Origin of the sequence: Mycobacterium asiaticum (genome assembly GCF_001673635.1) — a bacterium.
In the GTDB taxonomy this organism is placed as follows: Bacteria; Actinomycetota; Actinomycetes; order Mycobacteriales; family Mycobacteriaceae; genus Mycobacterium; species Mycobacterium asiaticum_C.
This window is the reverse complement of record NZ_LZMH01000057.1, coordinates 1-57671: the sequence shown is the minus strand read 5'-3', so window position 1 is coordinate 57671 and position 57671 is coordinate 1. Positions and strand designations below refer to the sequence as shown.

Sequence of the window (57671 nt, the reverse complement as noted above, 5' to 3'; positions counted from 1 at the left end):
GTCGCCGCCGAACTCGAACGGCGTCACTACGACGGCTGTTGGACCGGTGAGATCAACCACGACCCCTTTCTGCCCATGCTGCTGGCGGCCGAGCACACGTCCAGGATCGAACTGGGCACCAGCATCGCGGTGGCTTTCGCCCGCAACCCGATGACCGTCGCGCATACTGCTTGGGACCTGCAGTCCTACTCGGGTGGTCGATTCATCCTGGGCCTGGGCACCCAGATCCGGACCCATATCGAAAAGCGATTCAGTATGCCGTGGAGCCGTCCGGTGCCGCGGATGCGCGAGTTCATCTGCGCGCTGCGAACCATCTGGGACAGTTGGCAGCAGGGCACCCGGCTCAGCTTCCAGGGCGACTTCTATACCCACACGCTGATGACGCCGATGTTCACGCCCGAGCCGCTGAACTGCACGCCGCCAAGGGTTTTCGTCGCCGCCGTGGGCGAGGCGATGACCGAGCTGTGCGGCGAGGTCGCCGACGGCGTGATCGCACACGCGTTCACCACCGCACGGTACCTGGACGAGGTGACCCTGCCCGCGCTGCAACGCGGGCTGCGGCGGTCTCACCGCGCGCGCGGTGAGGTCGCGGTGTCCTGCCCCGTGTTCGTGGTGACGGGCCGCACCGAAGGCGAAATGTTCGATGCCGCCGTCGCGGTGCGGAAGCAGATCGCGTTCTACGGGTCGACGCCTGCTTACCTCCGGGTGCTTGACCTGCACGGCTGGGCGGACCTGCACACCGAGTTGCACCGGTTGTCGCGTCGGGGCGACTGGGACGCCATGGGTGCGTTGATCGACGACGAGGTGCTCAGCGCCTTCGCCGTCGTAGCGCCGGTCGACCGGGTCGCGGCCGCGCTGCGGGAACGGTGTGACGGCGCGGTGGACCGGGTGTTGCCCGGTTTTCCGGCCGGCCTGCCCGAAGAAGTGATCGCGACGATCCTCGAGGAACTGCGGTAGGGAGGTTCGGGATGGACAGAGTCCGCGGCCGAACGGTCGTCGTCACCGGCGGCGCCCGGGGCATTGGTTTCGCGACGGCCAAGGCATTGCTGGTGCGGGGTGCGCTGGTGGTGATCGGTGACCGCGACGCGGCCGCGCTCGGCGACGCCGTCGCCGAATTAAGTGGTGCCGGTGCGGTTTTGGGCTACCCGTTGGATGTCGCGGACCGGGATTCGTTCGCTCAGTTTCTCGGACTGACTCGATCCGGCAGTGGTGGGGGCATCGATGTGCTGATCAACAATGCCGGAGTGATGCCCGTGGGTTGGTTCACCGATCAACCGGCGCAAGCCATTCGGTCCGCCCTCGAGGTGAATCTCTATGGCGTACTCAACGGTTGCCAGCTGGTACTGCCCGAAATGGTGGCTCGGCGTCGCGGCCACATCGTCAACATCGCATCGATGGCCGGCGTGATGGCCATTCCGGGGCAGGTGGTCTATGCCGCCACCAAATACGGCGTCGTCGGACTCAGCGTGGCGCTGGCCGACGAAATCGCCTCGCACGGCGTGCAAGTCAGCGTCGTGTTGCCACCCTTCACCCAGACCGATCTCATCGCCGGGACCAAGGCGTCCGGCGTCGGCCGACCGGTTGAGGCCGACGTGGTGGCCGCCGCCATCGTCGGGGCGCTGGACAAACCGCGCACGCAGGTATCGGTACCCCGGCCGGCCCGGTTCGTCGGTCCGGTGGTGTCCATGCTTGGCGCGCGCGGCCGACGGTGGTTCAACCGCAGGATCGGCGCGGACACGCTGTTTCTCGACGACATCGACCATGCGGCACGGGCTTTCTACGAGCGGCGTGCGCAATCCGCGCTGGGGGTCGTGGAGCGCTAGGGGTTGAGCGCCTGCTCTCGCGCCCATCGGTAGTCGGCCTTGCCCGAGGGGCTGCGCTGCAGGGCGGGGCGGAACACGATGGCTTTGGGAAGTTTGTAGCGCGCCAATGACTTTCCGGCGTGCGCGACCAATTCGTCGGCTTCGGCGCAGGCACCGTCGGCGAGCGCGACGATCGCGACGACTTCCTGGCCCCACCGTTCGCTCGGGCGTCCGGACACCACCACGTCGGCCACCGCCGGATGTGAGGCGATTGCGGTCTCGACCTCCTCGGCAAAGATCTTTTCGCCTCCGGAGTTGATGGTGACCGAGTCCCGGCCCAGTAACTCGATGTGGCCGGCCTCGTGGTGACGGGCCCGGTCGCCGGGCACCGCATACCGCACGCCGTCGATCACCGGGAAGGTCGCCGCCGTCTTCGCGGCGTCGCCCTTGTAGCCCAGCGGAACATAGCCGCGTTGCGCCAACCAACCGATGCCGTCGTGACCCGGTGCCAGGATCGACGAAAGATCCTCGGCCGCAACGAATGTATCCGGACCAGCGGTAAAGTTGCCGGTCGACACCGAGCCGGACGTCGACAGGTGGCTCATCTGGGCACCCGTCTCCGACGACCCGACTCCGTCGATCACCATCGCGTTGGGCAGCACGTCGATGAGGCGTTGCTTGACATACGGCGTCAGCAGCGCACCGCCGTTGGCGATGACGAACAGCGACGAGACGTCGGCGACCCCCTTCTCGATCGCGGCGACCAGCGGCCGCGCAATCGCGTCACCCACCACCGTCACCACCGCCACGCCTTCGCGCTCGATGGTGCGCACCACGTCCTCGGCGTCCAGATGGTCGATGACCGAGGGAAACACGATGGTCTGCCCGGTGGTCAGCGCGGTCATCACACTCCATTGGGCGGCACCGTGAATCAGGGGCGGCAACACCATCAGTTTGGTGCCCGGGCCCGCGGTCACCCGGGCCACGATCTCGTCGATGGAAGTGACGAACTGCCCGCCCACCAGATCGCGGCCGCCGAAGGACGTCATGAAGATGTCGGCTTGGCGCCACAACACGCCCTTGGGCATGCCGGTGGTGCCGCCGGTGTAGAGGACATACAAGTCGTCGGGGGAGTGCTGCACCGGCGGCGTCTCGTAGGCACCGGCCATGATGCTCTCGTAATCGACTGCACTATCCAGTAATTCGTTACCTGAGTCATCCGCGATCTGGATCAGCACGCGCAGCTTCGGCAGCTGGGGAAGCACTTCGGCCACCTGCGGCGCGAACACCGCGTGGTACAGCAGCGCGGTCGCCCCCGAGTCCGCCAGCAGGTACTGCAGCTCGTTCTTGACGTAGCGGTAGTTGACATTGAACGGTGCGACGCGAGCGGCGAAACTGCCGAGCAATGCCTCGACGAACTCGTTGCCGTTGTAGGCGTACAGGCCCAGCAGGTCTTGGCCGACTTCGTGGCCCGGCAGCTCGGAGCGCTCGGTGTGACAGCCCAGCCCTTGGGCGTGCAGGAAGCCGGCTAGTCGGTTGGACCGTTCGATGATCTGGGCGTAGGTGTAGCGCCGGTCGCCCTGGACGACGAGTTCGCGGTCAGGTATCGCGGCGGCGACGGCAGCCGCGACCGCGGGAACGGTGAATTCGGGCACAGCACTCCTTCCGCCGAGCAGACGCAAAAGCGCCCTTTTGCGCCGCGCGCCGGGTGCTTTTGCGTCTGCTCGCGAGACTACGGTTGGTGGGGTAGCAGGCGAACCATCAGCCCGGAGGCTTCGGTGAGGGTCGCACCGTGAGAGCTTTTCATAGACGCCGCGATGAAAACCTTCCGGCCCTCGATTCGCTCGATCCGGCCACTGGCCGTCAGCGGCTCGTCGATCGGGGTGATGGACCGGTAATCGACATGCAGATAGCCCGTCCGGGTGGGGTGAATCTCGGCGGTGGAAACCACCATGCCGAACAGCCAGTCGTAGAACAACGGGATCATCCCGCCATGCACGGCGTTGTTCCCTCCCACGTGCGCCCTGGTGAAGAGTCCCTCCATTGTCACACCGTCGGTCCCGGCCTCCATGACGGTCCACGGCGGCAGCAGCGGATGACCCAGCCCGGGCAGGTCCAACACTCGGCCACCGGGCGCCTCGGTCTCTGGCACCTGGTGGCATTCGAGGAGCGCACAGGCGTCCTTTACAAATCGGGACGCGCTGACCCACAGCGCCGGATCGGGGTTGGTCGAAACGGTGAGATCATGTAACCGGCGCAGCGCCGCCACGAACTCCCCCAATTCGGGGTGTGGTGCGTCGGCGGGTTTGATGTCGGGAAATCCGCCGTGCATCCCGGAAGCGGTGTCGGTCATGCCGACGCGCTCGCGGAGTCGCGTGGCGCTACGTCATAGAATTGTGTGGCCCACTTACGCAGCGCCATATAACCTTTCGCGTCGACCTTGGACAGCGCCGGGTGTTCGACGTACTTCTGGTAGCGCCAGATCTCCAGGTCGTCGAAGACGGTGGACAGGAACTGCCGTTCGATGAGGTCGCGCAGTTTGCCCCCGGGCACCGCGCCGGTGTCGCCGGGGACCCGCGGCCACCAGATCGAATAGAACAGGTCCGAACATTCGTCGTCGACCGGTGTGCAGGTGAAGATCAGCCGATGGTTCTGGGCGCCCTCGAAGACGCTGATCGCCCCGCCGAGGCCGAACAAGTGGCTGTGGAACCGCAGCGCCAGATCCTCCGGATTGTCGGTGCGCGCGTCCGGCCAGCCGGCGACGAACCGCCACTCGTGGTCTTCGATCTTCCACTCCAACACCCGCGGAGTCACCGTCGCATGGTGCACATACTCGAAATGCGCGCTGTCGGGGGCGTTCTCCGCCACGATCTGCGGATGCACGGGTTCGCGCTCGGCCCGCCGCGAGAATTCCGGATAAGCGCGGTAATAGGCCCGCGGATCGGTCTCGAACTGCGGAAACTTGTGAAAGATGTCCGGCATCTCCCACCGGGGCGGCTCGCCGTGCGGGTGATGCCAGGCGAACACGCAGTCGTATTGTTCGGTCACCGGGTACACCCGTAGCCTCAGCCCCCGATTGGGCCGGTCCGGCTGGTAGGGGATGTAGCGGTTGGTGCCGTCGGGTCCCCAGCGCCAGCCGTGGAACGGGCATTGCACGCAGTCGCCGACCACCTTTCCGCCGTGGCCCAGATGCGCGCCGAGGTGTTTGCAGTGAGCTTCCAGCACGTGCAGCTCGCCGGACTCGTCGCGATAGGCGACCAGGTCCTCGCCGAAGTACCGCAGTGGCCGCACCTCACCGACCGGGAATTCGGGTGACCACCCGATCATGAACCACCCGGTGACCTTCCAGGTGAACGGGACTTTCACTTGCCGATGCCTCCGTCCGGCTGATACTAAATCCATTACAGTATAGATTTCAGCAGTTCGGCCCACCGCACGGCAAGGAGCTTCATGGCATCAGGGCTCGTCCTGAAGGTGACCAGCGATGGAACCTGACTTCGACGTCGTCGTGATCGGCGCCGGATTCTCCGGCCTGTACATGCTGCATCGGTTGCGTCAGCTCGGCCTGCGGACCCGGGTGCTCGAGAAGGCCGAGAACGTGGGCGGCACCTGGCTGTACAACCGCTATCCGGGCGCGCGATGCGATATCGAGAGCATCGAATATTCCTACAGCTTCTCCGAAGAGATTCAGCAGGAATGGGTTTGGACCGAGTCCATGCCCGCCCAACCCGAGATCGAGGCCTACCTGAACTTCGTCGCCGACCGCCTCGACCTGCGTCGCGACATCGCCTTCGACACCAAAGTGGTCGCCATGGCGTTCGACGAAGACCGCGGAACCTGGACGGTGCGCACCGAGACGGACCAGACGCTGAGCGCCGCGTTCGTCGTCGCCGCTTCGGGGATCCTGTCGGTACCGCTGGAACCCGAGATTCCCGGCATGGGCTCCTTCGCCGGCACGTCGCTGTACACCAGTCGCTGGCCTCGGGCCGGCTTCGACCTGACCGGGCTGCGGGTTGGCGTCATCGGGACGGGATCGACCGGAGTTCAACTGATTCCGATCGTGGCGCGGGAAGCCAAGCAGCTGTTCGTGTTTCAGCGATCCGCACCCTACACGCTGCCATGGCGGGTGCACCGGTTCGCGCCCGGCGAGCTGGCGGAGATGAAGGCCCGCTACGGCGAGATCCGCGCTGCGCAGCGTGAGCATCCGATCGGGGCGGCCCGGCTGAGTGCCTTTTCGGTGCTGTTGGAGATGCTGGCCAGCCCGCCGCTGAAGTCGGCAACCCGCGAGGAGCAATTGCGCGCCATCGAGGAGAACGGCGTGCTGGGCGCGCTGAACTGGAGCGATGTCTTCTTCGACATCGAGGCCAACCGGATGGCCGCCCAGTTGTACGGCGAGGCGGTGGCCCGGATTGTCAAGGACCCGCAGACGGCGGCGGCGCTGGTGCCGCAGCACCCGTTCGCCTGCAAGCGGCCCATCATCGACCAAGGGTTCTACGAGACGTTCAATCGCGACAACGTCACCCTCGTCGATCTCCGCCGGGACCCGATCGACGCCGTGACGCCCGGCGGTATCCGCACCGCTGCCAACGAGTACGACCTCGACGTGATCATCTACGCCACCGGGTTCGACGCGATGACCGGCGCGCTGAGCCGCATCGACGTTCGCGGCCGGGACGGGTTGAGCCTGGCGGGTTTCTGGGCCACCGAGGGTCCACTGTCGCTGCTGGGCCTGGCGGTGGCCGGGTTCCCGAACCTGTTCACGGTGCAGGGGCCGGGCAGCCCGAGCGCGGCGACGAATTTCGTGGCGGCACTTGAACAACATGTTGAGTGGATCGGCGATTGCATCGCCTATCTGCGCGTTAACGGGATTCGCACCATCGAGGCGCTGGACAGCGCGCAGCGGGAATGGATCGAGCACGCGACGGCCCTGGTGGCGCCAACTGTGCTCGTTCATCCGAGCTGCAACTCCTGGTACAACGGTGGCAATGTGCCCGGCAAGAAGCGGATGTACATGGGCTATACCGGCGGAATCCCCGAATACCGGCGCCGCTGCGATGAGATCGCGGCCACCGGGTACACCGGGTTCAAGCTGAGGTAGGTGATTGTTATGTCGTGGGCCATGCGGGGGTTGGGCATCACTCGGGAGTTGGGCATGGTGTTGCCGCGCACCATCTCCGGGCTTCGGACCGATGTCACCGGATCGACCGGGCTGGTTCCGGCGGCTCCGCGCACTGCGCGGCAGTTCGGTGAGGTCTTTCTGGACGAGCTTGTGCTGACCGGGTTCTCGGTGCTGGGCGGTGGAGCGCCGAAGACGGTGCGCTCGCTCAGTGGATGCCTGCCGGCGGCCGAGGAACTGTCGGAACTCGGCATCGACGGCGCACACGCCGAGCCGGCACCGCTGCGGGTACACGCCATCAAACGCCGACGCATCGCCGGGCTGCCGTACGAACGGATGACGTTCGAACACGATCCCGGCTGGCCGAAAACGTTGGTCGACGAAGGCTTTGGCGGTCCGGCCCGGGCGGCGGTCCACCTGTGCCGGCATCGCGACGGCCCGCGTCCGTGGCTGGTGTGGATTCACGGCGCCGGTCAAGGTGGCGCCGAAGACATGCTCATGTCGCGGATCGACCGGATCCACCGGGTGCTGGGCTTCAATGTCGCGATGCCGATTCAGCCGGGTCACGGCAGCCGGCGCGGTCACTGGCCCAGTTATCCGGACATGGATCCGCTGGGCAACGTCGCCGGCATGATGCGGTCGGTTTCGGAGATCCGCGCCGTCGTGCGCTGGGTGCGACGGCAAGCGACTGCCGTTGTGGTCGCAGGGGTTTCGATGGGCAGCCCGGTCGCGGCGCTGGTATCGCATTTCGAGCGCGACGTGGACGCCGTTGCGCTGTACACGCCCATTCTGGGACTCAACGGGATGATCGCCCGGCACCTGGGCCGGTCGGGCTCGTCGCACAGCGACTACCGCAAGCTGCTGCAGTCCGACGTGGTGGCTCGGCTCACGACGGTGATCGACCCGCTGCAGGCGGACCCGGCGCCACCACCGGATCGCCGGCTCATCGTCGCTGCGCGGCATGACCGGATGGCCATGCTGGAGCCGGCATTGGTGTTGCAGGAGAAGTGGGGTGGTCGGCTGTACTGGTATGCCGGTGGGCATGTCAGTCACGTGCTGTCCGGCCGGGTGCGCCGGGTTTCCGAGCGGTTCCTGCAAGAAGCCGTGTCCCAGTAATGACTGCGGTCCGCACCGCGCGCGAGGTGGTCGAACTCTACAACCTGGTGGCCTGGAACGAGCGCAACCTCGATCTGGCCGAGGAGTTGCTGGGCGACAACGTCATTCGGCACGAGCCGGGCGGGGCACACACGCTGACCCACGCCGAGGCGGTGCAGCGGGTCGCCGACATGTGGCAGGTGTGTGACTCGCTGCGCTTCGCGCTGAACATCGTCGTCGCCGACGACGAGCACGTCGCGATCGTCTACGACTCGGCCATCACGTCCAACGGCGCAGAGACCAACGTGGCGAGCATCGAGGTGTTCCGCGTCGTGGACGGCAGGATAACCGAGGTCTGGAACTGTGGCTACAAGCAAGGAGTGTGGGTTTGAGCGTTCTCGACGAATTGGGCTATTACCTGCTCGCCGGCGCGGGTGGCGAGGGCCCGGCCACGCTGATGGACGAGGCGCGCCGCGGGGAGGAACTCGGTTTCGGCACCGCGTTCATCTCCGAGCGCTGGAACATCAAGGAAGCGTCGTCTCTCGTCGGCGCGGCGTGCGCGGTGACCAACCGCATGCAGATCGCCACTGCCGCAACGAATCACAACACCCGGCATCCGTTGATCACCGGGTCGTGGGCCACCACGATGCACCGACTCTCGGGTGGGCGCTTCACCCTGGGCATCGGGCGTGGCATCGCGGCGATCTATGGGGCGTTTGGCATTCCGGCGGTGACCACGGCCCAGATGGAGGACTGGGCCCAGGTCATGCGCCGGTTGTGGCATGGGGAGGTGATCTTCAACCACGACGGCCCCATGGGTAAGTATCCGATCCTGTTTCTCGACCGGGACTTCGACGAGGACATCCGGCTGGCACTGGTGGCATTCGGTCCCAACACGCTGGCGCTGGGCGGCCGGGCCTTCGACGACGTCATCCTGCACACCTACTTCACCCCGGAGACGCTGCAGCGGGCCGTCACTACGGTGAAGTCCGCCGCGGAACAGGCCGGCCGCGATCCCGCCAGCGTCCGGGTGTGGTCATGCTTCGCCACGGTGGGCGACCACTTGCCCGAGCAATTGCGGCTGAAGAAGACCGTCGCCCGGTTGGCCACCTACCTGCAGGGCTACGGCGATCTGCTGGTGCAGACCAACAACTGGGATCCCGCTGTGCTGCAACGGTTCCGCGAGGATTCGGTGGTCACCTCGATCGCCGGCGGCATTGACCACAAGGCCACGCCCGAACAGATCGAGCACATCGCCACGCTGATCCCCGACGAATGGTTAGAGCCCTCGGCCACCGGGTCGCCGCAACAGTGCGCGCAGCGAATCCGCCGCGAATTCGACTATGGCGCCGACGCGGTGATCCTGCACGGTGCCACGCCCGACGAGCTGGAACCGGTGGTGCGCGCCTACCGCGCGTAGCGGAGTGGTGGCGAGCAGACGCATACGCCCCCGCACGCCCGGCGTGTCGGGGGCTTATGCGTCTGCTCGCGCAAGCTAACTACGGCAGGATGACCGTGCGGGTCACCGGCTCGGCGATCGCCTGCCTGGCCGACAGCGCCCGTTGCAGGGCGGCCAGCAGCGCGTCCCGGGTTTCACCCGGATCGATCAGCTCGTCGAACCCCATGTGTTCGGCCGACCGGTAAGACGCCTGCAATTCGGCGTCGCGCAGCTTCGCCGACAGGTCCTCACCCGCGTTGGATGCGCGACTGAGCGCCGCGGCACTCATGGCGCCCATCGTGGCGCCCGGGTAGGCGAATGTGGCCGATTGATGGTCGAATCCGAGCAGCGACATCACCATCGAGCCGAACCCGTAGGCCTTGCGCAGGGTGACGTGCAACTTGATCGTCGTCGCGGCTGTCTGCGCGGCGAACATCCGCCCCCCGCTGCGCAGCACACCCTGGCGTTCGGAGCGGCTACCGGGCAGCATGCCGGGGTTGTCGGCCAGGAACACAATCGGCAGATGGAAGGAATCGGCGACCAGGATAAAGTGCGCCGCCTTGTCCGCGGCTTCGGAGTCGATGGACCCGGCCAGTACCCGCGGCTGGTTGGCGACGACGGCCACCGGATGTCCGCCGAGATGGGCCAGTGCGCAGATGATCGCCCGGCCGAAGGCGGGCTGCACTTCGAACCAGTCCGGCCGGTCGAACACGACATCGAGCACCGCGCGCATGTCGTAGACGCGGCGATTGTCGCGCGAGACGATGTTCAGCAGCTCGGGGGTCGGCCGGGGCTGCGTGGTCTCGTCCGCCGTCAGCGACGGCGGATAGGACCACGCGCTCGGCGGGAAGTACGACAGGTAGCGGCGGATGTCGTCGAGCGCGGATTCATCGTCCTCGGCGACGTTGTGGATCACCCCGCTGGGCAGCGCGACGTCCGGGCCGCCCAGGTCTTCCTTCGAAATCTCTTCGCCGGTGGACTCTTTCACCACGGGTGGTCCGGCGGTGAAGATGGTGCCCTGCCGGCTCATGATCCGGAAGTCACACACCGGGGCAACCAGAGCACCGTGGCCGGCCGACGGTCCGAGCACGGCGGCGACGGTCGGGACCCGGCCGGAGCACTGCGTCTGGGCCAGCAGGTCGGTGGGGCTGCGCCCGTAATGCCCACCGGTCGGGCGGAAGCCGGCGCCGTCGAGCAGCATGACGAGCGGAATGCGATCGCGCACAGCCAGTTCGGCGATCCGGTAGCGCTTCGAATTCCCGCCGGGCCCGATGCTTCCGGCCAGCGTGGTGAAATCCTCGGCACCGACCATCACCGGCACACCGTTGATCAGGCCCGAGCCCGTGACGATCGCGTCCGCGGCAACCTCGCCGCCGACCAGCGTGCCGATCTCACGGAACGTGCCCGGGTCCAGCAGCCGCTCGATGCGGGCACGCGCGTCCAACTTGCCTTTGCCGCGGTGCTTGTCCAGGCGCTCCGGCCCCCCCATCCCCAGCGAGTGCCGGCGACGCCGGTCGAGGTCCTCGAGCGTCGCGGCCCAATCGGCGGGCTTCTTGGGGGCCTCAGCCATGCTCTGCAGTCCTCACTCACCGGTCGATATCTACCGAAGTGCTTACTGTAGCGCGGCCGCGCAGCGCTGCGGAGTTGGCTGACGTTGACCCTACCGAATTGCTTACTGTAGCTTTTGCCCTATGTCGCGCGGGGCCCTCAAGATCGACGGGGGCATACCCAACAGACTGGACCGGGTCATCGACGCGGCCATCGCTCTGGAAGAGCGGGGTTGCGACGGCGGCTGGACGGCCGAGACCAGCCACGACCCGTTCCTGCCGCTGGCGTTGGCTGCCGAGCACACCTCGCGAATCGAGCTGGGCACCAACATCGCGGTGGCGTTCGCGCGCAACCCGATGACCGTCGCCAACCTGGGCTGGGACCTGCAGGCCTACTCCAACGGCCGGTTCATCCTCGGCCTCGGCACCCAAATCCAGGCCCACATCGAGAAGCGCTTCAGCATGCCCTGGAGCCATCCGGCCCGGCGGATGCGCGAATTCGTCGCGGCAATGCGCGAGATCTGGTCGGCGTGGCGCGACGGCACCAAACTTCGGTTCGAGGGTGAGTTCTACACCCACAAGATCATGACGCCGATGTTCACCCCCGAACCCCACCCTTACTCTGCGCCGAGGGTATTTTTGGCCGCCGTCGGTGAGGCGATGACCGAGATCTGCGGGGAGATCGCCGACGGCCACCTGGGCCACCCGATGGTGTCCCGGCGGTACCTCACCGATGTGACGACGCCGGTGCTGCTGCGCGGCCTGCAGCGCGCCGGGCGCGGCCGCGGCGATTTCGAGATATCGGCCGAAGTGATGGTCGCGACCGGAACGAACGACGACGAATTGGCCAAAGCCATGACCGCCACCCGCAAGCAGATCGCGTTCTACGGGTCCACGCCGGCCTACCGCAAGGTGCTCGACCTGCACGGTTGGGGCGATCTGCACGACGAGTTGCACCGGCTCTCCAAGCTGGGCGAGTGGGACATCATGGGGTCGTTGATCGATGACGAGATGCTCGGCACCTTCGCGGTGGTCGCCCCGATCGAGGATGTCGGCGCGGCGCTGCGCGACCGCTGTACGGGCGTGGCCGATCGAGTGTTGCCGATCTTCTATGCCGCGTCAGAGGGCTGTATTCGGGCCGCACTGAAGGAGTTTCGGCAGTGAGGAGAGTTTCGGCAGTGAGGAGATGTCGGCGGTGAGCGCTCCGACCATGGATGAGGCCGCGCGGGTCCTGGCCGATCCGCAGGCCTTCACCGACGAGCGGCGGCTGCACGCGGCCCTGGCCCACCTGCGCGCCAACGCCCCGGTGTCGTGGGTGGACGTACCGCACTACCGGCCCTTTTGGGCGATCACCAAGCACGCCGACGTCATGGCCATCGAGCGGGAAAACACGGTGTTCACCAACTGGCCGCGGCCGGTGCTGGCGACCGCCGAAGGCGACGAACAGGCCGCAGCCCTGGGGGTGCGCACGCTGATCCACCTGGACGACCCACAGCACCGGGTGGTGCGTGCCATCGGCTCGGACTGGTTCCGCCCCAAGGCGATGCGGGCGATGAAGCTCCGGGTGGACGAGTTGGCCAAGAGCTACGTCGACAAGATGGTGGAGGTGGGACCGGCGTGCGATTTCGTTCAGCAAGTCGCGGTGAACTTCCCGCTCTACGTCATCATGTCGTTGCTCGGCGTGCCGGAAGCCGACTTCTCCCGCATGCTGCGCTGGACGCAGGAGTTGTTCGGCGCCGACGACAGCGAATTCAAGCGCGGCACCACCGCTGAGGAACAGATCGCGTCGCTACTGGAGATGTTCGGCTATTTCAACGAATTGACCGCAGCGCGTCGCGAAAGTCCCACCGAAGATCTCGCCTCGGCGATCGCCAACGCCCGCATCGACGGCCAGCCGCTATCGGACATCGACACGGTGTCCTACTACCTGATCGTCGCCACCGCCGGGCACGACACCACCAGCGCGACCATCTCCGGCGGCCTGCAGGCCCTCATCGAGAATCCCGAGCAGTTGCAGTGGCTGCGCGAAAACCCCGACCAAATGCCCCAAGCGACCGAGGAGATGATCCGCTGGGTCACCCCGGTCAAGCAGTTCATGCGCACCGCCGCCAAGGATGTCGAGGTTCGCGGCATACCAATCGCCGAGGGCGATTCGGTGCTGCTGTCCTATGTGTCGGCCAACCGCGACGAGGACATCTTTGACGACCCGTTCCGCTTCGACGTCGGTCGTGACCCCAACAAGCATGTTGCTTTCGGGTACGGCGTGCATTTCTGCATGGGTGCCGCGCTGGCCCGCATGGAGGTCAGCAGCTTCTTCGCGGAACTCCTGCCACGACTGAAATCCATTGAGCTGGACGGTGATCCGGAGTTGGTCGCGACGACCTTCGTCGGTGGCCTCAAGCACCTGCCCGTCCGCTACTCGCTGACGTGAGTCTAAGCTGTCTTTTGCCCACGGTCAGTCAGTGTCAAAGGATGCCATCGATATGACTCGCAGGACGATTGTCATCACCGGTGCCAGCGATGGCATCGGCGCCGCAGCAGCCCGCCGGCTGAGTCGCGAAGGTGCAAACGTCGTCGTGGTCGGTCGCTCGCAGAGCAAGACGACCGCGGTGGCCAACGAAATCGGCGCGGACTATTTCGTGGCGGACTTCGCCGACCTGGCCCAGGTACAGGCGCTGGCGGACAAGATCAAATCCGAATACCCGCGCATCGATGTGCTGGCCAACAACGCGGGCGGCATGTGCAAGCAGCCGGAGACCACGGTCGACGGCCTGGAGAAGACCTATCAGGTCAACTACCTGGCGCCGTTCCTGCTGACCACGCGATTGCTGGACGTGCTCGTCGACTCCCGCGCCACGGTGGTCAACACCACCAGCAACTCCCACAAGCTGGTGCCCAGGTTCAAAGTCGACGATCTCGAGCACACCGAGGGGCGCCGGCCCAGCTTCGCCTATGCGCTCACCAAATTGGCGATCATCCTCTTCACCAGAGAACTGCACCGCCGCTACCAGGCGAGCGGTATCTCCGCCGCAACCTTCCATCCCGGCTACGTGAACTCCAATTTCGGCGAGGCATCCGGTTCGCGGTTCCTGCTCTTCATGAAGTACCACGTCCCGGTCATCGCCAGGTTCACCGCGTCAGCGGAGCAGGGTGCCGAACAATTGGTGTGGCTTGCCTCCAGCACGCCCGGTGTCGACTGGCGGCCGGGGGAGTACTACTCCAAACACAAGGTCGCCAGGGCCAACCGCGCGGCCTACGATCCGCGACTGGCCGGCGAGCTCTGGGAACGCACGGCGGCCAGGGCGGCTCTCTAGCCGGCCAGCCCGCTGTCACGCAGTACATGGCAGATGGCGCCTACCGCCCCGGCGAACTCGTGGTCGGCGGGCGTGCCGAAGTTGATCACAACGCCGTCGCGCTGCGGCGCGTCAGCCGCTGCCAGCGGATGACGCAGGCGCGCCAACCCGGCCAACGCGACGCCGGCCTCAGCGGCACGGCGCAGCACCGTCTGTTCGGCCCCGGCGCGCAGGGTCAGCAGTAGGTGCAGTCCGGCGGGCACGCCGCTGATCCCGACGTCGAATCCGGACAGCGCGGCGACCAGAATCTCGCGCCGGCGCCGGTAGCTGGCACGCATACGACGAATGTGGCGGTCGTACTGGCCGGTGACGATGAAATCGGCCATCGTCAACTGGTCGATTGAGTTGACGTAGAACTGCTCACCGCCCGCCGTGGCAATGACGGCGTCGAGCAGATCAGCGGGCAACACCATCCAGCCCAGTCGCAAAGCCGGCGAGAGTGTCTTGCTGACCGAACCGAGGTACACCACACGGTCGGGGTCAAGACCCTGCAGTGCGCCAATGGGCTGCCGGTCGTAGCGGAACTCGCCGTCGTAGTCGTCTTCGATTACGTAACCACCCGTCCGCCTGGCCCACCTGATGATCGCGGTGCGCCGTGCCGGATCCAGCGGCACGCCATGGGGATACTGGTGTGCGGCGGTGATCAGCGCCGCGGGTGTGTCGAGTCTCTCCAGGTCATCGACACGGGCGCCTAGCTGGTCGAGTCCGATCGGCACGGTAGCGGCACCCACCGACGCGATCGTCTCGCGGAACACAAACAATGCGTCGACTTCGACGGCGATCGGTCGCGCCGCACCGAATGTCTTGGCCAGCAATTCGACGCTGTGCCGGGTGCCGGCGCAGACCATGATCGACTCCGGCGAGGCGCGCACCCCGCGTGTGCGTCCCAGGTATTCGGCGAGTGCCTCGCGCAGCTCGGGCCGCCCGCGCGGATCACCCAGGCGCAGGGCGGCATTCGGGGCGGAGGTCAGTGCGCGCCGCACCGAGGCCAACCACCGACTGCGAGGGAAGGCGGATACGTCGGGTGAACCCGGAAGGAGGTTGTGTCTGGGCGCGCCCGCCGTGCCGCGCGGTTGCACCGTCGGAGATCGGTTGCCGCCGTTGACCACCCAGGTACCCGAGCCCTGCCGCGATGCCAGCCAGCCCTCCGCGACCAACGCCGCATACGCCTCGGCCACGGTGTTGCGCGCCAGACCCAGGTCGGCGGCCAGGCTGCGCGCGGGAGGCAATGTCGTACCCACGGCTAACCGGCCGGATCGAACGGCGTCGCGCAACGCGGTGGTCAGCAGCTCGCGGACGCCGCGGGCACCGGGTCGGACCACCGAACTCAGGTCCAGGTGCAAATCGCGACTGCCGGAATTAGCCCATGAAGTCATGCAGTAATTGCACCATAAGCGTGGGTATTTCCACCCTACTATCGAAATATGACGAACACACTCGAACACAACCGCATCAAGCTGTACCGGGTATCGCCCGAGCTGTACGAAGCGATGCTGGCCCTGCAGAATGCGGTCGCCAAGGACATCGACCCGGAACTGGCTGAGCTGATCAAGATCCGCGCCTCCCAGATGAACCATTGCGCTTACTGCATCGACATGCACACCCACGACGCACGCAAGCTAGGCATGAACGAACAGAAGTTGACGTTGCTGCCCGCTTGGGAGGAAGTCGGCGACCTCTATACCGACCGGGAACAGGCGGCGCTGGCGCTGACCGAAGCGATCACCGAGCTGACCGGTCGCGGCCACGTGTCCGACGAGGTGTACAGCCGTGCGGCCAACGTGTTCTCCGACCGCGAACTCGGCCAGGTGATTGCGATGGCAATCGCCATCAACGCATGGAACCGCATTGGGGTCGCTACCCGGCTGTCCCCGCCGAGGCGGTAATACTGGACCCAGTACCGGAAGGGGAATTCGTGCTAGGTGTTCATCACGCTGCGAGCTGTACCGCAGATCGGCAACGGTCGCTAATGGGCTTCGCCGACGGCGTCCCGGTCGAGCCGATCGGGTGCGCGGCATGAGTCCGGAGACCGCGCTGGTGACCGGAGGGGGATCCGGCATCGGACGTGAAACCGCCAACCTGCTGCGCGATGCCGGCCACGATGTGGTGGTATGGGACCTCTCCGGCGGCGACATCGATTGCGATGTCAGCGATTTCGACGCGGTGTCGGCGGCGATGGAACAGACCGTCCGGGAGCACGGAGTGCCCACCCGGGTCGTCACCAGCGCCGGCATCGGATCCTCCGGTCTGCTACTGAAGATCGAACCCGCGGACTGGGAAAAGGTCTTGGCGGTCAACCTGACCGGAACCTGGTTCACGATCCGCGCGGCCGCCCAGGCCATGATCGACGCCGAGCTGGAAGGCTCCATCGTGGTGGTCTCGAGCATCAGCGGCACCCTGGCGGACCGGGACATGGGCGCCTACTGCGTATCGAAGGCCGGCCTGGACATGCTGGTCAAGGTGGCGGCCGTGGAATGGGGCGTGCACGGCATCCGGGTCAACGCGGTCGGACCGGGCGTCACCCGCACGCCGATGCTGCCCGACGCCGAACGCTGGCCCGCCTGGGTCGAGGGCATGTCCAAACGCACCGCGCTGCGACGGCTTGGCGAGCCCGGCGACGTGGCGGAGGCCATCGTCGGTGTCCTCGACATGTCCTGGGTGACTGGGCAGGTGCTGCACGCCGACGGGGGGCTTTCTCTGCACAGCCCGATCGACGCTTACGGGCAGGTCGAAAAGCTGATGAGGCTGAAGAAGCTGCAAGAGATCCACAAACAGAAGCAACAGGCCCGTGAGGGCTAGTCAATACTGTAGTCGATTATGCCCCTGATGATTTCGCCGTTGAGCAGGTCGGCGTAGGCATCGTTGATCTCGTCCAAGCGGTAACGCCGGGTGATCATCTCGTCCAGTTGGAGCTGGCCGGTCTGGTAGAGCCGCGCCAGCCGCGCGATGTCGGCCTTGCCGTTGCACGAGCCGAAGATGGTGCCCGCCAACGTCTTGTTGGACAGGATGAAGTCCTGCAGGTTGAGGTTGACCGAATGGGTCAGCTGTGACGTCATGCCGGTCAGCACGCACGTCCCGCCCTTTCGCGTCAGCTGCACGGCGTCGCGCACGTCATCCGCGGTGATCAGGGACGGCGAAACCACCACCGAGTCCGCCATCACGCCGTAGGTGAGGCCACGGACCAGATCCAGGGCCTCCGCCGTCGACGCGACGCTGTGGGTCGCGCCGAAGCCCAGCGCCGACTTTTGTTTGAACTCAACCGGATCCACCGCGATGATCTGCGCGGCCCCGTTGATCCGGGCGCCCTGAATGGCACCGGTGCCGATTCCGCCGGCGCCGATGACGACGAAGGTGTCGCCGCCGCGCACGTTCGCCCGGTTGGCCGCCGACCCGTAACCGGTCGGGATCGCGCAGGACAGCAACGCGGCGGGCACCAATGGTATGTCGCGTTCGATCTTGATCAGCGAATTGACCGACGCCACAGTGTGTCTGGCGAACGCGCCGACCTTGGCCAGATGGCCGAGCGGCTTGCCGGCGGAGGTGTGATGCCGGAAGGTCCCGTCGGTGGGCATACCCGGGACCATGGTGCCCATGCCGGTGTCGCACAGGTATTCCATGCCCGAGGCGCACCAGCGGCACTGGCCGCACACTGCGACGAACGACATCACCACATGGTCACCGGGCACGAAATCGGTTACGCCGGGCCCTATTTCGCGGACCACCCCGGAGCCCTCGTGTCCACCGATCATCGGAAACATGCTGGGCAGACCAAGCGCCTGCATCACCTCGTTGGGCGCTGACATGTCGCCCTTGAGAATGTGATCGTCGGAGTGGCACAGCCCGGCAGCGGCCATCTCGACGAGAACTTCACCGGCGCGCGGCGGATCCAGCTCGAAATCTTCGACCGACCACGGTCCGCCGATACCGTGCAGGATGGCCGCCCGGCTTTTCATGCTGCCGGGCGGAACGTGACGGGAAGCTTGTTGGGGGAGCGGAAGATCAGCCCGACGATCTTGGACTCCGTGCCGGTCCCGTCGTCGGGAGCGAACGCCAGATTGTCGAGCCGGTCCAACAGGCTGTTCAGCATGACCCGCGTCTCCATCCGCGCCAGGTGCATGCCCAGGCACATGTGGATGCCGCCGGCAAATGCGATATGCGCCTGCCGGGGCCGAAGGATGTCGAACCGGTCCGCGTCGGGCCAACGCGTTTCGTCGCGGTTGGCCGATCCCATGCACATATCGACCTGGGCTCCGGCCGGAATCGTCTTGCCGCCCATCTCGATTTCCGTCGTCGTGGTCCGCATGACCATGGTCAGCGGAGTCTCCACGCGCAGGCCCTCCTCGATCGCAACCGGTATCAACGACCGGTCGCGGCGCACCATCTCCAACTGCTCGGGGTGCGTCAGGAGCAGATACAACAAGTTGCCCGAAGACCGGTAGGTGGTTTCCAGCCCGGCGGGCAACAGTAGGCGCAGGAAGGCGATGATGGCCTCGTCGGTGAGTCTCTCGCCGTCGATCTCGGCGGTACACAAGTCGCCGATGATGTCGTCGGTGGGCTTACGGCGGCGTTGCTCCACCTGGTCGAGGAAATACCCGTGCAACTCCGTGGCGGCGGTCAGTCCGGCCATGATGTCGGTCGGTATCGAGATCAGGTCGAGTGACAGCCGACGGAACAGATCGAGGTCTTCCCGGGGCAGTCCGAGCAGCTCGGAGATGATGCGGGTGGGGAACTCGAACGTCAGCGCCTTCACCAAGTCGGCGTGACCCTCGTTCTTGATCTCGTCGATCAACCGGTCGCAGACCGGTCCGATCACCGAGGGTTCCCAGCGTTCCAGTGCGGTGGCCCGGAACGCCTTGGCCACCAGGCTGCGGTGATCGTGGTGCTCCTTGCCGCCCATCGCCAGGATGGTGTGGCCCATCACCAGTCCGATGGTGTTGTCATAGCTGGCGGAGGTGAAGATGCGGTCGTCCCGGAAGCCTTGAAACACCGCATCGTAGTTGAACAGCACCCACTCGTCGCTCGGTCGCAATTCCTCCGGCATCAGCTCGGCATCCATGAACGAGCCATGCCACACGGGGTCGATGCGCCGCATCTGCTTGAAGAACGGATACGGACTGGTCTCGCCGGTGTAGTCAAGCTCGATGGGCTCGCCCTCGAGATCCTGATGGTCGGTGCTGAGCGTCATACGCGCTCCTCCCTGAGCGACCGATTTCGCCCGCGCGGGCGGGCCGGAAAGGTGAATGTCGCTATCATAATATAAATAGCAACCTAGCCACTAGGGAGCCAACGGACGCGGGCGAGAGGCGGTGATCGGTGATGCTCCGCCGGTTCGTGTGTTCGCTCGATGAATTGCCGCCGGGCACGATGAGACTTCTCGACGCCGGAAAATTCGGAGTGGGCGTGTACAACGTGCGCGGTTCGCTGTACGCCATCGTGAACTACTGCTCGCACGAGGGCGCGCCGCTGTGTCTGGGCCCAGTCGGTGGCACCAACGAATCCGCACCCGGTGAACCGGACGGGCTGCGCCGCGTTCGTGAGGGGCAGATCGTCCGATGTCCCTGGCACAACTGGGAATTCGACATCACCACGGGTCAGAACGTGGCCGATCCGAGTCGGCGCGTGCGCACCTATCGGGTCGAAGTCGCCGACGGGGAAGTGTATGTGACCGCATGAACCAGCCGTTGATAGACACCTTCATAGATACGAATGTGCAACCGCACTTTCGGTACAACGCCGAAATCCGGCGCTATCTCCCCGCCGCCCACCAGCTGCGTTCCATCCCCGACGTCGAACAGCAGTGGTACCAGGCGCCCGGAGGGGACTATCGCGCCGACCTGTACGGCGACGGTTACCCAGGATCGGACCCCGAGACCGTCAGCCGGCACCTGTTCGAGGAGAACGGCGCGAGCTACGCGATCCTGAACCCGCTGACCCGGGGCAACATCGCCGACTACCTGCTCAACAGCCGGATTTGCGCCGCGGTCAACGACTGGCTGCTGGACCGCTGGCTGGAACCGGACACCAGCGACCGCTTCCTGGGCACCATCCGGGTGAATCCGGAGGATCCCAAGGGCGCGGTCGCCGAGATCGAGCGTCTCGCCGATCATCCCAAGCTCGTTCAGGTCGGGGTGCCGATGCAGTCCCGCGAGCCGTACGGCAAGCCGGTGTTCGAGCCCATTTGGGAGGCCGCGGCCGCGCACGGGCTGCCGGTTGCGGTGCATATCAACGGCGGCAACGGCGTGGATCATCCGCCCACGTTCGCCGGACATGCGCACACCTACCCCGGCTACGCGGCGTTCATGCCGCTGAACTACTTCGTGCACCTGGCCACCCTGATCGTCGAAGGTGTCTTCGGCCGGCATCCGGGACTGAAATTCGTCTTCGCCGATGGCGGGTACGACATCTTGACCCCGCTGATGTGGCGGCTGGACACGTTCTGGCTGTCGATGCGCGATCAGACACCCTGGGTGGACCGCTATCCCAGCGAGTTTCTGCCCGGCCATGTCCGGTTCTGTTCTTCGGCTTTCGACGGCCCCGTCGATGCCGGAGACGTTCCCGGGTGGTTCGATTTCTCCGGCAAGGCCGATCTGGTGATGTACGGCTCGAGCTACCCGCACTGGTCGGCGGCTTCCGCGGCGGACACGGTGGACGGCATGGACACCGAGCAGCGGACAAAGGTGTTGTGGCGCAACGCCAGCGAGCTTTATGGATTGACGGTGAGCGAAGGAAGTGCGCCATGACGGTCATGGAACGGCTCGACCCGCAGCAGGGAAGGCCGGATGGCGCAAAGGAAATCGCGGTCACGGTTGTCGACACCGATGTGCATCCGCTGCCTGTCTCCGCCGAGGTGCTCAAGTCCTACGCACCGCCGGAATGGGTGGACAAGATCTGGCCGACCGGCAATGCGGTCAGCCCGGTGCCGCACTTCTACGACACCCCGGACTCGTACAAGACGATGTCGTTACGAATGGACGCCCATCCACCCAACGGCGGTGTGGCGGGCAGTGATCCGGATTTCGCTGCTCAGCAATTGCTCGTCGAGGCCGGGGTCAGCATCGCCTCGCTGGAGCCGATGTGCGACGCGCACTTGCCGCAGGCCGAGCACGTGTTGAAGTCGACGTACAACGACTGGCTCGCCGACGTCTGGCTGGACAAGCACAACGCGCACGGCCGCTGGCGCGGTTCGATCAGCGTCAGCGCACAGACGCCCGGGCAGGCCGCCCGCGAGATCGAGCGCTGGGCCGGTCACCCTTACATGTCCCAGGTGCTCATCACTCCGCAGACGCGCGGAATCCCTTTCGGGAGCCCGCATTTCGATCCACTCTACGAGGCGGCGGCGCGCAACGGACTGCCGGTGGCCACCCATCTGATGGGGCAGACGCCGTTTGAACTGATCCCGCTCTACCCGGTGGGTAACCCCGCGCACTGGCACGACTTTTTCGCGTCCTGGCCGCTGTTGTACGTGTCCCATCTGATGAGCCTGGTGTTCGACGGGGCCTTCGACCGCCATCCGGAGTTGCGGGTGGTGTTCATCGAGGGCGGGTTCACCTGGGCGATGCCGGTGATGTCCCGGATGGACCGGATCTGGGCGGCGCGTCGCGGCGACCTGCCGCACGTGCGGCGGCCGCCGTCGGAGTATGTGCGCGAACACGTGCGATTCACCACTCAGCCACTCGAGGACGCCGACACGGTCCAGTTCCGCGACTACCTCGAAATGATGGACCTCGGCGACAACCTGATGTTCTCGACCGACTACCCGCACTGGAGTTACGACGCCCCGGAGTATGCGATCAACCGGTTCCCCCGCGACCAGCGGGAACGAATCATGCGCGGGAACGCGACGGCCCTCTACGGTTTGCCGTCGACCGTGCGGGCCCTGCCCGGGGAGCAGACCGACCGTCTACCTTAATGGGCATGACACAAACGAATCTCACGCGGCCGCAGGGCCTGGGACGCCTCGACCCGTCGCTGCGCGCCGCTGCTGAGGAGTTGGGCGTCGTCGAGTTTCGGGCCGAAACCCTGTCCGCCGAGCGTGAGCACGCCACCCGCGTGGCCGCCGAGCGGGCCGCGGGAGCCGACACCGACGGGGTCGTCGTCGAATCGCGGTCCATCGCCGGGCCCGATGGCGACCGGCTCGACTTGCGCTTGTATCGCGGCCGCACCGAATCCGCGGCGCCGGTGGTGCTCTATGCCCACGGCGGCGGCTTCGTCACCGGGAACCTGGACACCGACCACGCGCACTGCGTCGACTTGGCCCGCGACGCGAACTGCCTGGTGGTGTCGGTGGACTATCGACTCGCGCCCGAGCATTCGTGTCCGGCCGCCCTGGACGATGTCGAGGCGGCGCTGCGCGATGTCATCGCCAACAGCGCCGAACTGCAGGCGGATACCGACCGCATCGCGGTGATGGGCCGCGATGCCGGCGCCGCCCTCGTGGCGTGCCTGGCGCAGCGGATGTTCGACACCGAAGGTCCCCAGATCCTGATGCAGATCCTGCATCAGCCCATGCTGGACGCCGACGCCACCCCGTCGCGCCGCGAGTTCCAGCGCACGCCCGGCCTCAACGGCCCGGCCGTGAGCCGGGCCTGGGGCCACTACCTCGGGCACACCACGGCCAGCGGCCACCATGTCCCGGCGCACCGCGCCAATCTGGAAGGCCTGCCGCCCACCTACATCAGCTGTTCGGAGATCGATCCGTGCCGCGACGAAGCCATCGACTACGCGAATCGGCTGTTGCACGCCTTCGTGCACACCGAATTGCACGTGGTGGCAGCGACATTTCACGGCTTCGACTCCGCGGTGCCGGATTGGATTGTCTCGCAAGAGAACCGGGCTCTGCACGCGCAGTCGCTGCGGCGGGTGTTCACCGCTTAGCCGACGTGCCGGCGGCTAGATGGGAGTGAACTTGGTGATCAGCCACTTGCCGTCGACCAGCGCAAGATTCACCAGCACGCTGCTGGCAGACATGGACGGGTCCGGGTTGTCCTTGGTGGTGGTGCTCTGATCGACGAAGACCAGCACGACCGCGGAGTCGGGGTGTAGTTCCTGCACCGCGGCCCGCATTACGTGCGCGTTGGTCTTCAGCGACTTTTGTTTGGCGGCCGGGGCAACGATCTGCTGGGTGAACTGGTCGTAGTAGGACAAGAAATCCCCGGAGAGGTGCGAGCGGGCGTTGGCGAAATCCTTATCCAGGCTGTCGGCCGAGTAGGACAGCACCGCAACGGTGCCGTCCGATGCCGCATTGACCGCCGCGCGGGCAACGCCGGGGCTGGTCGCCTGATCCGGCTCGTGGTACTTGAAATACAGCCAAATCGTCACGCCGCCGGTGATCAATATGAGCAAAGTGAGGATCGTCGGGATGGGCTTGATCGTGATCTGGCGGTGCCAGAAGTCGCGCCGCCAGTTGCGCTTTCGAGTCTCGGAGTCGGTGGCCGCCGCGGGGGTCGTAACGACGGCGGTCTCCTCACCGTCCGGGTCGTCGGCGAGATCGGCGGCCGGCTCAGCGTCGGCGTTGACGAAGGGGTCGTCCTGGACCTCGTCTTCGGGGTGCCCGCCCGTCGTGTCGATAACCGCGGTCTTGTCTTGCTCGTCCAGTTTGTGGTCCAGTTCGTCCTCGAGTTCGCCGCGCACCTTGTCGCTCACGGTACGAACTCCACTTTCGACATCTTGTATTGCCCGTCCTCTTCAGTCACGGTCACCCGCAGCCGCCAGGTCCGCGGTTCCTCCTTGGCGCCGGTGGAATTGGTGACCCGCGAGGTCGCCGAAACCAGGACCAGTGCGGAACGCCCGTCCATGGACTCGACGGCCGCGGCGTTCACGGTGCCCTCGGTGACCACCTTGGACTGCTCGACCACCTTGGTGAAATCGGCGGCGCGCTGCTGGAAGTCGTCCCGGAACTCGCCGGTGGAACTGTCGATGACGCGCTGGACGTCGTCTTTGGCCTTCTTATAGTCGAGCGAGGTCATGTTCACCACGCCCTTTTTGGCGCCGGCGATGAAGGCCGCGGACTTTTCCTCACGCTCGTTGGCCTGGTGGTGCTGCCACACAAAGTAACCGCTGGTCCCGATGAAGGCGCAGATGACAAGCACGGCGGCCAGTTTTGCGAGCGTCGACAACTTCGGCACGCCGAACGAATTGCGCATTCGCTCCCGCCGGGACAGCGGACCCTCGACTACCGGTGCCGACTCGTTGTAATTCGCCGACTCGTCGTAGTTCGCCGCTTCGTCGTAGTCCTCGGCGTCCTCGTAATACTCGGCGTGCTCGGCGTCTTCGACGTCCTCGTAGTACTCCGAGTCGTCGTAGTCCTCGTCTTCCTCGTCGTCTTCATAGTCGTCGGCATACTCGTCGTATTCCGTGTCACCGCTGCTCACGGCGAGCGCTTCGCGGCGAAGCCGGGCGGCGCGGGCCTTGGCGCGCGCGGCAGCGGCCAGCGCCTCGGCCTCGGCGGCCTGCGCCTCTGCCTCCAAAGCCAGCGCCAGCGCTTCAGCTTTGGACGTGACCGCGTCGTCGTCTGTCTCAGCCATTGCCGCTCGTCATTATCGAGTGAACTCCGGTATCTCTTACGGTATTACCCATTGCTAACATCAGAGTCTTCCGCGAACTCCGACGAGGACCGATCTGGCGATGATCAGCCACCCAATTCTTCTACCCGACTTCCTTCGCGACAGCGAAAGATGGTCGAGCGAAGTCCGGCCGGCATCATGACCGCTGTCGACTCTCCCGAAAAGATACTCTTTACCTCCACTACCCAAGCGTTTCTGGCAAAAGAAGCGTCGCTGCGGCACGTCCGGGACCTGCACGCCGCGGGCGTCTCCTTCGAGCCCGCGTGGTGGCGGCGGGCCGCCGAACTCGGCTGGACCGCCTTGTTGGTTCCCGAGGAACTGGGCGGGGGAAGCGCCTCGGGCGACGGGTTCGCGGACCTGGCCGCGGTCGCCGAGCTGCTGGGCAAAACCGTTGCCCCCGGCCCCCTGTACCCCGTCAGCACCGTCCTGGCGGGTCTGGTGGATTGTGCCGGGCGGGACGAGCACGGGGAACTCATCGAGGCGCTGATGTCCGGGGCCACCGTCGCTTCGTGGGCGGTGTCGGAACCGAGCCGGGGCTGGGCGCCCCTCGAGCCGGCCGTCACCGCCGTCGAGGCCGGGTCGGGCTACCGCATCGACGGGGTCAAAGACCGGGTCGAGGCCGGAGCTCAGAGTTCTTTGCTGCTGGTGGTCGCACGGTCCGCGGCGGGGATCCGTCAGTTCCTGGTGCCCGCGGACAGCCCGGGAGTGAGCATCACGCCCCAGTCGTCGATCGATCTGGTCAAGCAGTACGCGCGGGTCGAATTCGACGGGGTGGTGCTCGACGGCTCCGCGGCCGTGGGCACCGCCGAGGAGACACCCACGCTGATCGATCGGCAAAGTCAGGTTGCGCAGGTGCTGCAGTGCGCCGAGGTGGTCGGCATCCTGCAGACCACCTTCGACTTCACCGTGCAGTGGGCCCTGGACAGGCACAGCTTCGGCCGGCCGCTGGCGTCGTATCAGGCGCTCAAGCACGGGTTCGCCGACATGAAGATGTGGTTGGAAGCATGCCGGGCAACGACTGCCGCAGCGGTGGCCGACGTGTCCGCCCGCGCACCCGAAGCCGGCCTGTCGGCCAGCATCGCCAAGTCCTACGTGGGCGAGCTGGCCGGCCAAATCGTGCAACGTTGCGTGCAGATGCACGGCGGCATCGGCGTCACCTGGGAGCACGACCTGCATTTGTACTTGCGTCGAATTACGTTGTACCGCTCCATGTTCGGCACCCCTGAGGAGCACAACCTCCGGGTGTACCAGGCGGCAGCAAAATGACAGCCGAGTCCGTCGCCGAATTCGCCGCCCGCGCGCGGGCCTGGCTGGCCGACAACATGCCGAGTATCGACCCCGAGTCGCCGCCGGCCATGCCGCGGGACGCCGAGCAGTCCTGGCAGCGGGCGCGGGAATTGCAGAAGCGGCTCTACTCAGGCGGGTTCGCCGGGATCTGTTTCCCGCGCGAATACGGCGGACTGGGACTGGACTACGAATACCAGCGGGCATTCAACGTGGAGTCGGTCGGCTACGAGATGCCGCTGATCCTCAATGTCCCCACTTTCACCATCTGTTGCGCCACACTGCTGGACACCGGCAGTGAGGAGCAGAAGAAGCAACACATCGCCGCGGCGCTGCGGGGGGACGAGATTCTGGTCCAATTGCTGTCCGAACCCAGCGGTGGTTCGGACCTGGCCGGTGTCATCACGCGCGCCGAACGTAAGGGCGATCGTTGGGTGATCAACGGGGCCAAGACATGGAGCACAAGCGCTTTCGCCGCGGACTACGGGTTGTGCCTGGCCCGTACCGACTGGGATGTGCCCAAGCACGACGGCTTGACGATGTTTCTGGTCCCCATCCGTCACCCGGGAATCACGTTGCGGCGCATCACCCAGGTGAACGGTGGTGCGGAGTTCTGCGAGGAGTTCCTCGACGGCGTGGATGTCGGTGACGACGCGGTGGTGGGCGAGGTGAATAACGGCTGGGCGGTGGCATCTCGGCAGCTCTACCACGAACGCCGCGCCGTCGGTCAAGGCTCGGAGTTCGCCAGCGGCTCGGGCAGCGAGGGCGGTCACACCACACCGGTGGACTATGCGGATCTGCTGGCCAGGACCGGCCAGGCTGACAGCGAGCGCGCGCAGGAGATGGCCGGCCGGGCGCTGGTGCACCGCGCGGTTGCCGAGCAACTGATCAACCACGTGTCGCGCAGCGTGCGGGACGGTTCGCTGCCTCCGGCCGCCGGGACGCTGATCAGGCTGTTCCACGCCGAGACCACGATGGTGGAGGTCGATACGGCACTCGCGATCGCCGGTGCGGCCGGTGTGGTCGGGGAAGTCGGCGAGGGGCTGCAGACCGGCTTCCGTTTTCTGTCCCGGCAGTCGGTCGCGATCGGTGGCGGCACCACGGAGATGGCTCGCAATGTCATCGGCGAACGGGTGCTGAACTTCCCGCGCGAGTACGCCGCCGACCGCGGGGTGCCGTTCAACCAGGTGCGGCACGGCCGAACGCGCTGAGCGCGCCTAATCGGCGAGGAGGACGTTCCCGGGATCGGCGCCGTTGACCGGTATCTGGACCAGCGACAAAACGTGGTGGGCGGGGCTGCCCGGTGGCGCCACCAGCACGCAGTCGCCGCCCTGCTTGCGGGCGCGGTCGCGCGCGGCGGCCAGGGCACTCACGCCCGCTGAGCCCAGATGCGTCACCGCGCTCAGGTCAATTGTCAAAGACGCTATGCCCGAACGGCTTTCCACCGCGATCTGGCGGTCCAGGGTGGAGGCGGTGTGCGAATCGACCTCGCCGCGCACGATGATGCGGCCATCGTCGACCAGCGAGACGAATTCGTCGTCGAGTTCACGCCGAATGGTGACCCGACTGATGACCGGGTCGCTGATGAAATTGGCCGGGCGGCTGAGTCGGTGCGTCAGCGAGGCGGTGGTGCCGTCCGGGCCGTGGCTGACATGCGATTCCGTCACCAGGGCTTCGGCCATGGCCAAGCCGCGCCCGCGGCCCTGTGCACCTTCGCGGTGGTCTTTCCACTGCCCTCGGTCGACGACCGACGCCCGCAGCTTGCCGTCACCGCTCAGGGTCGCCTCGACCACCACCCCGCCGGTGACCTCGTCGCTGTAACCGTGTTCCACGGCGTTCTCGACGAATTCGGAGACGGCATGCACGATGTCGGAGATGTCCGTGTCTTCAGCGCCGATGTCGGACAACCACTTTCGCAGCCGAGACCGGACGTGACGAGCGGCGTGAATGGTCGCGTCCGCAGTGATGTGCAGCGGCGGTGTCGGCGCCCGGCGCTGCGCCGCCAGCAGGGTCACATCGTCGTTGTATCCGGTGGAGCGCAACAGTAATTCCAGCGTCTCCGAACAGAGGCGGTCGACGGCCCGGGTAGGCGTGTCGATGACGAAGCCGCCGGTGCCGGCCGCGATGCTGGCGGCCAAGTCGGCGAATTCGGCGGTGCTGGCTCCCAGCGGCCGGCCCGGGCGCTCGATCAAACCATCGCTGTAGAACAGCACCGTGTCGCCGATGCCAAGCGGCTCGGTGCGCAGTGGGAAGCCGACGCCGCTGCCCAGCGGGCCGCCGCCCGACGGTGTCAGATACCGCGACTCCGCACCGGCCGACACCACCAGCGGGGGCGGGTGCCCGGCGGTGCAGTACTGCAATTCACCCGTCACATAATCCAGGGATCCGATGCAAAGGGTCGCTGACTTCGAGCCCGGCACCTGTTCGTGGAACCGGTCCAGGGCCTCTAGTGCCTCGACGATCGAGTACCCGGCGCTGATCTGCATCCGCAAAGCGGTGCGCAACTGCGACATCACCGCGGCGGCCTCGACACCGTGGCCGACGACGTCCCCGACGATCAGCACCAGGCGGTCCCCGAGCGCCAGGGCGTCGAACCAGTCGCCGCCGGCGGCGGTGTCTTCGGCAGCGACGACGTATTCGGCGGCGATGTCGGCGTCGGGAACCACCGGCACCGACGCGGCCAACAGCGCCTGCTGCATGACGGTCGCCGAATCGCGCACGTTCCGGTAGCGCTCCGAGAGTTCCTCGACCCGCGCCTCGGCGGCCAGGCGCGCCTGCACCCGAGTGGTGACGTCGTCGAAGACCAGCTGCACTCCTTCGATGGACCCGTCGTCCCCGCGTCGCGCCGTCACCAGGAAGTCGAAGAACCGCTCCTCGAGGCCGGAACCCTGCAAGTCGACCTGCAACCGCCACTCGGATCCCGACTGTGACTCCCCGGTTTGATACACCCGATCAAACATCTCGAGGATCTGTTGACTCTCCAGCTCGGGATACATCTCCTTGACGGTCTTACCCACGCTGACCAGTAGCGGACTCAAGTCGCGAAACGCGGCATTGACGGCAATGAACCGGTGGTCGGGCCCTTCCAGGCCGACAACCATCGCCGGGATGTTCTCGAAGATGCGCCGCACGTCCTCAGCCGCGCCCACCGTTTTGTCCCAGTCCTCATCGGCCGCCATGTTGGCCGTACCTCCCACGGACCGCATCAATACCCAGTTTTTGGCGCGCTGACGAAAACAACGTCAAGCGACGCTAATCAGGTTATCAATGCGCGGGACGTGTGCCACGCACGAAATTCGTCAGGCCGCCTCGGGCCGTCTCAGGCGGTGGTCAGCGCGGATTCCGTGGTCGGGTGCACGGACAACACATTGCCGAATGCGCACGCATCGACAATGCGGGCGACGCCGGGATTCTGACTCACCATGCGCAGCGTTATGCCGCGTTCGCGGCAGCGCTCCGCTTCGTCGGCCAGCACGGTGAACGCGCAGCAGCCCATGAAATCCAGGCCGTTCACGTCGACGACGAGCAGGCCGGCCTGGCTGGCCGCGGTTGCCGCCTCGGTGACCAGACCCTGCCAAGTGTGCTCGTTGGACGCATCGACCTCGCCGCCGGCGCGGACGACCACCGCCGAGGCGCTGCGAACCGTGGTCGCGCGCAACGTGCTGCTCGGTCCGTCCAACTGAGAGGACAAGTCACTGCTGAGCGAAACGGTCCTGGAAAAGTTGGCTGACCCCAAGTTCATCGTGCACCCCCACCTTGATGGCGCCGGATAACCCCCCACCGGATGCCCCGTATGCGCCTTAAGACAATGTGATGCGCTTTGTATAGCAGACGCCACGCGCCGATTTGGGCGAATCGAAAAGATCGGCCCGAACCCGATCGATCCGGGTTCGGGCCGAACGCTCCGGTGCTTGCGCCTATGCGGAAACCGGCTTTTTCGCGCGCCTGGTGACCTTCATCAACTTCATCAGGTTGCCGCCCATGATCTTTTCAATGTCTTCCTGATCGAAGTCCCTGAGTTCGTCGACGAATGTGATCGGGTCCTTCAGGCCCTCCGGGTGCGGCCAGTCGGAACCGAAGACCACCCGGTCGGTGCCGACCATCTTGACGATCTCGGTGAAGCGGTCCTCCCAGAACGGGCTGATGTAGACGCAACGCTTGAACGTCTCGATCGGGTCCTCGGCGAACGCCTGCGGCATCTTCTTGTAGACGCCCTTGAGGCCCTTGAAGAGATGCGGCACCCAGTCGGCACCGTTCTCGATCGACAGGATCCGAAGATCGGGGTTGCGCGTCAGCGCGCCGTGACAGATCAACGCGCCGAAGGCGTCCTCGACCGGCCGATGACCCAGGGCGAGGCTGCGGAAGGCGGTGGGCTTGAACGGCAGAAACTCGTCGCCGGGTTCCCAGATGTTGAGCAACTCCGAGTAACCGCTGTCCGAGGCGTGCATCGAAACCGGAATCTCGGCGCGCACGCAGGCCTGCCAGAACGGGTCGAACTCCTCGAAGCCGAAGGAGCGGCTGCCGCGGTAACCGGGCACGGGTGCGGGGCGCACCAGCACGGTGCGGGCACCGCGCTGAAGGCACCACTCCAATTCCTCGAGCGCCCGGTCGACGATCGGCAGGGTGATCACCGGCGTCGCGAAGATCCGCTCCTGGTAGTTGAACGACCACTGCTCGTACATCCACTGGTTCAACGCGTGGATGACGTCGTGCGTCATCTCCGGGTCGTCCTTCATGCGCTCTTCGACCAGGCTGGCCAACGTCGGGAACATCAGCGCGTAGTCGATGCCGAGCTCGTCCATCACTTCGAGGCGTGCTCCCGGCTCGCGGAAGGCGGGGATGGCTTTCATCGGCTCACCGAGGATCTCGCGGTAGCTCTTGCCCTGCGAACCGTTGCGGAAGTAGTCCTCCTGGGCGCCCGGGCGGGCCACCACCTCGAAGGTGGGATTGGGGATGTAGTCGCTGATGTGGCCGCGCACCACGATCTTGGTGCGGCCGCGCACCTGTACGTAGTCGATGACGTGCTTGCGGTGGTCGGGAAGGAACTTGGTCAGCGCTTCCTGCGGCTCGTACATGTGGTTGTCGGCGTCGAACACCGGAAAGGAAAGCTCGCGAGAGGGCATGACGATTCTCCTGTGAGGCTGGATCTCTGAAGGTGGTAATGACGTTACCACCATTCGTAAAGGGCGGGGGAAGGCCTGCTCGCCGGACGTTTTGGTGCCTAGTCGGCGGGCGGGCGTTCGGGCTCATCGGCGGGGCGACCGACGATCGCGAAGTTCACCGTCGCGGTGGCCGCCAGTTCGCTGTCGCTGTCGCCGAAGATGTCGATCTGCATCACCAGCGACCGGCGGCCGGCGCGCAGCACCTTGGGCACCGCCAACGCCGAACCCTGCCGAATCGGCCGTAGGTAGCGGATGGACAGGTCCGCGGTGGTCATGGCCGTGCCGGGCTGCAGGTACTCCAGCCCGAGCTGGCCGCCGGCGACGTCGGCGAGCGTCGCGATCAACCCGCCCTGCAGTGCACCGGACGTGTTGACCACCTGGGGGCTGACCGGCATGGTCATGGCGAACTCTCCGCCGTGGAAGCTGGCCGGGCGCATGCCGATCTGGGCAAACAGTTCGGCGAGCGATGGCTCGGGTGTTTCATCGTCGGTTTCGCGGATGCCGAGGGCGCGGGTGCAGAAGTCGTAGAGCTGTCCGGCGTCGATCGGTGTTCCGTTCAATTCGGTGCCCAGCCAATGCAATCGCAGCGCACCGACCATGGTCTGCATGACGATCGCGGCGGCTGCGCCGACGTCCAGGCCGGGATTGAAGACCCCTTCGGTGATGCCCTGGCCGACGATGTCTCGCAACAACCGGTGCAACGGAGAGAGGACTCGCGCATATTCGCGTGGCCGGGTCTCGGCCAGGTGCTGGTTGTAGAGGCTCAGCGCCCGGTTGAGGCTGTCCTGCGTGGTCGACTCCGGCTGAGCGCTGATCCGGTCGAGGACCAGTTTCAGCGCCGCGGTGCTGTCGAGTCCGGCCGTCTCGGCGCGCCAGGTCTGCGCCGCCTGCACCATCGTTCGCTCGAACAACGCCAGCAGCAGCTCATCCTTGCTGCCGAAGTGTTGGTAGAAGGCACGCAGCGAGGTCTTGGAGCGGGCCACCACCTCCTGCACGGTGAAGTCGGTCCGGCCGGTCTCGCCAAGGATCTCTACTGCGGTCTTGATGAAACGGTCGGCGCGGGTGACGTCAGCCTGCTCGCTGGGGCCGGCCATAGACGATCTCCTCTTCGGTGCGGTGCACAAGAGCCTCGAGATCCCTGTGAACTCTGAGAACGAGGTTACCGTGCGGCCCGGAGCGGTGGTCAGCCTGTTCGCTGCGGGCGCGAGACGATGCGGTCGAAGCCCACCGCGTGGAATAAGTGCTATTTATCGCTGGGGCCGCGGATAGGCTGATTGCACAGTGCACCACCTTGGGGGTTTAGGTATGGCGTCGACTCCACCGGAGCCGAAACACGCGAGGCCGGCGCGGAGGTGTCGTGCGCAGCCACTGATCCGTGGGTTCGCTGAAAGCCCGGGCTCACGGGCCTGACGCGCCATGGGTACCTACGAGGAATATCTGACCCAGGGTGTCGACCCCGCGACGGCAAGGGCGTGGGCGGACGCCGATGCGGAAGCCGATGCGGAAGCCGATGCGCAAGAACCGGCTGCCCCTGCGCCGTCCACACACGATGTCCCCCAACAGCTCCCGAGCTTCGATGCGATATCGCCCGAAGCCGCGGCAAGCATGGGGCTGGATGCGGGCACGGCGACGGCGCTCAATGGAACGTTGCACGATCTGCGGCTGCGAACCGGCCCAGCCCGGGGGCCGGCGGTGGGCCGGGACGGCACCGGAATGGTCGGGTTGTACATCGACGAGCAGCACACGCCCGTCCGGCTGGACCTCCGCACCGACTGGGCCGAGCGGCTGTCGGCCGAGATGTTGCCGGCCGCTATTTTCGCCGCGTATCGCGCGGCGATGGACATCCAGTACGAAGACGCCCGGTCAGCCGCGGGGACCCAACCGGCGCAACCCGCGGCGACATTGCAGGACTTGATCGGTTCGCTGGACGACTACCGGGACCCGCCGCGGCCACTGGAGCGCTTCCGCGCGGACGTCTATTCGGCATGCGACCGGGCCGACCGGTTGTCCGCGGAACTGGCAACAGAGGCGGCGGCCCGCAAAGCCGCGGAATTTCCCGCCGCGCCGCGGACGATAGCGGTGCACCTGGACGGACCCTGGCTGGTCGATTGCCAAATCAACGCGGCATGGGCCGAGCAGGCCGCCGCCGCGCGGATCATGACCGAATTCGCCGCCGCGCTGCAGCGCGCCAAAGACGAGCAGTCCGCCGCGGGATCGGCTCTGGAAAGTGCCAAGCAGGCGCTGCTGGCCGAGTTGAGCAAGTTGACGCGCGAAGGAATCGCCGCCCTGCAATTCATGGGAGAGGCCGCGCCGTGAGGGCCGCGTCGTGCTCGGTCATATCCGACATGCGAGAGAGAGACAGGTAATGCCGCCCGATCTGAAAGTCGACATTGAGTGGCTCCGCAAAGACGCAAAACTGTGGACGGACAGCGCGGCGGCGCTGGCGGGTTTCGCCAATACCGCGGCAACGTCCAAGATCAACAGTCCGTTCGGCAGTCCCGCGGTCGGTGAGATGAGCTACGACCCGTACACCCTGATTCAGGATTTCCTGGATGCGTATAACAAGTTCTGCGACGCGGTTCACGACCGCGCGAAAGTGGGCGAGACGTCGATGAACGGCATGGGGGCAACGCTGGTCGCCGTCGCGAATAGCTTTGCCGCCACGGATATTCCACGTTGACGCGGCGATCCACGGTCAAGAGGGGGTGGCATGGGCATCGGTGACGAAGTTCAGGAGTACTACCGCAAGCTTGTCGAGCGCACCGACGAGTTGGAGCGCGTGATCGACGAGGCAGCGGGCAGCCGGCTCGCCCGCATCCTGGACCTGGACGAGGAAATTGCCACCGCCGGCGCCGTGGTGATCGGGATGTTGCGCAACCAGATCATTCCCCAGGTCAAGAAGGTGGCCGATACGGTTTCGATGTCGGACGTGCTGCGCGATCACAAGCAGGGCTGGTCGAGGGTCGGCTCCGGTGCGCTCAAGATGTCCGACGCGCTCGAAGACGAGGCCAACGGCATTCGCGCTCAAGTGCATTGGGCAGGTTCGGCGGCCAACGCCTACGAAGTGGCGGTGGGCAACCAACAGAAATCGGTCGAAGGGCTCAGTACCGCCGCACAATCGATCGAGGGTTCGCTGGATGCCGTCGCCAGCGCGCTCGATGTGGCGGGGTACACGATCATCCCCGGTGTATCGGTGCTGGTGCTGTCCATCGTTGGCGCCATCGTCTCGGCCGCCACCGTGGTCGGCCTACCCGCCGCCCTCGCTTTCATCCTCACCACCGCGGCCGGATTCCTGGCCAGTGTCAGCGCCATCATCGCCGGGCTGGTCACGGTGAACGATGCCCAGAGCGATCAGGCCGCCGCGCTGGAACGAGCGCTGGCTGCGCAGGGCGATTGGAAGACACCGAACCTGGCCAGTTTCGCGAATGCCGGCGACTGGGTCCCCGCATAGTTGCCGGTGCTGTTCGAAACATCGTCTGGGAAGAGGCTTCCCGGTTGGATGGTCAACCGGTCGAGAATTTGAGCACCCGGTCGTTGAGTTCGTCGACGACGTAGAGGTGACCCGTCGTGTCCAACGCGATGCTGCGTGGTCGGTTGAGTCCGGAGAAGGGCAACTCGGTTTGTGCGTTGGCTCCGGGCGCCAGTTTGAGCACCCGGTTGTGGCTGGAATCCGCCACATAGACCGTGCCGGCCCCGTCCACCGCAACACCGTAGGGATTGAGCAGGCCGGAGAACGGCAGATCCACCGGTTCGGCCGCTCCGGCGGGCAGCTTGAGCACCCGGTTGGCGACCGACGTGACGTACACGGCGCCGGTGCCGTCCACCGCGATTCCGAGCGGCCCGTGGATGTCCGGGAACGGCAACTCGGTTGCGCTGCCGGCACCGGACGGCAGCTTGAGCACGCGGTCGTAGGCGGCGACGTAGAGGCTGCCCTCGGCATCCACCGCCACACCAGAGGGTAGGGAAAGCTTATTGAACGGCAACGTTATTGGTGAACTAGCGCCAGCCGCCAGTTTGAGCACCCGGTTGCCGTTGTAATCGCTGACGTAGACTGCGCCGGCGCCGTCCACCGCGACGTAGTTCGGCGTCCTGACGTCACCGAAGGGTAATTTGCTTGGACCGTTCGCACCGGCCGTCAGTTTCAGAACCTGCGGGTTGTCACCTCCGCTGGTGACGTACACCGCGCCGGAGTTGTCGACCGCCACCCCGCCGGGCTGGTCCAACGACCGGAAGGGCAGCACTTCCTGCGGACTCGCGGCCGGGGTAGCTGTTGTGCTGTGCGACTGTGGGTTTGAACTTCCGGTGGTGGTTGTGTTGGTGCGCGGTCCGCCGCACGCGGTTGTGGCGACGATCAATACCGCGAGGGCAGCCCACACACCGCGCAACCTCGACGCTTTACCGCCACGCTTGTCGGTGCACACCAGCACGCCCCCTGCTTGATCTCAATTGACAAGAAGCCATCTTAGGCGAGCGCCACAGCAAAATCGGGATCGGTTGTCGAGCAGCAATATTGATGCGCATTTTCACCCGGTCCGGTCGTTAAGCTAAGAGCGGGGATGAACCGTCCCCGCTGGAAATCTCTGTGCCGCAGCAGAATAGAGCTGCAGACGCGGTGATGTACCCGAGGGGGCCCGGAAATGACGCACGAGGGGTATGTCGCGAATGCGTGACGAGGTCGATATGGTGCGGACGCGGCTCGACCACAACATCGCCGATCTGAGAATCGCGATCGCGGATGCCTCGGGCAGCGTCGCGGCTCGGCGGCTCGGTCTCAGTGACGCGATCACCGTGCTGGGGGAGCACCTCGTCGTGCAGGTCACTGACTTCGCCAGCGCGATGCGGGAACTGGCGCTGGTCCCGCGAAGCGGGGGCGATGCCGTCGCGATCGCAAGCGCGCGCAGCGCCGGTGCCGCCGCGGGGGCCGCGGCGGGACTCGCGGTCGCGGGCGTGGCGGTGGGCGTCGCCTCGGCGGCCACAATCCTTGCGGCCATCGCCGGGGCGATCGCCGCGATCGGCGAGGCGTCCGCCTCGCTGTGGCACATTCACCAGGCGCTGGCAGCTAGTTCCCACGAGACAGCCGCAACGACGCGACATCCGCCGCGATCAATTCGTCGATCCGCGCGCTGAGGTCGCGGCGGCTCATCGGCGTCGCCGACCGATAGCCCGGTGCGTAGATGTAGTCGCCCTCGTCGCGCAGGCGCACCCACACCACCGCATCCTTGTCCTGGTCCAATCCCCAGTCACGCGCCGGCCGGCAGTGGCTCTGGACCGTTCCGTAAGCGATCACCGCATCCTTCGATACCGACACCGGGGCCCCCACGCCCCAGGTCGGGTCGGAGTCGGCCGTTGCGCGACCGCGCAGTGCTTGCGGGACGTACTCGGGGATGACGATTCCCGGCCGGGTGCCGGGATTGGTCAGTTCGACCGTCCCGGCGACCGCCGGTCCCAGGTCGTAGGCCGACAGGGTGAATATGTCAACGACGTCATCGGCTTGCTGCTCGGCCAGGAAGCCGAGCTCGCCGGTGCGGTGGGCGAGCAGCCGGGTGCTCGGGGTATCGGCGGGGAAGTACTGCACCCGGCATTCCACTCGAATGTCCGCCTCGGCGTAGGTGGCGAACCACTTCCCGAAGACCGCCAAGTCGCCGTGCTTGAAGCGATCGGGAATCGTTCTCGCGTAGTCGCGGTACGCACCCAAGTCGGCAAATCGGTGCGGCACAGTGGGAATGAGCGGAAACGGTAGAAAGTCGCGCCCCAGATATTCGCTGATCACCCGCAGGTCCCGCACCTCGATGCGGCCCAGACGCTGCAGGCTCACGGTGTTGACGCGCACAGCACCATTGTCGCGACGGCTACGTCTTCTTCCGATCGGCGGGGGCGGGCCGGCGCGGTACATCACCGATCACCGGCACCACCCCCTCGGCTTCACCCGCTACCTCTTCCCCGTGTTTGGGCAGCCGCAGCGCCTTGCTGGCCTTATGCGCCTTGTCCGCAGTGCTGCCGGAGTGGCCGGCTACCGGCGCGCCGGGCGCCCCTTGCCCGCCGGGCCCGCTGATCCCGGCGCGGGAGACGGGCGCTGGACTGCCGCCGGCTTTGGGTGGCGTCGCGACCGTGGGAGGTGGCTTGGTGCCGACCGATCCTCGTCCGCCGCCGCCGCCGCGACCGGCGCCTCCGCCGCCGGATTTTGGCGGTGCCGAATGACCCTTGGAGCCGAGACCGAGCGGCCCGGTGTACAAGCTGGTTCCGTCTTTGCCGCCCGCCTTCGTCGCGTCCGCCGACGGTTTCGCCGCGGGATCGCCACCCTGCCCACCGGCGCCGCCGCCTTGACCGGCACCATCTCCGGGCACCTGGCCCGCGCCACCATCGGCCGGGACAGTTGGCGTGGACTGCCGACCGTCGGACTGGACGCCGGTGGGTGCCGGCGGAGCCGGGGACCGCCCGGTATTGAGCCCGCCCTGCGGCAACACTTCGGGCGCGCCGCCGCCCGATCCGGCCGGGGGGCCGCCGCCCAGCCCCGCCGGGCCGGACATCGGCGGCCCGACTTCGGGTACCGCGCTGTCGACGCTGGGATGGCTTGCAGCGATCCCGTCGATCGGCCCTCGGTAGACGTCCATGATGCCCAGCACGAGATCGTTCAGCTGATTCAGCGTCTCCTTGCTCGACGGTTCGTCGGGGTGGGAGATGGCTTGGTTGTACAGCGGCAGGTATTGCTCGTAGTTGCTTCTCGTCGTGGACAGGTCGTCGAAGAATGCGTCGAACAATTGCTCCATCGTCGCCGCGTGGCTGCTCATGTCGTCCAGCACTTGAAAAGATCGCTGCAGGTTCAGGTTCAGCGCATCGGCGAATTGGCCGCGGATTCCACTACTGAGACCCGCCAGCGCTTTCTGCAGGCCGGTTTTCGCGCGGTCGATACTTGCGTTCCAATGCGAATTGGTGGGTCCGCTGCCGGTGGCTCCGATGATTCCGTTGTAGCCGTCGATGAAAGTCCGGATCTGGTCGTGCGGAACGCTTTTGTTCTTGCACGGATGTCCAGTCGCCCGAAGCGAATCCAGGTCGTTCTTCGGCGCCTGCAGGTTCTTGTCGACCGGTTGGCCCGTTGCCGGGCCAGGGATGTTCATCGGTGGGGGCAGGGTGGTCGTGTCGGGGCGCGGCAGGACGGGAGTCGGGGTACCCGGCCGCGGGTTGGCGATCTGACCGTTCGCGTCGAACACGCCGGGCGGAGCCGACGTGCGCAGACTGTCGAAGACGCTGTTGGGGACGATCGGCGACAGCCCCGCCATGTTCAGGGCTGTCTGTACGAGTTGGGGTGGTTGCCAGTTCGGATGCGCCTGGTGGATCGCCGCTACCGCGGCTTCGAGGTCCTCATAGGTGGCCAATGTCGGTGTCCCGCGGTGTCGGCAGCTCAGGAATGGGGCTGGTCGGCATTGCGGATGCTCTGACAGGCGGCAGCGGCGGTTTGGGTGAGAGCGTCGAGGTAGTGGATGTAGCTGCTGACCGCCTCGATAAATTCGGCGATGTCTTCCTCGAGGTGCTGCCGGGTGGTCGTCGCCGAGACGTAGGTGCCGACGTCCGCGCCCGATAGCCAGGCTTGCAGACCATTGGCTCCGGTGAGTTGTTGCTGCAAATCTGCTTTGGCCGCTTCGACGCGGTCCAGGAACGCCGCCGCGTGCGCGTCTTCCAACAACAGCTCGGTACCCGTGCCCGTCTTCCACCCGTTCATCTGCGCCGTCAGATCCGCAAGGGTGCGATCGTCTGTGCCCATGTCGTTCCTCCCCCGAGCGCACATCCGCGACCCGAACCACCCGGTCGCGATGACCCGTTCAGTTCAGCCTAAGACACGGTTTTGCGTATTGCGCACGGATAATTGCCTGCGGTTGGACCGGCGGAGGTGGTCGGCTGACTAGCCTGGCCGTGGTGCATCGACCGGATGTGGGGGTGTGAGTGGTATCGGGTGGTGGGGCGCCCCAAGGCGGGTATCAATGGGTCGAGCCCCAGCAATCAACACCGCCTCGACGTCGTTGGTGGTGGATTGCGGCCGTAGTGCTGACGGTGGTGGTCCTGGCCGGCGGCGTAGCCGCGTGGCGGGCGGGTTTGCTGGGCGGTAGGCACACGGGGCGCGACGCCGGGCTACCGTGGCAGCCGCCGATCGGTACCCCAACGGATTTGTTGGTGCCGTTCGCGTTGGATCGGCAACCGGTCGCAGGCTGGCAGGTCGGCCCGACCGATCTGGGTATGCCCGACTATGCGCCGTTGGGTGAGCTGTTCGCCGCTAGTGGCGACAAGGCCTACTTCCTGTCCCAATTCGTCGACAACTTCTGTACAACTGCGTGCCGGCCGCAGCAGGCGTGGGTCTACGGGATCGATACCAGGACCGGTGCCCGCTTGTTCGACCCGGTGCCCCTGCCCGACTACAGCTACGACGCGGAGTGTTTCGGCAACGGGCCGGGGGTGGCGGTGTGCCTGAAAACCGGTGCGCGGCTGACTGCGTGGGTGATCGACCTGGTTCACGGATCGCTCAGTTTCACCGGTCCCACCGACGTGGGTTTCGCCGCCTTTCCGGGGCGCCCCGAGGCTCATCCGGCGGGCACTCACCTCGGGCAGACGTGGCTGGTGGCCGCGGTGGAGGGCCAGGGCGTCTTCGGGGTCGGTTCGCACGGCGAGCGCACCTGGTCGGTGCCGGGCGACGGGTTCTTCATGCCGATGGACTACCGGGTGGCCAACGACATCCCCGCGCCGACGTTGGCGGTGTCAACCGGTGGCGATCCGAACCGGGTTTTTTCGGTGACCGACGGAGCGGACCTGACGCCGACGGCTCCGGCCGGCTTGTCGCTGCATCGTGCGGTCGTCTACAACGAGGGCTTCGCCTACGCCTACCGGAACTCCCAGAGCGGCGAGACCGGCGTTCTCTTCTATGACACCAAGGGGCGGTTGGTGGCGCAGCGGCCTCTGGGGCGGTCCATGGTGACCTTGCTGGACAATCCGCCCATGCCGGCGGTGGAGGTGGACGGCAATATCGCGGTCTATACCGCGGCGGGCACCCCGGTGACGCAGTTCGCGGCACCGAAACCCGTCACCGACGTCCGCACCATCGGCGCCAAGATTTACCTCGGGCTGGGCGAGCCCAGCGAACGGCGCTGGCAACAGTGGGACCTGCTGACCGGCCAGGCCGGCGCAATCTGCAGCGGTGTGGACCTGCACGGAACCTTTCCGGACGGAACGTATGTCGCCTCCAACGGCACCACGATCGTCAGCGGGATCGACATGCACGGCGAACGTTATGCGGCGGTCAACATGACGACCTGCCAGACAATGTGGCAAACCCCCGACGACGCACACGTCGCTATCTGGAAGGTCGGCACCGGCTTGTTGCAACGCGACCGCGACCGCAACACGATGACCTGGCTGCGCCCCCCTGGCTAGTCTTGCCGGGTGGGTTCGGGTGATCGGCGCCTGGTCGAGGATGCAGTGACGACGCTCTTGAGCCGGGCGCCGGTGGGGTGGGCACATCTTCGAGTCGAGTTCGACCCGTCGGCCGCGGCGCCGGTCGTCGCGACGGTGACGTCGCCCGCGTCGGCGCCGGCGCGGTTGGACGTGCCCGATGGGGTGGTCGACATGCTCAACGATTACCGCGCGCAGGCCGCCGCGGGCGGAACACCCTGGCGCACACTGGTGATCGACTGCCACTCCGACGGGCGGCTGTCGGAGCGTACCGATGCGGCGCGCGTAGCCGGTCGGCCGTGGCGATGGCCGGTGCGGGTACTGGCGGCGGTCACGGCGCTGTGTTCGGTGGCCGCGGTGTTGGTGTTCGCCGTCGGGTGGCGAACCCCGCCACCGCCGCCGCGAGCGGACATGATGGCGGTGCCCGTCCCGTCGCCTCGCCAGCAGCCAGCCTTCGAGGTACTCAGGCGCTGGTATGACGCGGAGAACCGCGGCGACGGCGCGGCGTTACGGGCGTTGGTTTGCGCGAACCCCGGCAAGAACGTCGAAGACGAGATCGCAGGCGTTGAGCAGAACAGCACCGTCCAGGGAATCATTCACCTCGAGGCGGTCGTCGGGTTCCGCGACGAAGGGGAGCGGGTTTGGGGTCGGTTCATGTTGCGGGTGCACCCGATCAGCGAGCGCCAGACGCGTTTGGTGCAGGAGGCGCAACAACACGGCGGCTACTTCTCCGATGAGTACACGCTGGTGCAGGAGGGCGGCGAGTTGAGGGTGTGTGACGCCGACACGCCACCGTTGGCGTGATCATGGCTGCCGAGCCGGTCAGGCCCGTCCGGAAATGGATTCGGTTGGGCGCGTGGGGTTTTGCGGCCCTGGCATCTGTCGCGGTGCTGCTCGTTGCGATCGCAGGCCGCGACCGCGGTGACGGTTATGGCGGTGCCACCCTGCGGCCGATGGCGGCCAGTGAGTCGATGCCGGATGAGCAGGCCTATGCCGTGGCCGCCAACACGGTGCGGGTGTGGATGCGCGAACGAAATGCGCGACAGCTTGCGAACGTGGAAGCCCTGTCGTGCCCGGAGCCACGTGAGGGAGTCCTGGCCACCGAGATCGACGAGATCAAACGCGGCGGATTCGTTCGCCCGCTGCCGGTGGATGCCGTCGCGAGATTCACCCGTAGCGGACCGGTGTGGACAGTGGACGTATTACGCGCGGACGGCGGGGCGTCGATGTTCACCCTGCAGGTGCGCCACGGCGACCTGCTGGTGTGCCAGATCGGCTCGGCCCCCATCCCTTGAACAGCTAGGGCATCACCTTGGGCGGTCGGCCCCGCCGCCGCGGCGGTACGTGATATCCGCCGCGCTCGGCCAGCGCGCGTAGTCGCCGTATCGCGAATTCGCGAGGGCGCCCGGACTCGGGAATCACCACGCCGGCCCACAGCCCCTCGACGTTCGGGTCCTGGCATGCTTCGCGGGCGCACAGCCAGCGTCGCGGGCACGCCTGGCAGAGCGCCTTGGCCTCGTCGTCGGGTTCGCTGGTCGTCCACCGCTCGGGGTTGGCGGCACACACCGGAACGTATTCATCCAGCCGCGTGAACAGCGGCGCAGCAGCTGCGGTCATCGCCTTCCCCTCCACTTCCGGCGCCAGCGCGCCTCCGATGCGACGACTTTAACCAAAGATCAGCGCCAGATGCAACAACTAAAACGTAGCAGCTACGGAAATAACTCACCGCCCTTCCGGGGCGAACCGTAAATCCGCAGGTCAGCATGCCTGGAGTCGATAGCGGGGGATCGGCAGCTGCACAGTGCTGCGAATCCGTGACCTGCGGTGCGCGGTTATGAACCAACAAAGATGTAGCATCAATAACCGCGGTTCGAGGAAGGCTGTAGCGGAGATGCTCAACATCCGGGGGTCTGAGCGCGGGGGAGTGACGCAGTGACACCTGACCAGCCCTCGGTGCCCGCGATGGCGGTGCGACTCGGCGACGAGGTGCACACCCTGGACCCGCACGGCGGCGTCGCCGTCATCGGCCGGGACAGCTCGGCCGCCGTCCGCCTCGCGGACGAGCGCATCTCCCGGGCACATGTGCGCCTCGAGCCCGGGCACGACGCCTGGCAGGCCATCGACACCAGCACGAACGGCATGTATCTCGACGGTGTGCGCCGCAGCTCGGTGGTGATCACAGGCCCCACCACTCTTCATCTAGGCGATCCGGAAGGCATCGAGGTCTCGCTGACGCCGACAGGGAAGCTCGCCGAGCCGCGGGATACGTCCGGCGACGTCACCCGGGTCATCGACCTACCCGAACCCGACGAGGACCAATGGTGGGACGCCGAGGTGGACCCCGGGGTGGCACGCGCCGGGCGGGCGGTCGCCAACCGGCGCAACGAGCTTCAGATCACCCAGCGCGGCCTGGCCAAAGACAAGATCATCAATGCGGGCACGCTGATCGCGTTCGAGAAGGGGCGCAGCTGGCCGCGCCGGGCGACGCTCGCCAAGCTCGAGGAGGCGCTGCAATGGCCCCCCGGCACCATCGCCCGAATCCGCAGCGGAACCCCGGCCGCTCCCGGTGTCACGGGCCCGCCGGCCGGCGACGAGACCACCGAGTCGCTCACCGACACCGTCCGCGCCCCATTGATGGCCGAGGCGGTCGAGCTCGCCATGCACAGCATCAGCGCGGCGATGAGTCTGCTGGGTGAGCCGTCGGATCCCAACTTCACGCCACGCGTCACCAGCATCCTGGCCGACCTGCGCAAACTCGAGAACGTGGCGGCCAGCGCGGCGCGCAACGCCAAGGGCACCCCGTCGATCGTGCTGGCGCTGAGCAGTGTGCGCCGCGCCTACAACGACGTGATGGCGCGCGCCGCGCGGTCACCGCACGCCACGTTGGGGCAGCGGCTCTACGGTGCGCGGCATCGCGCCGAGCTGAGCCTGGAGGAAGCCGCTGCCGCGGCGGGGTTGCCGGCGTCGTTTCTGGCCGACGCCGAGGCCGAGCGTCCGATTCCCGACGATGTCGCCGCGGCGATCAACACGCTGATCGCGCAGCTCTCCATCGGTTGAACCGCAGCGACGTCAGTGCGGCGCCGACGTGTGGTGCTGCGGCTGGCCGGTTTCGCTGGGCGGCGCGGCGGGCGCCGCGTGCTGCCCCACCTGCGGTAGGCCGGTCGGAAGCTGGGACGGCTGCCCCGTTGCTTGGTCGGCGGGTGCCGTGGGCTGCCCAGCGACGAATTCGGCGTAACTCGCCTCCTGAGGAGCCGCTGCCGGTCTCGTCTGCGCCGGCTGCTGGGCGTGCGCGGTAGCGCCGTCGTACCCGGTGTCGGCCTGCTCGGATGCGGCGTATTGCCCGTAGTACTGGGCCGCCGCCTGCGCGTATTGCTCGGCGTACGCCGCGTACCAGGCTTGTTGTTCGTCGGTCGCGCTCGGCTGGGTCAGCACCGCGCCGATCGCGGCGGCGGTCTGCAATGCGTTGAGCACGATCAGCACCCACAGCGCCCACCCGGGCTCGATGCCGTCGGGCACCACGATCCCTCGCGACAAGGCGTCCAGGAATCCGATCGCGGCAAGCACCGCAACGATTTTGGGAGCCGACGTCTGCCGGGGAAGCAGCCCGAACGCGGCCAGCAGCCCCGCGAGGACCGCAAAGCGAACGTCCCAGTCGATTCCGGCGGCGTTGAGCATCGGACCGAAGCTGACCAGGTAGGCACCCAGCCCGAGCAGCACGACCGCCACGGTCAGGTGGCGGTGCGCCGGTTTGGCGTCACCGGAAGACCACGCCTGATCCGTCGGGTAGTAGCCCTCGTAACCGGACGGGTAGGCCATCATCACTCCTTTGTAGCTTTCTTAGTCTCGGGCTCTAGTCCGGGGCGGCGAAGGACGCTTTCAGGTAGCGCATCTCTTCGTCGGTGGCGACCATCGTGATCACCGATGATCCGGTACGGGTGCTGACCTTGACGGTGTCGGTGTCGACGTCGAGCGATTGCAGCGCGACGTCGGCGTTTGTCGTGACGGCCGATTGCGGCGGCAGCACCACAATGGTGGTCACCCCGACGCGCACCGCCTGCTCGGGCACTCCGTCGAACATCTCGACCGAGTAGTTGCGGTCCGCTCCGGCCTGCATGGACCCCCGGTTGAAGTCGGAGACCCACAGCAGGTCGTGGTCATCCACCTCGTCGACCATGGTGCGCCATTTCGCCGGGCGTCGGCTGTGCACCAGCACGTGCGCGCCCAGCGCCAGCGAACGCAACACCACCTGCTGCGCAAGATGCAGTGTCCCGGCGATCTCCACTCGCCGGATCTGGGGGCCGAACAGGCTCAGTGCGACCGCGCGGCCGTGGTCGTCGGCGCCGACCACCTGGCCGCAGCCCGAAGCCGGCACCTTCAGGAGTTCAAAGTCCTTGTCGGCGTTGGTGGTTGCGTTTGAATAGGCCCACTTGTCGACCCGCCGCGGCGGGGTCGGCACCGGCAGGCTCGCGGCCAGCGCCGAGTATTGCAGGCCCCGCAGGTGCGTGAGGCCGCGCAGCTGGATGCGGGCCCGGCCATGGGTGTCGAACCGCGCCAACCCGCGCACCTGGATCGGCCCGCGGGGACGGTCGCGGCGTAACGAAAGGGACATGGTGGTGGAGTAGCTGGGAATGGTCCACAGCAGACCGAGTCCGGCCGTGGTGAGCATGCGCGGTTTGACGGCGAAACTGCGCAGCCGGAACCGGCCCTCACGGCAGGTGCGCCACGTCTCCTCAACGGTGCTCAGATCCACCCCGTCGGTCAATTGATTTGTGGCTTGGCCGATCTCGCTGGCCGTCAGCACTCGGGTGCGCAGGCCGCCCTCGGTCAACCGGTTGGCCACCCGGCGCGTCGCGGTGGTCGCCGCCCGCAGAATCCCATTGCGCCCGCCGCCACGCCGGCGCACCGCGTCCGCGCACCTGGACGGGTCGAATCGGATGGCGATCCACACGTTGCGCTGGGCGATCGCGGGCAGCGGGCCCAGCACGGCGTCGTAGGCCGCCGCCACCTGGCTGTGCCCTTGCGAGCGCGCACCCTGGGACAGGATGTCGATCGAATCCAGGGTGATGTCGAACTGCTGCAGGCAATCGACCAAGGCCTGAACCGGTACGGTTTCGCCGGAGACCGTCATGCCCGGCTCCATGATCGTCATGGCTTGCGGATTCTCTTCGATCTTCAGCAGCGACATCAATGTGCCTCCGTCCCAACGGAATCCGATCAGATTGCCGTCGGACATCGGCACGTCGAACGGTTCGGCCGGGACGATCTTGCGGGCCCGTCGCTTGCGCTGCCACCAGAAGCCGGTCCGCAGCCCGATCAACCGCGGCAGCGTCGTGCCGCGGAAGCGGACCACCAACACGCACGCGATCGCGAGCCCAACAATGCCGCCCTGCCAGCCGGGAAATCCCAGGATGGGCGCGGCCACCACGCCCGCGGCGACCAGCAGTTGCAACACCAGCAGGTCGGCGAGCGGCAACAGTCGCTGGGCGCCGATCTCGATCGTCGACCGCAACTGGTTCGGCTCCGATGACGCGCCCTTGGTCGGGGGCGTCGCGGTACGACGCGGCACACTGAAATCCTATTCACGCGGGCGCAGGAATTACCGCGCCTTTGTCTGGTGGCGCTGTTATACGCTACCGAGGCGCGGTGCTTCACCGTCGCTGATGGGGGTGATTCATGCCCGCGCAAGTCACAACTCGCGCGCAAGTCAACGGCTACCGGTTCCTGATCCGCCGGCTCGAGCACGCGCTCATCCGCGCCGACTCGCGGATGATCCATGACCCGATGCGTGGTCAGATGCGGTCGCTGCTCGTCGGCCTGGTGATCGCCGTCCTGATCACCGGTGCGGCCGGTGTGCTCGCGTTCTTCAAGCCCTCGCCGAACATCGGTAACGCGCAGATTCTGCTCAGTACCTCCAACGGTGGCCTCTATGTGCGCATCGGTGACCGGTTGCACCCAGTGCTGAATCTGGCCTCAGCCCGGTTGATCACCGGGAAACCCGATGCGCCGAAGTCGGTCAGCGACAAGTGGCTCAACCAGCTGCCCCGCGGGGCGATGGTGGGGATCATCGGCGCTCCCAACAGCATTCGCGGTGGCGCCGACATGCGTGCCTCGCGGTGGACGGTGTGTGACGACGTGCAGACACCGGACGTGGCCCGCAACGTCGGGACCGCCAGCGTGCAGACCACGGTCGTCGCGGGCGATCTAACCCTCGGCGACGACATCCGCGCAGCCGCTGACGCCCAGATGCTGCTGGTCCGGTCCGGCGACGCCGTCTATCTGATCTTCGACGGCGTGCGGGCGCTGATCGACCCCCGGGACTCGGCGGTCATCAACGCCTTGCACCTGCAGGATGCGCAGACCCGCCCGATCTCGACCGCACTGCTCAACGCGTTTCCACTGGTGCCGCCGGTCCGCTCGGTGACCATCGACGTCGCCGGGGCCACCAACCCGATCTTCTCGGCGTATCCGGTGGGATCGATCGTGAAGACCGTCGACTCCCGCGGCGAGCAGCAGTACGTGGTGCTGCCCACCGGGCTGCAGCCGGTCACCTCGGCCGCCGCGGACATCATCCGCTACAGCAACCCGAACGATGTCGCCTCGGGCGCCCGCGAGGTTTCGCCGTCACTGGTCAGCCGGGTGCCGATAGTGCACACGCTGCCGATCGACCACTACCCGAGGGTGTCGCCGCAGGTGGTCAATCCCGAACCGGACCGCGTTGTGTGTATGGCCTGGGAACGCGCGAACACCGCCGCCCAGGCAACGGTTCGCTTGCTGGTCGGTCACCGCTTGCCGATTCCGGCCGGAGCGCAACCGGTCGCATTGGCGACCGGCGACGGCAACGGTCCCGGCGTCGATTCGGTTTACCTCAAGCCGGGCACGGGCGAGTACGTCCAGACCACCGGAGCCGAGTCGGACAGCAGGGCAATGGGGCAGCTGTTCTATGTCTCGGATGCCGGAATCCGTTACCACATCAAGGATCTGCCGACGGCAGCCGCGTTGGGTATGACCGGTGTCCGCGAGCCCCGCGGCGACGCGGAGGTTCCGCAACTGGCGCCGTGGCCGGTCGTCTCGCTGTTGCCGGCGGGACCGGAGCTGTCCCAGGAGGCGGCGCTGGTCGCCCATGACGGCATGGCCGCCGACCCGCACGGGTCCAAGGTCGAACAGCCCAGGTCCTGACGCGTTAGATCCGGAGCTCGCGAAACAGCGCGTACAGCCGGATAATCCAGCAGCACAGCGGAAAGATCAGCACGATGGCGAGGTATTCCAGGATCTCGACCTGCCGGCGCATCACCGGCGAGAACTCCAGCCGCGGGGCGATGATCCCGCAGGCGATCACCAGCACCATCAGCACGACGAGGGCCAGCGCCGCGGGGAAATCCCAATCGTCCAGTCCGACCGCCATTTTCAGGATCGACAGCAGCGCGATCGAGAGTCCTCCGGCGACCAGGGTGGCCGACTGCACCAGGTCGTGATGGCTGCGGCCGCGCAGGCACAGCACCGCGGCCACCGCGGCCGCGAAAACCGTGCCCTGCCAATAAAAGCGGCCACTCACGTCGACCGCGAGATAGCAGCCGGCCGTTGCGGTGACGGCGGCCGCGGTCAGGATGCCGGTCAGGTACTGGCTGGCCCGGCGAACCCGGACCGTCATGCCTTCTTCGGTGGGGATCACCTGCTTGCCCACCGCGTTGACACCCTCGACGGTGGTTCCGCCTTGGGTTTCGATGTCGTCGAGTGGTTCGCCCGCCGTCGGCACCCGGGGTACCGGCAGCTTGGCCAGCAGGATCGTCACTCGGGGCGACAGGTAGACCACGATCACCGATACCGTCGCCAGGACCGCGCCGATCGCGCGTGGCGGCGGACTCCACAGCAGGTCGACGACGGCGGCCGCGCCGCCGATCACGGCCAGTGCAATCACCGCGGTGTGCAGCGCGCGGCCGCGGCCGGTCACCAGCAGAATCAACAGCGATGCCAGCCCGGTCAGTGCGAACGCCATGGGCAGCGACTTGGCGCCGAAGGCGTCTGGCACCACGTAGAGGGCGCCGCTGAACAGCAGCGGAATGGCCCCTGCCGCCAGCCACTCCGAACGACGAGCCCCCGACGAGCGATGAGCGATCACGCACGCCGCGACGACGGCGATGATCCCGATGCCCAGCGCTGATGCGGGCACATAGATCTGAGTTGTTGCGCGCGGCAGCAGGAAAGCGATCGCCAGGGTCGCAGCCAGCGCCACCCCGAAGCACGTGAACAGCCGCGCGTCGCGGGAAAGCCAAGTGGGAGCGGGGTTCTCGTCCGCATCCTCGATGTCGTCGAACAACATCGGGCGTAGCGGCTGGTCGATCGCGCGGATGGTCAGCAGGTCGCCGTCGTAGACATTGGCTTCGCTCAGCGAACGGCTGGGGTCGATCGGCTCATCACCCAGCCGCGCCAGGGTCCATTTCCCCTCGGTGGTGTCAAAGGCGACTTCTTCGTGTCCCGGGTGTGTCGCGATTTGCTCGTTCGCGATATCGATGACGTCGTCGATGAACGTGGCAATGCTGGTGTTGGCCGGAAGCCCGACGTCGAGCCGCAGGTCACCCACCGCCAGCGTGACCCGGCTGAGCGTCGGCTCGGCCTCGGATTCGGCGTCTAATTCAGACAGCGACGGCGGTAGAGTCATCGCTATCGGCCTCCTGCAGGTTTGTGTCATTCGCTGGTGACATTACCCAGGCATTCAGGGCCAATTAGTCGCCTGTTTGGAGTTCGGGGGATGACCGGTTGAGTACGCAGGGTTTTGTGCGCCGACTGCGGGTGTCGCCGCCGCGCATGCCGGGCGGTGAGGTCAACCTGCAGCCGCCGCCCGAGGTGCCCCGGGTGATCCCGGGCAACCTGCTGATGAGGCTGCTGCCGTTCGTGATGATCGTTGCGGTGATCGGGATGATCGCGCTGATGGTCACCGTCGGCGGCCGGGATCTGATGAAGAACCCGATGTTCCTGATCTTCCCGATGATGATGGTCATGTCGATGGCGGGCATGTTCATGGGCGGGGGCGCCCGCTCCGGCAAGGCGGCCGCCGAACTCAACGAGGAACGCAAGGACTACTTCAGCTATCTGGCCCACCTGCGCGACGACGCTGACCTGACCGGCGAGGGGCAGCGCGCGGCCCTGGAATGGAGCCACCCCGACCCCCGGGCCCTGGCCGACGTGGTCGGCACCCGCCGCATGTGGGAGCGCCGGCCCAGCGACAACGACTTCTGTCATGTGCGGCTGGGTATCGGCACCCACCGGCTGGCCACCCGGCTGCTGGCGCCGGAGACCGGCCCGCCCGAGGACCTCGAACCGGTGTCGACGGTGGCGCTACGGAGGTTCGTCAAGACGCATTCCGTGGTGCACGCGCTGCCGACCGCGGTGTCGCTGCGGGCGTTCCCCGCGATCACCTTCGAGGGCGACCGAAAGCTGGCCCGCCAGCTGGTCCGGTCCATGGTCCTCGAGCTGTGTGCGTTCCACGGGCCGGATCACGTGCAGGTCGCCGTGGTCACCGCCAACCCGGACGGGGAGAACTGGAGCTGGGTCAAGTGGCTGCCGCACGCCCAGCACGCCACGGTCCGCGACGGCATGGGTTCGCTGCGTTTGCTGTTCCCCGGCCTGGAGTTGCTGGAACAGTCGCTGGCCGCGGACCTCGCGGAGCGGGGGCGGTTCAGCCGTAACGCCGAACCGACCAAGGGCCTCAAACAGCTCGTGGTGGTGCTCGACGACGGCTACGTCACCGGGACGGAGCGTCTGGTGACCGATGCGGGGCTGGACAGCGTGACGCTGCTGGACCTGAACGGGTCCGAGTCTGCGGCCACCCGGCGCGGGCTGCAGCTGGTGGTCGAGGGTGACGCCGACGGTGAGCACGTCGGCGCGCGCACCGCGGTCGGCGTCGAGCGGTTCGCGACGCCGGACACCATCACCGTCGCCGAAGCCGAGACGACGGCCCGCCGTATCGGTCGTTACCGCTTGGCGAGCGCCGCGCATATCGTCAGCCTGGAGGCCGACTCCCGGGCCACCGACCCGGGCCTGATGAGCCTGTTGAAGATTCCCGACGCCGCCGAGATCGTGCCCGAACAGGTGTGGCGCAAACGCTCACCGCGGGAACGGCTGCGGGTGCCCATCGGGTACACGCCCAACGGGCAACCGCTCGAACTGGACATCAAGGAATCCGCCGAGGCAGGCATGGGCCCGCACGGATTGTGCATCGGCGCCACCGGCTCGGGAAAGTCGGAATTCCTGCGCACCCTGGTGTTGTCGATGGTCACCTCGCACTCGCCCGACGTGCTGAATATGGTGCTGGTCGACTTCAAAGGTGGCGCAACATTTCTCGGGCTCGAAGGGGTGCCGCATATCGCGGCGATCATCACCAACCTGGAAGACGAGCTGATACTGGTCGACCGCATGCGCGACGCGCTGGCCGGGGAGCTGAACCGGCGCCAGGAGCTGCTTCGATCGGCGGGCAACTTCCCCAACGTCAACGAGTACGAACGCGCCCGGGCCAACGGCGCGGATCTGGCTCCGCTGCCGGCGTTGTTCATCATCGTCGACGAGTTCTCCGAATTGCTCTCGCAGAAGCCTGATTTCGCGGAGCTGTTCGTGATGATCGGTCGGCTGGGCAGGTCGCTGCACGTGCATCTGCTGCTGGCGTCGCAGCGGCTTGAGGAGGGCAAGCTGCGGGGTCTGGACTCGCACCTCTCCTACCGGATCGGGCTCAAGACCTTCTCGGCCGGCGAATCGCGCAGCGTGCTGGGCGTGCCCGATGCATACCATCTGCCCAGCGTGCCTGGTTCGGCATTCTTGAAATGCGATGCGGGCGAACCGATCCGGTTCAACACCTGCTATGTCTCCGGGGAGTACGTCCGGCCGCGCCGGGCCGCGCAAAGCGGCCGCCGACAGCCGGGCGCACTGGCACCGAAGCTGTTCACCGCCACCCCGGTCAAGAAGGACGCCGTTCCCGTCGCTCCCGCGGTGGACCAAGCCGCCGAATCCGCCCAAGGGGTTCCGCCCACTCCGACCAAGACGACATTGCTCGACGTGGTGGTGTCGCGACTGCGGGGTCACGGCCGGCCGGCCCACGAGGTGTGGTTGCCGCCGCTGGACGAGAGCCCCGCCGTCAATCAGCTACTGCCGGACGTGAACTGGACGGCGCCGTCCAATCTCGACGGCCGGTTGTGGATGCCGATGGGTGTGGTGGACCGCCCCTACGACCAGCGTCGCGACGTCCTGATCGTGGACCTGTCGGCGGCGCAGGGCAACGTCGCGGTGGTCGGCGGCCCCCAGTCGGGCAAGTCCACCGCGCTGCGCACGCTGATCATGTCCGCGGCCGCCACCCACACTCCGGAGCAGGTGCAGTTCTTCTGCCTGGACTTCGGTGGCGGCACGCTGGCCAGCCTGGCCAACCTGCCGCACGTGGGCGGGGTGGCCGGCCGGATGGATGCCGATGCGATCCGCCGGACCGTGGCGGAAGTGTCGGGGGTGCTGCGGTTCCGCGAGGTGCGCTTCCGTGACCTGGGCATCGAATCGATGCGCGACTTCCGGGCGCGCAAAGCGCACCTGGCCACCCTGCCCCCCGAGGTGGCGGCCAAGGATCCGTTGAGCCAGGACAAGTTCGGTGACCTGTTCCTGGTGATCGACGGCTGGGCCTCGATCCGCAGTGACTTCGAGATGCTCGAACCGGCGCTGAATTCGCTGGCGATTCAGGGTCTTTCGTACGGGGTGCACCTGGTGATCTCGGCGTCACGCTGGATGGAGATCCGCGCCGCGGTCAAGGACATGCTGGGCACCCGCATCGAGCTCAAGCTGGGTGACGCGCTGGACAGCGACGTGGGCCGCAAGTTCAACGAACTGGTACCGGTCGGTCGCCCCGGTCGCGGGATCAGCCATGAGCGGCTGCACATCCTGATCGCGCTGCCGCGCTTGGATTCCACTTCGACGGTCGACGACCTACCGGAAGGTGTCGCGGCCGCGGTCAACTCGGTACGCGCGCACTACGGAAACCGGCAGGCGCCACGGGTCCGGATGCTGCCGCACAATGTGGATCGCACTGCGGTGGTCCGGGTGGCGCGTAACGCCGGGATGCTGAACAGATCACGCGTGGCCATCGGCATCAACGAGGCCGAATTGGTGCCCGTCGTATTGGATTTCGAGGCGCAACCGCATCTGGTGGCGTTCGGTGACGGGGAATGCGGCAAGACCGGCTTGCTGCGCAACATCGCGGCCGGGTTGATGGAGAACACCACACCCGGAGAGTGCAAGATCGTCCTGGTCGACTACCGCCGCTCCATGCTCGGCGTGGTGGCAAACGACTATCTGGGCGGATATGCCACCGCCTCGCAGTCCTGTGCGGAGTTGATGACGGCGCTCGCCGCAACCCTGCGGGATCGGCTACCACCCAGCGACGTCACCCAGCAGCAGCTCAAAGACCGTTCGTGGTGGTCCGGACCGGACATCTACGTGATGATCGACGACTACGACCTGATCGCCGGGGGTTCGATGAGCAGCCCGCTGAGCCCGCTGGTCGAATTCCTGCCCCAGGCACGCGACGTGGGCCTGCGCGTGATCGTCACGCGACGCATCGGCGGCGCGGGCCGGGCCATGATGGATCAGTTCATCGGACGGCTCAAGGACCTCTCGTGCAACGGACTGGTGATGAGCGGGACGAAAGACGAAGGGGCACTGTTCGGTTACAAGGCCACGGAGATGCCGCCGGGTCGCGGCATGCTGGTGTCCCGGACCGCCAAGAGCGGAGTGATCCAGCTGTCGCGGATGGCAGACCTATGACCGGGGTCAACGAATTACGTCGGTTCCGGGTGATCTCGGCGGCGCCCGAACACATCCAGGTGTCGGTCTTCGGTGGCCGCACCCAGCTGGATATCGCTCTGCCGCTGGACATTCCGGTGTCGAGTTTCGTCCCGGACCTGGCGCGGCTGGTGCGGTCCCGGGATAACGAGCGGGGCAGTGAGGCGGTCGCCAAGGATGAGCGACGCACATTCTGGGTGCTCAGCCGCTTCGCCGACGACGCGGTGTTGCCGCCCGACCGGACACTGCGTGAGGCGGGGGTGGCCAACGGTGAACTGCTGCGCTTGACGTCGCAGCGGGCGTTGTCACCGCCCACGTTGTACGACGACGTGGTGGACGCCGTCGGGCGGTTGAACAAGGCCGCCTATGCCGCGTGGGACGCGGTTGCGGCGCGCTGGATGGCGTTCGCGGGAGTTCACCTGATCGCGCTGGCCCTGGTCTACTGCGTGGTCGGCCGGGTGGCCGCGGCCAACCACTATGTGATTGTCGGGTTGGCCGGTGCGGTGGTGTTGGCGCTCGTCGGCGGGGCCACCATGGCACACCGCTCGTACGGGCTCGACGATGTCGCCGCCGCACTGGGCTGGGCCGCGATTCCACTCACGGCCGGAGTCGCTCTGGCCGTCCTGGGCCCCTACGGCCACTACGGACTGGCCGCCGCGTGCCTGACCGTGCTGGTGTCGTGCGCGGTCTACGGCCGGGTGGTCGGTGCGGGACGCTGGGCCTACCTGGCCGGTGTCGTGCTGTTCGCCCTGGTCGGCGCCGCGATGCTGGCCCGGGCGCTGCACGTGCGTGCCGACATCGTGTTCGTCGTCGCGACGGCGGTGGTGCTGCTTGCCTGCCTGCTGGTGCCGCATCTGACGGCCCGGCTGGGCCGGTTCGAGACGCCGACCGTCGTCGTCGAAACCAACCGTGAGGACTGGGATTTCGAGAATCCGTTCGAGCCGGGCGCATCAAGTAAGAAGCGGGACGGGGACTCGGGCACCGCAATGCCCACTGCCGAACAGGTTTGGACCAAAGCGAAGCGGGCGGCGATCACCCGCGCGGCGCTGTTGTTTGGATTGGCCGCCGCCGCAACGGTCTACGTGACGCTGCTGTCGCACGGCCGCGGCGTGCTGGATTGGCCGGTTTTCGGGTTTGCCCTGGCGTGCGCGGCCGTGTTGGCGCTGCGTAGCCGAAATTTCGACACCTGGTTCGAGCGTGCCGCGGTGGCGGTCCCAGCCATCGCCGTCCTGCTGGTTGTCTGCATGGCGGCGCAGCAAGGCCCGGGGCCGATGCCGGCGGTGGCGCTCGGCGTGCTGTTGGCCGTCGCCGTGGGCGCGGCGCTGGCCGGGCTGAGCGGGTCCTCCGGTGACGGACCGCGTCGGTGGGGGACGTTGTTGTCCTACCTGGACTACGTGGCGGTCGGCTCGCTGATCCCGCTGGCGCTGTGGGCGGTGGGCGTCTACCAGCGGTTGGGCTTCTGATGCGGGCGTGGCGGCGGACAGGGGCGCTGGTCGCGGTGGTGTTGTTGGCGGGGCTGAACCCCGCACCGGCGTGGGCGATCCGCCCGCCGGTGGTGGAACCGGGACCGCCACCGAACGGCCCACTGGGTCCGGTCGAACCGACGGATCTCAAGGCGATCTGCGGCGTCCCCACCGGCGTGCTCCCGGGCACCGATTTCACCCTGCAGCCCAGCGCCGAAGCCATGCTCAACTTCTCCGACGCGTGGCGATTCTCCCGCGGGGCCGGACAGAAGGTCGCAGTGATCGACACCGGGGTGAACCGGCATCCGCGGTTGCCGTCGCTCGATGGCGGTGGCGATTACGTGTCGAATACCGACGGTCTGCAGGACTGTGACGCGCACGGAACCCTGGTGGCGGGACTCATCGCCGGCGCGCCCAGTCCCGCGGACGGTTTCTCGGGCGTGGCCCCCGAGGCGACCATCCTGTCGATCCGGCAGAACAGCACCGTCTATGGCGTCAAGGAGGGCGGGTCGGGCCAAACCAACGACCCGAATGCCACGTCGCCGGGATACGGGAACACGTTGACCCTCGCCTACGCCATCACGCGCGCGGTCAGCCTGGGCGCGACCGTGATCAACCTGTCCGAGGTGGCCTGCAGCCCGGTCGGGGCGGGCCTTGACGACGTCCAGCTGGGCCGGGCCGTTCGCTACGCCTTCGAGAACAACGTCGTGGTCGTGGCCGCGGCGGGCAACTTCAACAGCCAAGGCTTGTGCAAAACGCAGAACGCCATGCCCGACCCGAACATGCCATTGCAGAGCGGGTGGGACTCGGTGCGGACCATCGCCAGCCCGGCCTGGTTCGACGACTACGTGCTGACCGTGGGCGCGTTGACGACGTCGGGTGAGCCGGCCGACTTCAGCCTGCGCGGACCGTGGGTGGGCGTCGCCGCCCCGGGCGAACGGATCGTCTCGCTGGATTCTGCCGGGCCTGGCCTGGTCAATGCCGTGATGAGCCAGCAAGGTCTGGCACCGATCAACGGGACCAGCTTCGCTGCGCCGTTCGTGTCCGGTGTGGTGGCGCTGGTCAGGTCCCGTTTCCCCGAGTTGAATGCCGCGCAGGTGATCGACCTGATCAAACGGACCGCCCACACGCCCGGCGCGGGTCCCAACGAAGCCACCGGGTACGGCGTGGTGGACCCGATCGCGGCGTTGACCTACCGCTTGCCGCCGGCCAATCAGGTGCCGAACCCGGACGCGGCAAAACCGATCGCGGGACGCCCGGTTCTGGACCCGGGCAGTCAGCGGGCCCGCGTCATCGTGCTGGGAGTGACGTCGCTGTGCGTGATGGCGGCTGGGGTGGCGGCGGCGGTTGCTGCGGCCAGAGGCCGACGGCGTGCGGGGTCGTCCGCGGAGGAGTCGCGATCTGCGGATTAAGGGTGTGCCGCTACGTAGGATTGGACAAGGTAACCCACGATGGTGAAAGGGGGGACGACATTGGCCAAACAGCCGCCGAAGCAGACGCCTGCCGAGGAGGAACGCGGGTCGATGGCGCGTCCGCCCTGGTTGCCGGGTGAAAAAAAGCGGCGCCGCGTCCAGCTTGGTCGGGGCAAGCGGTCGGACACCGACCAGGAGATCGGTGACGAGGGTGCTTCCGATCGCGTCGCCAACGGCCATGGGCCGGTGACAGACGAGGACGCCACCGTTGTGGCGCCGGCGCCGCAGCAGGCAACGCCATCGCCAACGCCCCAGCCCGACGCTCCTGACGAGGCTCGACCAAAACGTGTCGCGGTGCCTTTCGACCGGATCAGGCGGCTGCAGCAACTCGATGCCGACCCGCCCCCGGCGCCTGGACCGCGAACAGCCCCGCCGCCCTTCCCGCCGCCGCGCATTAACCCGCCTCCAGCGCCGGGGCCGCCGCCGGTGGCAGCGGAGCCGGAGGCGCCGGTAGCGCGCGAGTGGAGCCTTGAACCCGCGACGAAACCTGCATCCACCGCATCAGACCTCGAAACTGGGCCGGAACCGCCGTCGACTTCGGATGAGTCGATGGCGCCACCGATTGACGAACCCGAGCCCCCATCACCGGTTCGCACAGCGCTGGATCCGTTGTCCCCCGACTGGGTGGTACCGCCGGCCGACGAACCGGAGTTGGACTGGAGTTATGAGGTGCTACCGACTTCGGTAGCGTCCGATTCCATTTCGCCGGAGTGGATTCCGCCGCCGATTGAGCTACCGCAGCCGGCCGGCGAGCCGGAGTCCGTGGAGGTTTCGGCCGCGCGGGACTGGAACTTTGAGCTTCCATCGGAACCGTCGCCGACTTCGCCAGCGGCAGAACCCGATTCGCCTGAGTGGACTGAGTCGTCGCCGGTAGGCGAAGTCGAGCCGACTGCGGAGTGGGAGCCCGTGGAGGTTTCGTCTGCGCGGGATTGGAGCTTTGAGGTTGCGGCGGAACCGTCGCCGATTGCACCACCGGTGGTTGATGACGCTGAGTGGGCCGTGGAGTCGGAGCCCGTTGTGGCTGACGACTCCCACCCGGCGCCTGAGCCGGAACCTCTTGTGGCGGAGCCGCCAGCGGAGTCGGAGCCTGCCGAGGTTTCGACGACGCGGGATTGGAGCTTTGAGGTTCCGGCGG

Annotated in this window: 50 protein-coding genes (1 of these 50 running past the window's edge); 29 read left to right on the top strand and 21 right to left on the bottom strand. The window is 66.7% G+C overall.

Going from position 1 to position 57671, the window contains the following annotated elements:
* Together A5645_RS16875 and A5645_RS16870 are read left to right on the top strand one after the other, a co-directional pair.
* Nucleotides 1–957 carry the 3' portion of an LLM class F420-dependent oxidoreductase gene (locus tag A5645_RS16875; RefSeq protein WP_065033605.1) on the top strand. It extends 75 nt beyond the left edge of the window, so 957 of the gene's 1032 nt are visible here — the last part of the coding sequence; its start codon lies beyond the left edge, outside the window; its stop codon occupies nt 955–957.
* Nucleotides 958–968: 11 nt separating this feature from the next.
* Complete coding sequence (locus A5645_RS16870; RefSeq protein WP_065033606.1) at nt 969–1823, top strand: SDR family oxidoreductase; 855 nt, start codon at nt 969–971, stop codon at nt 1821–1823.
* Here A5645_RS16870 and A5645_RS16865 read toward each other — a convergent pair.
* The 3 genes from A5645_RS16865 to A5645_RS16855 form a co-directional block, all read right to left on the bottom strand.
* Complete coding sequence (locus tag A5645_RS16865; protein ID WP_065033607.1) at nt 1820–3457, bottom strand: acyl-CoA synthetase; 1638 nt, start codon at nt 3455–3457, stop codon at nt 1820–1822. The genes A5645_RS16870 and A5645_RS16865 overlap by 4 nt on opposite strands.
* 77 nt (nt 3458–3534) lie before the next feature.
* The gene (locus tag A5645_RS16860; RefSeq protein WP_065033608.1) at nt 3535–4155 is read right to left on the bottom strand and encodes a PaaI family thioesterase; all 621 of its coding nucleotides are present in this window, start codon (nt 4153–4155) and stop codon (nt 3535–3537) included.
* Nucleotides 4152–5168: a Rieske 2Fe-2S domain-containing protein gene (locus A5645_RS16855; protein ID WP_065130384.1), complete on the bottom strand. Its 1017-nt coding sequence runs from the start codon at nt 5166–5168 to the stop codon at nt 4152–4154. The genes A5645_RS16860 and A5645_RS16855 overlap by 4 nt, the downstream gene beginning before the upstream one ends.
* Before the next feature lie 118 nt (nt 5169–5286).
* Here A5645_RS16855 and A5645_RS16850 point away from each other — a divergent pair, with 118 nt between their 5' ends.
* Genes A5645_RS16850 through A5645_RS16835 form a run of 4 tightly spaced genes read left to right on the top strand, consistent with a single transcriptional unit; the run spans nt 5287 to nt 9433 of the window.
* A complete protein-coding gene (locus tag A5645_RS16850; RefSeq protein WP_065130383.1) occupies nt 5287–6900 on the top strand; it encodes a flavin-containing monooxygenase in 1614 nt (537 codons plus the stop codon).
* A gap of 9 nt (nt 6901–6909) precedes the next feature.
* Complete coding sequence (locus A5645_RS16845) at nt 6910–8034, top strand: PHB depolymerase family esterase (RefSeq protein WP_065130382.1); 1125 nt, start codon at nt 6910–6912, stop codon at nt 8032–8034.
* Nucleotides 8034–8405: a nuclear transport factor 2 family protein gene (locus A5645_RS16840; RefSeq protein WP_065130381.1), complete on the top strand. Its 372-nt coding sequence runs from the start codon at nt 8034–8036 to the stop codon at nt 8403–8405. Before A5645_RS16845 ends, A5645_RS16840 begins: the two co-directional genes overlap by 1 nt.
* A complete protein-coding gene (locus A5645_RS16835; protein WP_065130380.1) occupies nt 8369–9433 on the top strand; it encodes a TIGR03857 family LLM class F420-dependent oxidoreductase in 1065 nt (354 codons plus the stop codon). Before A5645_RS16840 ends, A5645_RS16835 begins: the two co-directional genes overlap by 37 nt.
* Nucleotides 9434–9512: 79 nt before the next feature.
* On the opposite strand, the gene A5645_RS16830 is transcribed toward A5645_RS16835, so the two are convergent.
* The gene (locus tag A5645_RS16830) at nt 9513–11021 is read right to left on the bottom strand and encodes an acyl-CoA carboxylase subunit beta (RefSeq protein WP_065130379.1); all 1509 of its coding nucleotides are present in this window, start codon (nt 11019–11021) and stop codon (nt 9513–9515) included.
* A gap of 121 nt (nt 11022–11142) precedes the next feature.
* Here A5645_RS16830 and A5645_RS16825 point away from each other — a divergent pair, with 121 nt between their 5' ends.
* From A5645_RS16825 to A5645_RS16815, 3 genes are read left to right on the top strand one after another with little or no spacing between them, the layout of a single operon-like run.
* Nucleotides 11143–12162, top strand: a complete 1020-nt coding sequence (locus A5645_RS16825) for an LLM class F420-dependent oxidoreductase (RefSeq protein WP_065038076.1) — start codon at nt 11143–11145, stop codon at nt 12160–12162.
* Between the two features lie 46 nt (nt 12163–12208).
* Nucleotides 12209–13429 carry a cytochrome P450 gene (locus tag A5645_RS16820; protein WP_065130400.1) on the top strand — a complete coding sequence of 407 codons (1221 nt, stop codon included), beginning with the start codon at nt 12209–12211 and terminating at the stop codon, nt 13427–13429.
* Nucleotides 13430–13481: 52 nt separating this feature from the next.
* Complete coding sequence (locus A5645_RS16815; protein WP_065130378.1) at nt 13482–14312, top strand: SDR family NAD(P)-dependent oxidoreductase; 831 nt, start codon at nt 13482–13484, stop codon at nt 14310–14312.
* Here the strand turns inward: A5645_RS16815 and pdxR are convergent.
* Nucleotides 14309–15727, bottom strand: coding sequence for a MocR-like pyridoxine biosynthesis transcription factor PdxR (pdxR, locus tag A5645_RS16810; RefSeq protein WP_065130377.1), 1419 nt, complete (start codon nt 15725–15727; stop codon nt 14309–14311). The genes A5645_RS16815 and pdxR overlap by 4 nt on opposite strands.
* Nucleotides 15728–15775: 48 nt before the next feature.
* Between pdxR and A5645_RS16805 the strand changes: the two genes are divergently transcribed.
* Together A5645_RS16805 and A5645_RS16800 are read left to right on the top strand one after the other, a co-directional pair.
* Entirely contained in the window at nt 15776–16237 is a 462-nt protein-coding gene (locus tag A5645_RS16805) for a carboxymuconolactone decarboxylase family protein (RefSeq protein ID WP_065038073.1), read from the top strand.
* Between the two features lie 130 nt (nt 16238–16367).
* Nucleotides 16368–17150: an SDR family NAD(P)-dependent oxidoreductase gene (locus tag A5645_RS16800; RefSeq protein ID WP_065038080.1), complete on the top strand. Its 783-nt coding sequence runs from the start codon at nt 16368–16370 to the stop codon at nt 17148–17150.
* On the opposite strand, the gene A5645_RS16795 is transcribed toward A5645_RS16800, so the two are convergent.
* Nucleotides 17147–18304, bottom strand: a complete 1158-nt coding sequence (locus A5645_RS16795) for a Zn-dependent alcohol dehydrogenase (protein ID WP_065130376.1) — start codon at nt 18302–18304, stop codon at nt 17147–17149. The genes A5645_RS16800 and A5645_RS16795 overlap by 4 nt on opposite strands.
* On the bottom strand, nt 18301–19536 hold the full coding sequence (locus A5645_RS16790) for a cytochrome P450 (protein ID WP_065130375.1): 1236 nt from the start codon (nt 19534–19536) through the stop codon (nt 18301–18303). Before A5645_RS16790 ends, A5645_RS16795 begins: the two co-directional genes overlap by 4 nt.
* 131 nt (nt 19537–19667) lie before the next feature.
* On the opposite strand from A5645_RS16790, the gene A5645_RS16785 reads away from it, so the two are divergent.
* The 4 genes from A5645_RS16785 to A5645_RS16770 are packed head-to-tail and all read left to right on the top strand — an operon-like array spanning nt 19668 to nt 23225.
* Entirely contained in the window at nt 19668–20024 is a 357-nt protein-coding gene (locus A5645_RS16785) for a Rieske (2Fe-2S) protein (RefSeq protein ID WP_065038070.1), read from the top strand.
* Nucleotides 20021–21091, top strand: a complete 1071-nt coding sequence (locus A5645_RS16780) for an amidohydrolase family protein (RefSeq protein WP_065130374.1) — start codon at nt 20021–20023, stop codon at nt 21089–21091. Before A5645_RS16785 ends, A5645_RS16780 begins: the two co-directional genes overlap by 4 nt.
* Nucleotides 21088–22260: an amidohydrolase family protein gene (locus A5645_RS16775; protein ID WP_065038068.1), complete on the top strand. Its 1173-nt coding sequence runs from the start codon at nt 21088–21090 to the stop codon at nt 22258–22260. Before A5645_RS16780 ends, A5645_RS16775 begins: the two co-directional genes overlap by 4 nt.
* A gap of 5 nt (nt 22261–22265) precedes the next feature.
* On the top strand, nt 22266–23225 hold the full coding sequence (locus A5645_RS16770) for an alpha/beta hydrolase (RefSeq protein WP_065130399.1): 960 nt from the start codon (nt 22266–22268) through the stop codon (nt 23223–23225).
* 15 nt (nt 23226–23240) lie between these two features.
* On the opposite strand, the gene A5645_RS16765 is transcribed toward A5645_RS16770, so the two are convergent.
* Both A5645_RS16765 and A5645_RS16760 read right to left on the bottom strand, forming a co-directional pair.
* On the bottom strand, nt 23241–23918 hold the full coding sequence (locus A5645_RS16765; RefSeq protein WP_065130398.1) for a hypothetical protein: 678 nt from the start codon (nt 23916–23918) through the stop codon (nt 23241–23243).
* Between the two features lie 71 nt (nt 23919–23989).
* Nucleotides 23990–24874, bottom strand: a complete 885-nt coding sequence (locus tag A5645_RS16760; RefSeq protein ID WP_065038067.1) for an Rv1363c family protein — start codon at nt 24872–24874, stop codon at nt 23990–23992.
* A gap of 177 nt (nt 24875–25051) precedes the next feature.
* On the opposite strand from A5645_RS16760, the gene A5645_RS16755 reads away from it, so the two are divergent.
* Together A5645_RS16755 and A5645_RS16750 are read left to right on the top strand one after the other, a co-directional pair.
* On the top strand, nt 25052–26179 hold the full coding sequence (locus A5645_RS16755) for an acyl-CoA dehydrogenase family protein (RefSeq protein ID WP_081288397.1): 1128 nt from the start codon (nt 25052–25054) through the stop codon (nt 26177–26179).
* Entirely contained in the window at nt 26176–27408 is a 1233-nt protein-coding gene (locus A5645_RS16750) for an acyl-CoA dehydrogenase family protein (protein ID WP_065038065.1), read from the top strand. The genes A5645_RS16755 and A5645_RS16750 overlap by 4 nt, the downstream gene beginning before the upstream one ends.
* Before the next feature lie 6 nt (nt 27409–27414).
* Here the strand turns inward: A5645_RS16750 and A5645_RS16745 are convergent, their stop codons facing one another.
* The 4 genes from A5645_RS16745 to A5645_RS16730 form a co-directional block, all read right to left on the bottom strand.
* Nucleotides 27415–29376, bottom strand: coding sequence for a SpoIIE family protein phosphatase (locus A5645_RS16745; RefSeq protein ID WP_065130370.1), 1962 nt, complete (start codon nt 29374–29376; stop codon nt 27415–27417).
* A 140-nt stretch (nt 29377–29516) separates the two neighbouring features.
* Complete coding sequence (locus A5645_RS16740) at nt 29517–29939, bottom strand: anti-sigma factor antagonist (protein ID WP_065038063.1); 423 nt, start codon at nt 29937–29939, stop codon at nt 29517–29519.
* Between the two features lie 175 nt (nt 29940–30114).
* Nucleotides 30115–31320 (bottom strand): amidohydrolase family protein, encoded by a 1206-nt coding sequence (locus tag A5645_RS16735; RefSeq protein WP_065130368.1) that lies wholly within the window; start codon nt 31318–31320, stop codon nt 30115–30117.
* Nucleotides 31321–31418: 98 nt separating this feature from the next.
* Nucleotides 31419–32453, bottom strand: coding sequence for a hotdog fold thioesterase (locus A5645_RS16730; protein WP_065130366.1), 1035 nt, complete (start codon nt 32451–32453; stop codon nt 31419–31421).
* 322 nt (nt 32454–32775) lie between these two features.
* On the opposite strand from A5645_RS16730, the gene A5645_RS16725 reads away from it, so the two are divergent.
* Genes A5645_RS16725 through A5645_RS16715 form a run of 3 tightly spaced genes read left to right on the top strand, consistent with a single transcriptional unit; the run spans nt 32776 to nt 34810 of the window.
* Entirely contained in the window at nt 32776–33675 is a 900-nt protein-coding gene (locus tag A5645_RS16725) for a hypothetical protein (RefSeq protein ID WP_065130364.1), read from the top strand.
* Nucleotides 33676–33724: 49 nt separating this feature from the next.
* Nucleotides 33725–34039 (top strand): hypothetical protein, encoded by a 315-nt coding sequence (locus tag A5645_RS16720; protein ID WP_065130362.1) that lies wholly within the window; start codon nt 33725–33727, stop codon nt 34037–34039.
* Nucleotides 34040–34069: 30 nt separating this feature from the next.
* Nucleotides 34070–34810 carry a hypothetical protein gene (locus A5645_RS16715; protein ID WP_065038058.1) on the top strand — a complete coding sequence of 247 codons (741 nt, stop codon included), beginning with the start codon at nt 34070–34072 and terminating at the stop codon, nt 34808–34810.
* A gap of 52 nt (nt 34811–34862) precedes the next feature.
* Here the strand turns inward: A5645_RS16715 and A5645_RS16710 are convergent, their stop codons facing one another.
* On the bottom strand, nt 34863–35786 hold the full coding sequence (locus A5645_RS16710) for an NHL repeat-containing protein (RefSeq protein ID WP_065130360.1): 924 nt from the start codon (nt 35784–35786) through the stop codon (nt 34863–34865).
* Nucleotides 35787–36021: 235 nt separating this feature from the next.
* On the opposite strand from A5645_RS16710, the gene A5645_RS16705 reads away from it, so the two are divergent.
* Nucleotides 36022–36486: a hypothetical protein gene (locus A5645_RS16705; protein WP_065130358.1), complete on the top strand. Its 465-nt coding sequence runs from the start codon at nt 36022–36024 to the stop codon at nt 36484–36486.
* On the opposite strand, the gene A5645_RS16700 is transcribed toward A5645_RS16705, so the two are convergent.
* Genes A5645_RS16700 through A5645_RS16690 form a run of 3 tightly spaced genes read right to left on the bottom strand, consistent with a single transcriptional unit; the run spans nt 36419 to nt 39118 of the window.
* Nucleotides 36419–37189, bottom strand: a complete 771-nt coding sequence (locus A5645_RS16700; RefSeq protein ID WP_065038055.1) for an ESX secretion-associated protein EspG — start codon at nt 37187–37189, stop codon at nt 36419–36421. The genes A5645_RS16705 and A5645_RS16700 overlap by 68 nt on opposite strands.
* Before the next feature lie 19 nt (nt 37190–37208).
* Nucleotides 37209–38732, bottom strand: coding sequence for a hypothetical protein (locus tag A5645_RS16695; protein WP_065130356.1), 1524 nt, complete (start codon nt 38730–38732; stop codon nt 37209–37211).
* Nucleotides 38733–38758: 26 nt separating this feature from the next.
* On the bottom strand, nt 38759–39118 hold the full coding sequence (locus tag A5645_RS16690) for a hypothetical protein (RefSeq protein ID WP_065130354.1): 360 nt from the start codon (nt 39116–39118) through the stop codon (nt 38759–38761).
* Between the two features lie 278 nt (nt 39119–39396).
* Between A5645_RS16690 and A5645_RS16685 the strand changes: the two genes are divergently transcribed.
* The 3 genes from A5645_RS16685 to A5645_RS16675 are packed head-to-tail and all read left to right on the top strand — an operon-like array spanning nt 39397 to nt 42089.
* The gene (locus tag A5645_RS16685) at nt 39397–40776 is read left to right on the top strand and encodes a 9-bladed beta-propeller domain-containing protein (protein ID WP_065130352.1); all 1380 of its coding nucleotides are present in this window, start codon (nt 39397–39399) and stop codon (nt 40774–40776) included.
* A 9-nt stretch (nt 40777–40785) separates the two neighbouring features.
* On the top strand, nt 40786–41598 hold the full coding sequence (locus tag A5645_RS16680) for a hypothetical protein (RefSeq protein WP_065130350.1): 813 nt from the start codon (nt 40786–40788) through the stop codon (nt 41596–41598).
* 2 nt (nt 41599–41600) lie between these two features.
* Nucleotides 41601–42089: a hypothetical protein gene (locus A5645_RS16675; protein ID WP_155768047.1), complete on the top strand. Its 489-nt coding sequence runs from the start codon at nt 41601–41603 to the stop codon at nt 42087–42089.
* 4 nt (nt 42090–42093) lie between these two features.
* On the opposite strand, the gene A5645_RS16670 is transcribed toward A5645_RS16675, so the two are convergent.
* Entirely contained in the window at nt 42094–42411 is a 318-nt protein-coding gene (locus A5645_RS16670) for a WhiB family transcriptional regulator (protein ID WP_065038049.1), read from the bottom strand.
* Nucleotides 42412–42726: 315 nt separating this feature from the next.
* On the opposite strand from A5645_RS16670, the gene A5645_RS16665 reads away from it, so the two are divergent.
* Nucleotides 42727–43851 (top strand): FHA domain-containing protein, encoded by a 1125-nt coding sequence (locus tag A5645_RS16665; protein ID WP_155768046.1) that lies wholly within the window; start codon nt 42727–42729, stop codon nt 43849–43851.
* 12 nt (nt 43852–43863) lie between these two features.
* Here A5645_RS16665 and A5645_RS16660 read toward each other — a convergent pair whose 3' ends face one another.
* The gene (locus A5645_RS16660; protein ID WP_065038048.1) at nt 43864–44610 is read right to left on the bottom strand and encodes a DUF5336 domain-containing protein; all 747 of its coding nucleotides are present in this window, start codon (nt 44608–44610) and stop codon (nt 43864–43866) included.
* 34 nt (nt 44611–44644) lie between these two features.
* On the bottom strand, nt 44645–46360 hold the full coding sequence (eccE, locus tag A5645_RS16655; RefSeq protein WP_253867025.1) for a type VII secretion protein EccE: 1716 nt from the start codon (nt 46358–46360) through the stop codon (nt 44645–44647).
* A 107-nt stretch (nt 46361–46467) separates the two neighbouring features.
* Here eccE and eccB point away from each other — a divergent pair, with 107 nt between their 5' ends.
* The gene (gene eccB, locus A5645_RS16650) at nt 46468–47970 is read left to right on the top strand and encodes a type VII secretion protein EccB (RefSeq protein ID WP_065130346.1); all 1503 of its coding nucleotides are present in this window, start codon (nt 46468–46470) and stop codon (nt 47968–47970) included.
* Nucleotides 47971–47974: 4 nt separating this feature from the next.
* Here eccB and eccD (A5645_RS16645) read toward each other — a convergent pair whose 3' ends face one another.
* Nucleotides 47975–49450 (bottom strand): type VII secretion integral membrane protein EccD, encoded by a 1476-nt coding sequence (eccD, locus tag A5645_RS16645; RefSeq protein ID WP_065130344.1) that lies wholly within the window; start codon nt 49448–49450, stop codon nt 47975–47977.
* 98 nt (nt 49451–49548) lie between these two features.
* On the opposite strand from eccD (A5645_RS16645), the gene eccCa reads away from it, so the two are divergent.
* Genes eccCa through mycP form a run of 3 tightly spaced genes read left to right on the top strand, consistent with a single transcriptional unit; the run spans nt 49549 to nt 56476 of the window.
* Nucleotides 49549–53583: a type VII secretion protein EccCa gene (eccCa, locus tag A5645_RS16640; RefSeq protein WP_065130342.1), complete on the top strand. Its 4035-nt coding sequence runs from the start codon at nt 49549–49551 to the stop codon at nt 53581–53583.
* The gene (gene eccD, locus A5645_RS16635) at nt 53580–55064 is read left to right on the top strand and encodes a type VII secretion integral membrane protein EccD (RefSeq protein WP_065130340.1); all 1485 of its coding nucleotides are present in this window, start codon (nt 53580–53582) and stop codon (nt 55062–55064) included. Before eccCa ends, eccD (A5645_RS16635) begins: the two co-directional genes overlap by 4 nt.
* Entirely contained in the window at nt 55064–56476 is a 1413-nt protein-coding gene (mycP, locus tag A5645_RS16630; RefSeq protein ID WP_065130339.1) for a type VII secretion-associated serine protease mycosin, read from the top strand. Before eccD (A5645_RS16635) ends, mycP begins: the two co-directional genes overlap by 1 nt.
* Nucleotides 56477–57671 lie beyond the last annotated feature (1195 nt).

Coding starts and splice junctions, on each gene's coding strand:
- A5645_RS16870 (WP_065033606.1), top strand. CDS start 969: ATGGACAGAGTCCGCGGCCGAACGGTCGTCGTCACCGGCGGCGCCCGG.
- A5645_RS16860 (WP_065033608.1), bottom strand. CDS start 4,155: ATGACCGACACCGCTTCCGGGATGCACGGCGGATTTCCCGACATCAAA.
- A5645_RS16850 (WP_065130383.1), top strand. CDS start 5,287: ATGGAACCTGACTTCGACGTCGTCGTGATCGGCGCCGGATTCTCCGGC.
- A5645_RS16845 (WP_065130382.1), top strand. CDS start 6,910: ATGTCGTGGGCCATGCGGGGGTTGGGCATCACTCGGGAGTTGGGCATG.
- A5645_RS16840 (WP_065130381.1), top strand. CDS start 8,034: ATGACTGCGGTCCGCACCGCGCGCGAGGTGGTCGAACTCTACAACCTG.
- A5645_RS16830 (WP_065130379.1), bottom strand. CDS start 11,021: ATGGCTGAGGCCCCCAAGAAGCCCGCCGATTGGGCCGCGACGCTCGAG.
- A5645_RS16825 (WP_065038076.1), top strand. CDS start 11,143: ATGTCGCGCGGGGCCCTCAAGATCGACGGGGGCATACCCAACAGACTG.
- A5645_RS16820 (WP_065130400.1), top strand. CDS start 12,209: ATGGATGAGGCCGCGCGGGTCCTGGCCGATCCGCAGGCCTTCACCGAC.
- A5645_RS16815 (WP_065130378.1), top strand. CDS start 13,482: ATGACTCGCAGGACGATTGTCATCACCGGTGCCAGCGATGGCATCGGC.
- pdxR (WP_065130377.1), bottom strand. CDS start 15,727: ATGACTTCATGGGCTAATTCCGGCAGTCGCGATTTGCACCTGGACCTG.
- A5645_RS16805 (WP_065038073.1), top strand. CDS start 15,776: ATGACGAACACACTCGAACACAACCGCATCAAGCTGTACCGGGTATCG.
- A5645_RS16800 (WP_065038080.1), top strand. CDS start 16,368: ATGAGTCCGGAGACCGCGCTGGTGACCGGAGGGGGATCCGGCATCGGA.
- A5645_RS16795 (WP_065130376.1), bottom strand. CDS start 18,304: ATGAAAAGCCGGGCGGCCATCCTGCACGGTATCGGCGGACCGTGGTCG.
- A5645_RS16790 (WP_065130375.1), bottom strand. CDS start 19,536: ATGACGCTCAGCACCGACCATCAGGATCTCGAGGGCGAGCCCATCGAG.
- A5645_RS16785 (WP_065038070.1), top strand. CDS start 19,668: ATGCTCCGCCGGTTCGTGTGTTCGCTCGATGAATTGCCGCCGGGCACG.
- A5645_RS16780 (WP_065130374.1), top strand. CDS start 20,021: ATGAACCAGCCGTTGATAGACACCTTCATAGATACGAATGTGCAACCG.
- A5645_RS16775 (WP_065038068.1), top strand. CDS start 21,088: ATGACGGTCATGGAACGGCTCGACCCGCAGCAGGGAAGGCCGGATGGC.
- A5645_RS16770 (WP_065130399.1), top strand. CDS start 22,266: ATGACACAAACGAATCTCACGCGGCCGCAGGGCCTGGGACGCCTCGAC.
- A5645_RS16760 (WP_065038067.1), bottom strand. CDS start 24,874: ATGGCTGAGACAGACGACGACGCGGTCACGTCCAAAGCTGAAGCGCTG.
- A5645_RS16755 (WP_081288397.1), top strand. CDS start 25,052: ATGACCGCTGTCGACTCTCCCGAAAAGATACTCTTTACCTCCACTACC.
- A5645_RS16750 (WP_065038065.1), top strand. CDS start 26,176: ATGACAGCCGAGTCCGTCGCCGAATTCGCCGCCCGCGCGCGGGCCTGG.
- A5645_RS16745 (WP_065130370.1), bottom strand. CDS start 29,376: ATGGCGGCCGATGAGGACTGGGACAAAACGGTGGGCGCGGCTGAGGAC.
- A5645_RS16740 (WP_065038063.1), bottom strand. CDS start 29,939: ATGAACTTGGGGTCAGCCAACTTTTCCAGGACCGTTTCGCTCAGCAGT.
- A5645_RS16735 (WP_065130368.1), bottom strand. CDS start 31,320: ATGCCCTCTCGCGAGCTTTCCTTTCCGGTGTTCGACGCCGACAACCAC.
- A5645_RS16730 (WP_065130366.1), bottom strand. CDS start 32,453: ATGGCCGGCCCCAGCGAGCAGGCTGACGTCACCCGCGCCGACCGTTTC.
- A5645_RS16725 (WP_065130364.1), top strand. CDS start 32,776: ATGGGTACCTACGAGGAATATCTGACCCAGGGTGTCGACCCCGCGACG.
- A5645_RS16720 (WP_065130362.1), top strand. CDS start 33,725: ATGCCGCCCGATCTGAAAGTCGACATTGAGTGGCTCCGCAAAGACGCA.
- A5645_RS16715 (WP_065038058.1), top strand. CDS start 34,070: ATGGGCATCGGTGACGAAGTTCAGGAGTACTACCGCAAGCTTGTCGAG.
- A5645_RS16705 (WP_065130358.1), top strand. CDS start 36,022: ATGCGTGACGAGGTCGATATGGTGCGGACGCGGCTCGACCACAACATC.
- A5645_RS16690 (WP_065130354.1), bottom strand. CDS start 39,118: ATGGGCACAGACGATCGCACCCTTGCGGATCTGACGGCGCAGATGAAC.
- A5645_RS16675 (WP_155768047.1), top strand. CDS start 41,601: ATGGCTGCCGAGCCGGTCAGGCCCGTCCGGAAATGGATTCGGTTGGGC.
- A5645_RS16670 (WP_065038049.1), bottom strand. CDS start 42,411: ATGACCGCAGCTGCTGCGCCGCTGTTCACGCGGCTGGATGAATACGTT.
- A5645_RS16660 (WP_065038048.1), bottom strand. CDS start 44,610: ATGGCCTACCCGTCCGGTTACGAGGGCTACTACCCGACGGATCAGGCG.
- eccB (WP_065130346.1), top strand. CDS start 46,468: ATGCCCGCGCAAGTCACAACTCGCGCGCAAGTCAACGGCTACCGGTTC.
- eccD (WP_065130344.1), bottom strand. CDS start 49,450: ATGACTCTACCGCCGTCGCTGTCTGAATTAGACGCCGAATCCGAGGCC.
- eccD (WP_065130340.1), top strand. CDS start 53,580: ATGACCGGGGTCAACGAATTACGTCGGTTCCGGGTGATCTCGGCGGCG.
- mycP (WP_065130339.1), top strand. CDS start 55,064: ATGCGGGCGTGGCGGCGGACAGGGGCGCTGGTCGCGGTGGTGTTGTTG.